Annotated in this window: 54 protein-coding genes and 1 pseudogene (2 of these 55 running past the window's edge); 41 read left to right on the top strand and 14 right to left on the bottom strand. The window is 70.3% G+C overall.

Annotation, left to right across the window (positions count from 1 at the left end; genetic code table 11):
• The 3 genes from ACILSK_RS02100 to ACILSK_RS02090 form a co-directional block, all read left to right on the top strand.
• On the top strand, positions 1-402 hold the 3' end of the coding sequence (locus ACILSK_RS02100) for a ketopantoate reductase family protein (RefSeq protein ID WP_395725433.1). Its footprint begins 537 nt before the window's first position; only the last 402 of its 939 coding nucleotides appear in the window; its start codon lies off the left edge, out of view; the stop codon is at positions 400-402.
• Positions 403-442: 40 nt separating this feature from the next.
• Positions 443-2,122: a plasmid pRiA4b ORF-3 family protein gene (locus ACILSK_RS02095; protein ID WP_395725432.1), complete on the top strand. Its 1,680-nt coding sequence runs from the start codon at positions 443-445 to the stop codon at positions 2,120-2,122.
• Positions 2,123-2,222: 100 nt separating this feature from the next.
• Positions 2,223-7,868 carry a DUF3320 domain-containing protein gene (locus ACILSK_RS02090; RefSeq protein WP_395725431.1) on the top strand — a complete coding sequence of 1,882 codons (5,646 nt, stop codon included), beginning with the start codon at positions 2,223-2,225 and terminating at the stop codon, positions 7,866-7,868.
• 81 nt (positions 7,869-7,949) lie between these two features.
• Here ACILSK_RS02090 and ACILSK_RS02085 read toward each other — a convergent pair whose 3' ends face one another.
• Positions 7,950-9,377: an MFS transporter gene (locus tag ACILSK_RS02085; protein ID WP_395725430.1), complete on the bottom strand. Its 1,428-nt coding sequence runs from the start codon at positions 9,375-9,377 to the stop codon at positions 7,950-7,952.
• 235 nt (positions 9,378-9,612) lie between these two features.
• Entirely contained in the window at positions 9,613-12,750 is a 3,138-nt protein-coding gene (fxsT, locus tag ACILSK_RS02080) for an FxSxx-COOH system tetratricopeptide repeat protein (protein WP_395725429.1), read from the bottom strand.
• Between the two features lie 310 nt (positions 12,751-13,060).
• Between fxsT (ACILSK_RS02080) and ACILSK_RS02075 the strand changes: the two genes are divergently transcribed.
• Positions 13,061-13,690, top strand: a complete 630-nt coding sequence (locus ACILSK_RS02075) for an RNA polymerase sigma factor (RefSeq protein ID WP_395725428.1) — start codon at positions 13,061-13,063, stop codon at positions 13,688-13,690.
• Here ACILSK_RS02075 and fxsT (ACILSK_RS02070) read toward each other — a convergent pair.
• Entirely contained in the window at positions 13,651-16,857 is a 3,207-nt protein-coding gene (gene fxsT, locus ACILSK_RS02070) for an FxSxx-COOH system tetratricopeptide repeat protein (RefSeq protein WP_395725427.1), read from the bottom strand. The two genes, ACILSK_RS02075 and fxsT (ACILSK_RS02070), sit on opposite strands and share 40 nt — an antisense overlap.
• 667 nt (positions 16,858-17,524) lie before the next feature.
• On the opposite strand from fxsT (ACILSK_RS02070), the gene rpsL reads away from it, so the two are divergent.
• The 4 genes from rpsL to tuf all read left to right on the top strand — a co-directional run bounded on the left by rpsL (position 17,525) and on the right by tuf (position 22,219).
• Positions 17,525-17,899, top strand: coding sequence for a 30S ribosomal protein S12 (gene rpsL, locus ACILSK_RS02065; RefSeq protein WP_015746436.1), 375 nt, complete (start codon positions 17,525-17,527; stop codon positions 17,897-17,899).
• A 1-nt stretch (position 17,900) separates the two neighbouring features.
• Positions 17,901-18,371: a 30S ribosomal protein S7 gene (gene rpsG, locus ACILSK_RS02060; protein ID WP_395725426.1), complete on the top strand. Its 471-nt coding sequence runs from the start codon at positions 17,901-17,903 to the stop codon at positions 18,369-18,371.
• Positions 18,372-18,716: 345 nt separating this feature from the next.
• Entirely contained in the window at positions 18,717-20,783 is a 2,067-nt protein-coding gene (gene fusA / locus ACILSK_RS02055) for an elongation factor G (RefSeq protein WP_395725493.1), read from the top strand.
• 245 nt (positions 20,784-21,028) lie between these two features.
• On the top strand, positions 21,029-22,219 hold the full coding sequence (gene tuf / locus ACILSK_RS02050) for an elongation factor Tu (protein WP_395725425.1): 1,191 nt from the start codon (positions 21,029-21,031) through the stop codon (positions 22,217-22,219).
• Here tuf and ACILSK_RS02045 read toward each other — a convergent pair.
• Positions 22,212-22,622 (bottom strand): hypothetical protein, encoded by a 411-nt coding sequence (locus ACILSK_RS02045; RefSeq protein ID WP_395725424.1) that lies wholly within the window; start codon positions 22,620-22,622, stop codon positions 22,212-22,214. The two genes, tuf and ACILSK_RS02045, sit on opposite strands and share 8 nt — an antisense overlap.
• A gap of 121 nt (positions 22,623-22,743) precedes the next feature.
• Between ACILSK_RS02045 and ACILSK_RS02040 the strand changes: the two genes are divergently transcribed.
• Positions 22,744-24,006, top strand: a complete 1,263-nt coding sequence (locus ACILSK_RS02040; protein ID WP_395725423.1) for a DUF808 domain-containing protein — start codon at positions 22,744-22,746, stop codon at positions 24,004-24,006.
• Positions 24,007-24,046: 40 nt separating this feature from the next.
• Here ACILSK_RS02040 and ACILSK_RS02035 read toward each other — a convergent pair whose 3' ends face one another.
• Positions 24,047-24,580 carry a hypothetical protein gene (locus tag ACILSK_RS02035; RefSeq protein ID WP_395725422.1) on the bottom strand — a complete coding sequence of 178 codons (534 nt, stop codon included), beginning with the start codon at positions 24,578-24,580 and terminating at the stop codon, positions 24,047-24,049.
• A 136-nt stretch (positions 24,581-24,716) separates the two neighbouring features.
• Complete coding sequence (locus tag ACILSK_RS02030; RefSeq protein WP_395725421.1) at positions 24,717-27,146, bottom strand: helicase-associated domain-containing protein; 2,430 nt, start codon at positions 27,144-27,146, stop codon at positions 24,717-24,719.
• A 502-nt stretch (positions 27,147-27,648) separates the two neighbouring features.
• Here ACILSK_RS02030 and rpsJ point away from each other — a divergent pair.
• The 11 genes and pseudogenes from rpsJ to rpsQ all read left to right on the top strand — a co-directional run bounded on the left by rpsJ (position 27,649) and on the right by rpsQ (position 33,279).
• Positions 27,649-27,954: a 30S ribosomal protein S10 gene (rpsJ, locus tag ACILSK_RS02025; RefSeq protein ID WP_015746443.1), complete on the top strand. Its 306-nt coding sequence runs from the start codon at positions 27,649-27,651 to the stop codon at positions 27,952-27,954.
• A 128-nt stretch (positions 27,955-28,082) separates the two neighbouring features.
• On the top strand, positions 28,083-28,745 hold the full coding sequence (rplC, locus tag ACILSK_RS02020) for a 50S ribosomal protein L3 (RefSeq protein ID WP_395725492.1): 663 nt from the start codon (positions 28,083-28,085) through the stop codon (positions 28,743-28,745).
• A complete protein-coding gene (gene rplD / locus ACILSK_RS02015) occupies positions 28,745-29,479 on the top strand; it encodes a 50S ribosomal protein L4 (protein WP_395725420.1) in 735 nt (244 codons plus the stop codon). Before rplC ends, rplD begins: the two co-directional genes overlap by 1 nt.
• Positions 29,476-29,772 carry a 50S ribosomal protein L23 gene (rplW, locus tag ACILSK_RS02010; protein ID WP_395725419.1) on the top strand — a complete coding sequence of 99 codons (297 nt, stop codon included), beginning with the start codon at positions 29,476-29,478 and terminating at the stop codon, positions 29,770-29,772. The genes rplD and rplW overlap by 4 nt, the downstream gene beginning before the upstream one ends.
• 20 nt (positions 29,773-29,792) lie before the next feature.
• The gene (rplB, locus tag ACILSK_RS02005; RefSeq protein ID WP_395725418.1) at positions 29,793-30,629 is read left to right on the top strand and encodes a 50S ribosomal protein L2; all 837 of its coding nucleotides are present in this window, start codon (positions 29,793-29,795) and stop codon (positions 30,627-30,629) included.
• Positions 30,630-30,698: 69 nt separating this feature from the next.
• Positions 30,699-30,921 (top strand): annotated as a pseudogene (locus tag ACILSK_RS02000) (ribosomal protein S19 family protein).
• A gap of 13 nt (positions 30,922-30,934) precedes the next feature.
• Positions 30,935-31,354: a 50S ribosomal protein L22 gene (rplV, locus tag ACILSK_RS01995; protein WP_395725417.1), complete on the top strand. Its 420-nt coding sequence runs from the start codon at positions 30,935-30,937 to the stop codon at positions 31,352-31,354.
• The gene (gene rpsC / locus ACILSK_RS01990; RefSeq protein ID WP_395725416.1) at positions 31,354-32,190 is read left to right on the top strand and encodes a 30S ribosomal protein S3; all 837 of its coding nucleotides are present in this window, start codon (positions 31,354-31,356) and stop codon (positions 32,188-32,190) included. The genes rplV and rpsC overlap by 1 nt, the downstream gene beginning before the upstream one ends.
• 3 nt (positions 32,191-32,193) lie before the next feature.
• A complete protein-coding gene (rplP, locus tag ACILSK_RS01985) occupies positions 32,194-32,613 on the top strand; it encodes a 50S ribosomal protein L16 (protein WP_395725415.1) in 420 nt (139 codons plus the stop codon).
• Positions 32,613-32,864, top strand: coding sequence for a 50S ribosomal protein L29 (gene rpmC, locus ACILSK_RS01980; protein WP_395725491.1), 252 nt, complete (start codon positions 32,613-32,615; stop codon positions 32,862-32,864). The genes rplP and rpmC overlap by 1 nt, the downstream gene beginning before the upstream one ends.
• Before the next feature lie 115 nt (positions 32,865-32,979).
• Positions 32,980-33,279, top strand: coding sequence for a 30S ribosomal protein S17 (gene rpsQ, locus ACILSK_RS01975; protein ID WP_395725490.1), 300 nt, complete (start codon positions 32,980-32,982; stop codon positions 33,277-33,279).
• Between the two features lie 239 nt (positions 33,280-33,518).
• Here the strand turns inward: rpsQ and ACILSK_RS01970 are convergent, their stop codons facing one another.
• Positions 33,519-34,439 (bottom strand): type IV toxin-antitoxin system AbiEi family antitoxin, encoded by a 921-nt coding sequence (locus ACILSK_RS01970; RefSeq protein WP_395725414.1) that lies wholly within the window; start codon positions 34,437-34,439, stop codon positions 33,519-33,521.
• Between the two features lie 748 nt (positions 34,440-35,187).
• Here ACILSK_RS01970 and rplN point away from each other — a divergent pair.
• From rplN to rplO, 10 genes are all read left to right on the top strand, one after another.
• Positions 35,188-35,556, top strand: coding sequence for a 50S ribosomal protein L14 (gene rplN / locus ACILSK_RS01965; RefSeq protein WP_395725413.1), 369 nt, complete (start codon positions 35,188-35,190; stop codon positions 35,554-35,556).
• Positions 35,556-35,876 (top strand): 50S ribosomal protein L24, encoded by a 321-nt coding sequence (gene rplX / locus ACILSK_RS01960; protein WP_395725412.1) that lies wholly within the window; start codon positions 35,556-35,558, stop codon positions 35,874-35,876. The genes rplN and rplX overlap by 1 nt, the downstream gene beginning before the upstream one ends.
• Positions 35,876-36,454, top strand: coding sequence for a 50S ribosomal protein L5 (gene rplE, locus ACILSK_RS01955; protein WP_395725411.1), 579 nt, complete (start codon positions 35,876-35,878; stop codon positions 36,452-36,454). The genes rplX and rplE overlap by 1 nt, the downstream gene beginning before the upstream one ends.
• Before the next feature lie 4 nt (positions 36,455-36,458).
• On the top strand, positions 36,459-36,644 hold the full coding sequence (locus ACILSK_RS01950) for a type Z 30S ribosomal protein S14 (RefSeq protein ID WP_395725410.1): 186 nt from the start codon (positions 36,459-36,461) through the stop codon (positions 36,642-36,644).
• Between the two features lie 183 nt (positions 36,645-36,827).
• Positions 36,828-37,226 carry a 30S ribosomal protein S8 gene (gene rpsH, locus ACILSK_RS01945; protein ID WP_395725409.1) on the top strand — a complete coding sequence of 133 codons (399 nt, stop codon included), beginning with the start codon at positions 36,828-36,830 and terminating at the stop codon, positions 37,224-37,226.
• A 12-nt stretch (positions 37,227-37,238) separates the two neighbouring features.
• On the top strand, positions 37,239-37,775 hold the full coding sequence (rplF, locus tag ACILSK_RS01940) for a 50S ribosomal protein L6 (RefSeq protein ID WP_395725408.1): 537 nt from the start codon (positions 37,239-37,241) through the stop codon (positions 37,773-37,775).
• A 2-nt stretch (positions 37,776-37,777) separates the two neighbouring features.
• Positions 37,778-38,146 carry a 50S ribosomal protein L18 gene (gene rplR, locus ACILSK_RS01935; protein WP_395725407.1) on the top strand — a complete coding sequence of 123 codons (369 nt, stop codon included), beginning with the start codon at positions 37,778-37,780 and terminating at the stop codon, positions 38,144-38,146.
• A gap of 52 nt (positions 38,147-38,198) precedes the next feature.
• Entirely contained in the window at positions 38,199-38,834 is a 636-nt protein-coding gene (gene rpsE, locus ACILSK_RS01930; RefSeq protein ID WP_395725406.1) for a 30S ribosomal protein S5, read from the top strand.
• A gap of 1 nt (position 38,835) precedes the next feature.
• Positions 38,836-39,036 carry a 50S ribosomal protein L30 gene (gene rpmD / locus ACILSK_RS01925; RefSeq protein WP_395725405.1) on the top strand — a complete coding sequence of 67 codons (201 nt, stop codon included), beginning with the start codon at positions 38,836-38,838 and terminating at the stop codon, positions 39,034-39,036.
• Complete coding sequence (rplO, locus tag ACILSK_RS01920) at positions 39,036-39,479, top strand: 50S ribosomal protein L15 (RefSeq protein WP_395725404.1); 444 nt, start codon at positions 39,036-39,038, stop codon at positions 39,477-39,479. The genes rpmD and rplO overlap by 1 nt, the downstream gene beginning before the upstream one ends.
• Positions 39,480-39,628: 149 nt before the next feature.
• Here rplO and ACILSK_RS01915 read toward each other — a convergent pair whose 3' ends face one another.
• Positions 39,629-39,784: a hypothetical protein gene (locus ACILSK_RS01915; protein WP_395725494.1), complete on the bottom strand. Its 156-nt coding sequence runs from the start codon at positions 39,782-39,784 to the stop codon at positions 39,629-39,631.
• Here ACILSK_RS01915 and ACILSK_RS01910 point away from each other — a divergent pair.
• The 3 genes from ACILSK_RS01910 to ACILSK_RS01900 are packed head-to-tail and all read left to right on the top strand — an operon-like array spanning position 39,744 to position 42,075.
• The gene (locus tag ACILSK_RS01910) at positions 39,744-40,889 is read left to right on the top strand and encodes an anion permease (protein WP_395725403.1); all 1,146 of its coding nucleotides are present in this window, start codon (positions 39,744-39,746) and stop codon (positions 40,887-40,889) included. The genes ACILSK_RS01915 and ACILSK_RS01910 overlap by 41 nt on opposite strands.
• A gap of 28 nt (positions 40,890-40,917) precedes the next feature.
• Complete coding sequence (locus ACILSK_RS01905; protein ID WP_395725402.1) at positions 40,918-41,145, top strand: hypothetical protein; 228 nt, start codon at positions 40,918-40,920, stop codon at positions 41,143-41,145.
• Positions 41,146-41,157: 12 nt separating this feature from the next.
• Positions 41,158-42,075 (top strand): universal stress protein, encoded by a 918-nt coding sequence (locus ACILSK_RS01900; protein ID WP_395725401.1) that lies wholly within the window; start codon positions 41,158-41,160, stop codon positions 42,073-42,075.
• Positions 42,076-42,106: 31 nt separating this feature from the next.
• Here the strand turns inward: ACILSK_RS01900 and ACILSK_RS01895 are convergent, their stop codons facing one another.
• From ACILSK_RS01895 to ACILSK_RS01885, 3 genes are all read right to left on the bottom strand, one after another.
• Positions 42,107-42,862 carry an HIRAN domain-containing protein gene (locus tag ACILSK_RS01895; RefSeq protein WP_395725400.1) on the bottom strand — a complete coding sequence of 252 codons (756 nt, stop codon included), beginning with the start codon at positions 42,860-42,862 and terminating at the stop codon, positions 42,107-42,109.
• Between the two features lie 116 nt (positions 42,863-42,978).
• On the bottom strand, positions 42,979-43,440 hold the full coding sequence (locus ACILSK_RS01890; protein WP_395725399.1) for a hypothetical protein: 462 nt from the start codon (positions 43,438-43,440) through the stop codon (positions 42,979-42,981).
• The gene (locus tag ACILSK_RS01885) at positions 43,437-44,864 is read right to left on the bottom strand and encodes a DUF4921 family protein (protein ID WP_395725398.1); all 1,428 of its coding nucleotides are present in this window, start codon (positions 44,862-44,864) and stop codon (positions 43,437-43,439) included. The genes ACILSK_RS01890 and ACILSK_RS01885 overlap by 4 nt, the downstream gene beginning before the upstream one ends.
• 237 nt (positions 44,865-45,101) lie before the next feature.
• On the opposite strand from ACILSK_RS01885, the gene secY reads away from it, so the two are divergent.
• From secY to ACILSK_RS01865, 4 genes are read left to right on the top strand one after another with little or no spacing between them, the layout of a single operon-like run.
• Entirely contained in the window at positions 45,102-46,439 is a 1,338-nt protein-coding gene (gene secY / locus ACILSK_RS01880; protein WP_395725489.1) for a preprotein translocase subunit SecY, read from the top strand.
• Positions 46,439-46,984 carry an adenylate kinase gene (locus tag ACILSK_RS01875; protein ID WP_395725397.1) on the top strand — a complete coding sequence of 182 codons (546 nt, stop codon included), beginning with the start codon at positions 46,439-46,441 and terminating at the stop codon, positions 46,982-46,984. The genes secY and ACILSK_RS01875 overlap by 1 nt, the downstream gene beginning before the upstream one ends.
• A 24-nt stretch (positions 46,985-47,008) precedes the next feature.
• On the top strand, positions 47,009-47,860 hold the full coding sequence (gene map, locus ACILSK_RS01870) for a type I methionyl aminopeptidase (protein ID WP_395725396.1): 852 nt from the start codon (positions 47,009-47,011) through the stop codon (positions 47,858-47,860).
• Positions 47,861-47,863: 3 nt separating this feature from the next.
• Positions 47,864-49,267, top strand: a complete 1,404-nt coding sequence (locus ACILSK_RS01865) for a glycosyltransferase 87 family protein (RefSeq protein WP_395725395.1) — start codon at positions 47,864-47,866, stop codon at positions 49,265-49,267.
• Between the two features lie 166 nt (positions 49,268-49,433).
• Here the strand turns inward: ACILSK_RS01865 and ACILSK_RS01860 are convergent, their stop codons facing one another.
• On the bottom strand, positions 49,434-50,825 hold the full coding sequence (locus ACILSK_RS01860; protein WP_395725394.1) for a cation:dicarboxylate symporter family transporter: 1,392 nt from the start codon (positions 50,823-50,825) through the stop codon (positions 49,434-49,436).
• 173 nt (positions 50,826-50,998) lie between these two features.
• Between ACILSK_RS01860 and ACILSK_RS01855 the strand changes: the two genes are divergently transcribed.
• From ACILSK_RS01855 to ACILSK_RS01840, 4 genes are all read left to right on the top strand, one after another.
• Positions 50,999-52,195, top strand: coding sequence for a sensor histidine kinase (locus tag ACILSK_RS01855; protein WP_395725393.1), 1,197 nt, complete (start codon positions 50,999-51,001; stop codon positions 52,193-52,195).
• A gap of 413 nt (positions 52,196-52,608) precedes the next feature.
• Entirely contained in the window at positions 52,609-53,511 is a 903-nt protein-coding gene (locus tag ACILSK_RS01850; protein ID WP_407077046.1) for a LytR/AlgR family response regulator transcription factor, read from the top strand.
• Positions 53,512-53,540: 29 nt separating this feature from the next.
• Positions 53,541-53,894 (top strand): hypothetical protein, encoded by a 354-nt coding sequence (locus tag ACILSK_RS01845; protein WP_395725392.1) that lies wholly within the window; start codon positions 53,541-53,543, stop codon positions 53,892-53,894.
• A gap of 106 nt (positions 53,895-54,000) precedes the next feature.
• The gene (locus ACILSK_RS01840; RefSeq protein ID WP_395725391.1) at positions 54,001-55,491 is read left to right on the top strand and encodes a cation acetate symporter; all 1,491 of its coding nucleotides are present in this window, start codon (positions 54,001-54,003) and stop codon (positions 55,489-55,491) included.
• A gap of 6 nt (positions 55,492-55,497) precedes the next feature.
• Here ACILSK_RS01840 and ACILSK_RS01835 read toward each other — a convergent pair whose 3' ends face one another.
• Positions 55,498-56,106, bottom strand: coding sequence for a DUF4203 domain-containing protein (locus tag ACILSK_RS01835; protein WP_395725390.1), 609 nt, complete (start codon positions 56,104-56,106; stop codon positions 55,498-55,500).
• 165 nt (positions 56,107-56,271) lie between these two features.
• A protein-coding gene (locus ACILSK_RS01830) for a GAP family protein (RefSeq protein ID WP_395725389.1) crosses the window boundary here: on the bottom strand, positions 56,272-56,816 show its 3' portion. It continues 109 nt past the right edge of the window; the window shows 545 of its 654 coding nt (coding positions 110-654); its start codon lies off the right edge, out of view; its stop codon occupies positions 56,272-56,274.

The raw sequence follows: 56,816 nt of genomic DNA, 5'->3' as shown, positions 1-56,816 counted from the left end.
ACGCTCACGCCGACGATCCGGGCCGACCTGTGGGCCAAGTGGGTCTACCTGGCCGCCTTCGCGGCGTTGAACGTGCTCACCGGTGGCTCAACGGGCGAAGCAGCGCAGGCCCCTGGGGGCCCCGAGACGGCGGCGGCCCTGCTGACCGAGAGTGCCTCGGTGGCCCAGGCCGCCGGATACCGGCCGCCGCCGGACAAACTGGCCAGGGACCTGGCGATCCTGACGGCCGTCGGATCGGACAACCGGGCCTCGATGGACAAGGATCGGCTCGCCGGTCGGCCGGTGGAGAACGAGGCGATCATCGGCGACATGGTCGACCGGGCGACCGCAGCCGGCCTTGCGGTGCCCTTGCTGCGGGCCACCCGGGCGGCGCTGGCCATCTACGCGGAACGGGGGCGCTGAGCGGCAGCGGCCACGTCTCGGCGTGGCAGCATGGGACGCGATGTCCAGACGCAATCGCCAACGTGGTCACCTGCACGCCGTTCCCGACGTCGGTTCGTCCGGCGCGGGATCCGGCCCGAGGCACGGGCGGAGCACGGGCCAGGGGTGGGAGCCGGATGCGGGCCCGTTCAGCTTGGACGAGGCCGATTGGCTGGGCCTGGCCGGCGACGATGTGCCGCCCCTGGCCGCCCTGGGCATCGCCCGGGAGATGGCGGAGCTGGGCAGCGCCGCACTCGATCCGCCGGTCGACGACATCCTCGACCAGCTGGCGGAGCTCGGGTTGCCACCCGACCTGCTCGAGGAAAGCCGTGCCTTGGGCGGGGAGCATCATGCCGAGCTGGCCGGGCTGCTCCGGGCGGCGACCGCCATGCTGTCCGGCGACCCGGTCGCCGGCCTGCTCGCCGTCTGGCAGCCCCTGCTGGACAAGAAGATGAACGTTTTCGACGCCGAGTTGGCGGCCGCGGAGATCCTCTGGTCGTTCAACGGTGCCACGGGCGACGACGGCCTGGTCGACGGGCTGACCCGGCTGGTCGAGGAGGCCGGGTCCACCGGCCGGCCGGAGGCCCTGGTGATGTGCCGGATGCTCACGCACCTCGGTCCGCGCGACGTCCGCAGCCTGACCGTTCGCACGGCGAACACCCTCGCCGCCGGTGGCCTGCAGGATCGGCCGTGGGTGTCCGCGCTGGGCACCGCCGCCTTCCGGCGGGCCTACGACTTCCGGGACGGTCCGGAACGGGCGCTCGTCGTCGAGTTCACCTATGGTCGCCGACCCCACGCGTTCGTCGTCGTGGTCGACGAGCCCGGCGGCGGCCTGATCGGCCTGTTTCCCACCGACGAGGTCGACGAACTCGCCCAGCGGGTGCGGCTGGATTCGATGGCCCGGTCGAACGGTCTGGCGGAGATCGACGCCGCGGAGGCCGCCCGGCGTATTCGATCCGCCCTCGAGCTGCCGATGTGCGCCGAGGACGAGGCCGACGAGGCGGAGATGGAGAGCCTTGTCCCGATCGTGCGGGAACGGCTGCGGCGATTGGCCGCCGTTCCCGCCGGGCTTGCACCGACCGCACCTGGGGCACCCGCGGCCGGACCCGCCGGGGGCGCGGTGCCCACCGCACCCGCCGGGCTCGCGGCACCGGCGGCCCGGCACCCGGCAGCCGATCGCGACGGGGAGACCGCCGGCGTCGCGATGCATGATGGCGGTCCGCACCCCCGGGCCCGGGCGAAGGTCGTGCACCGGATCAAGGTCACCCTCGCGGGCGTCCGGCCGACCGTCTGGCGGCGGCTGGAGGTGTCGTCCGGCCTGCGGCTGCCGGCCCTGCATACCGTGCTGCAGCTGGCCTTCGGCTGGAGCTCGGTCCATCGGTGGGCATTCACCGTCGACGGCGACGTGTACGGCCCCGGCGAACCCGCCGCCCGGCAGCATGACCCCCGGTACGTCACCATCGGTGAACTGGTGCCGGCGCCGGGGGCCGCGTTCGAGTACCGCTGTCACCCGGGCGCTCGCCGGGTGCGGATACGGGTCGAGGACGTCGGCCCGGGAGATCCGGAGGTCGGCTACCCACGGTGCCTGGCCGGTCGCAGCTTCGGCCCGGCCGAGTCCCTCGATCAGGAATCGGACGTCGCGTCGTTCGACATCAACGAGCTGAACGATCAACTGGACCGGTACGTCCGGCGACGCCGCTGACCGCACCGGCAATCTCACAGATCGCGGCCCGGCCCGGCGGTGCCTGACCGGTGCCCGGCGATGACACGATGGTCGCCATTCATCGCCCTGAGGGAGACGCATGCCGGACGGACCGCCGCCGACCTTGGACCCGACCCTGGATCCGACCCAGTCGGCCAGGTTGGGCCGCCAACTCGACGCCTGGCGCCGTCAGTTGGTCGCGCTGGACCGCCGGCAGCGTCAGCTGTATTTCAAGCACACCCGGACCGCGTCGCTGGAGCTTGCCGAGCCCGGCCCGGACGATCTGGCCGTCATGCTCGCCGCCCGGCCCACCCGCCTGTACACGCTGGACCCGGAGCCGGCTTCGCGTCCCGCGCCGGCCGACGTCCCCCTGGCGGTCGATGCGCCGGTGGCCACACCGCCGGAACCGACCGGCCCCGCGGCATCCGGGACCGCATCGCGGACCGCCGCGGAGACCGCGCTGGCCCGGTACGGGCGGCGCGTCGAGAACGGGATCCGGGTCGCCGGCAAGCGGCCGGCCGAGCTGGAGAATTCGCTTCGCCGGCTCGATGTCGTGACCCGTCAGCTCTACGCGGACCGCGGCCTGTGGACGCTGTACGCAGGCCTGCTGATGCTCCGGTGGGTCGACCCGGACGATCAGGCCACGGTCGTCAGCCCGGTGGTGCTGGTGCCGGTCGAACTGACCCGACCCGCCCGGGACCGGCCCTACCTTGTCCGCCGCACCGACGACGACCCGGTCCTCAACCCCACCCTGGCGCTCAAACTCAACGAGCTGGGGGTCGAGTTGCCCGGCCTGGACGCGGACGAGATCGACCTGCCCGAGCTGCGCGCGGCCATCGGCGCGGCGATCGCCGACCGTCCGGGCTGGGCGGTCGTCGAGCGGGCGGTCTTGAGCACCTTCAGCTTTCACAAGGAGGCGATGTACCGGGACCTGACCGACAACGCGTCGACGATCCTGGCGCACGCCCAGGTGCAGCTGATCGGGCTGGGTCCGGACGCGCCCCTGGCCGAGCAGCTCGCCTTCGACCCGCCGGACCCGGCCACTCTCGACGAGAGGTATCCGGCCGAGCAGCTGGCCAGCATTCTTGACGCGGACAGCAGCCAACGGGCCTGCATCGTCGCGGCCCGGGACGGCCGCAGCTTCGTCATGGACGGCCCGCCGGGCACCGGGAAGAGCCAGACGATCGCCAACATCATCGTCGAGCTGATGACCGCCGGGAAGACGGTGCTCTTCGTGAGCGAGAAAGCGGCCGCCCTGGATGTGGTCCGAGATCGGTTGGCGCAGGCCGATCTCGGGTCCTTCCTGTTCGAACTGCACTCGCAGGCGGCGACGCGGCGCAAGGTCGTCGACGATCTGCACACCACCCTGCAGCAGCAGGTCGTCACCAAGGCGCTCTTCACCGAGAACGATCGGCGGCTGCTCGTCGCCATGCGTGAGCAGTTGACCGATCACGCGCTGGCCATGAACGAGACCCGGGAGCCGCTGGGTCGATCCATCTTCGACGTGCTCGGCGATCTGGGCCGGTTGCCTCAGGTGGCCGGATCGCTGCCAACGTCAGACTTCTGGGCCGCGTTGGACGGCGAGACGCGACGCCGGATCGTCGACCGGGCCGGCACCCTGTCCCGGAACTGGCGGCCGGCCCTGGAAGGTGAGGGGTTCGGCTGGCGAGAGCTGGCCGACATCAGCCACACCGAGTACTCCGTCCAGCAGCTGGCCGCGGCCGCTGCCGACGCGGCGGGGTCGGCGGACGGGGTCGTGCTGATCGGGGCCGCCGTCGATGACGACACCGGCCTGGTGCAGCCGATGAGCCTGGCCGCGTTGCAGGCCCGGGTGCGGCTACTGCAATTGGCGCAGCGGCGCCCCCCGGCGCCGGCCGATCCGCCCGACGACTGGCTGATCACCGCCGACCTGACCGCGGTGACCGACCTGCTCGCCGCGCGCAAGTCGGCGGTCGGGCAGCTCATCGCCGCCCGCACCGAACTCGCCGGGATCGTGGGCGCCCGGGCCGGCGAGGTGGACGACGGCGACCTCGAGGCGCTCGCCGGACTCACCGGCCTGACCTGGGCGCCCGGCGAGGGCTCCAGCACGGCGTCGATGCCGGACCTCCTTTCCTTCCTGGACTCCGCTCCGGTTCAGCTCGGCGGCATCGAAGCGGACACCGCCCAGTTGGGCCGGCTGCTCGGGCTACCAGAGGGTGGGCTGGCCCTGGGTCGGGCCCGCGCCTACGCGGAACTCGCCCTGCTGGCCGAGAGCCCGGCCAAGCCGCAGCCGGGCTGGCTCAACCCCGCCCTGCAGCCCGCGGTGGCCGAGTCGATCGACGTCCTCGCCCCGCTGACCGAGCAGGTCCGCCGGCACCGGCAGGGCCTGCGCGAGGTGTTCACCGATCAGGTTCTGACCCTGGACCTGCCCGCCCTGCGCGTCCGGTTCGCCCGTGACCACCGCGGCTTCGGACGGTTCAGCGGCCAGGCCCGGGCCGACCGCCGGACCCTGCGGGAGGTAGCCGTGCGCGGGAAGGTCGATCGGCGGCTGTTGGAGCGGCTGCCGGACGCGGAGGCCTGGCAGGCGGCGGTCCGGGACCTAGAGGCCCGGGAGCGGCAGTTCGCGCCGCCGCTGGGGGCCGCCTACCGGCGACTGGACACCGACTTCGCTCGGCTCGGCAGTGCCCTGGAGATCGCCCGCCGGGCCGCCACGCTGGCCGGGGCCACGGTCGATCCCGCGCGGCTGGCCCGGCAACTGGCCGACGGGGGAGCACCCGACCCGGGACTGACCCCGATCGCCCGGCGCCTCACCGAGCAGGTGGGCGGCTGGATTCGTTCCACCACCGGCCATCTCGACCCGTCGGCGATCCGGCAGATCGAGCACCTGACGTTGGACGACACCGCCCGGTGGTGCACGGCCCGGGCGGACGACCTGCGCGGTCCCGCCGCGGCTGCCGAGCGGGTGGCCGAACTGGCCGGCCGATCGCTGACCCTCGCACAGGCCCGGTCGGCGCTCGCCGCCGCCCGGCGGCACGCCGAGAACCGCCACGCCCTGGAGAGCACGCGCGCGGACGACGCCAGCATGCTCGGTCCCGTCTACTCCGGGGCCGACACCGATTGGGCGGCCCTGGATGCGACCCTCGAGTGGGCCCGCCAGGTCCGGGATGCCGTCGGCGGCCAGATGAGTCCGGCGACCGCGCAACGGTTGTCGTCGCTCACGCTGGACTCCGGGCTGCTGATCGACGCGATCGAGGACTGGGTGCGATCCCGGGGCCGGGTGCTCGCCGCCTTTACTCCGGACCGGGCGCGCGAGCTGACCGTCGAGCTGGACGTCGACGTGCGGGAATCCGCCCAGGCGATGCGGGAGATGGCCGACACCGCTCGCCGGGACGTCGCGGAATGGTGCGCGTTCGCGACCGAGCGCGCGGCCCTGGCGGATCTGCAGCTGGGCGCTGCCGTCGACGCGGCGGCCGCGGCCGGGCTGCCGGCCGATCAGGTCGCCGGCGCGATCGAGGCCGCCGCCCTGCGCGCCTGGCTGGACACCACGATCGAGCGGGACCAGCGGCTGCACCGCTATCAGGCCGCCGAGCGCGACGCGCTGGTTGCGCAGTACCGGGACCTGGACCGCCGCATGGTGAATCAGGCCAACACCCTGGTCGCGGCGACCTGCGGGGAGCGCCGTCCCCGGTCGCTCACCGGACGGCCCGCCCAGGTCATCACCCGGGAGGCCAACAAGAAGAGCCGGCACAAGCCGATCCGGCAACTGTTGGACGAGGTCGGCTCCCTGGCCACCGAACTCAAACCCTGCTTCATGATGAGCCCGCTGACCGTCTCGACCTTCCTGACCCCCGAGATTCGCTTCGACGCGGTCATCTTCGACGAGGCGTCACAGGTCGTCCCGGCCGACGCGGTGAACTGCATCTACCGGGGTACCCAGCTGATCGTGGCCGGTGACCAGAAGCAGCTGCCACCGACCGACTTCTTCGCCCGCGCCGACGATCCGGAGGTGGACCAGGCCGACGACCCGGACGACGCCGCCCCGGACACCTTCCAGTCCGTGCTCGACCTGTGCAAGGCCGCCGGGGCCATGCGCTCCATGCCGCTGACGTGGCACTACCGCAGCCGGCACGAGGACCTGATCACCTACTCCAACTACCGGTTCTACGACGGCACGCTGCGCACGTTCCCCAGCGCGGTGTTCGACAGCGCCGATCTCGGAGTCGAGCACTTCCTGGTGGATGGGCGGTACCGGCGCGGCGGGGCCCGCGACAACCCGGTGGAGGCCCGCAAGGTCGCCGACCTCGTCGCGCACCATGTGCGCACCCGTCCCGGGCGCTCGCTCGGCGTGGTCACGTTCTCCACGGCGCAGGAGGACGCTGTCCGTGCCGCGATCGAGGATTCCGGACGACCCGAGATCGTCGAACTGCTCGACCACCGGGACCGGCTCGACGGGTTCTTCGTGAAGAGCCTGGAGAACGTCCAGGGGGACGAGCGGGACGTCATCATCTTCAGCGTCGGCTACGGTCCGGACGAGAACGGCACGTTCACCATGAACTTCGGCCCGCTCAATCGCGAGGGGGGCTGGCGCCGGCTGAATGTCGCGATCACCCGGGCCCGGCGTCGGGTGGAGATCGTCAGCTCGTTCAAGCCGGCGCAGATCACCGGAGTGACCTCGGCCGGTCCGCTGCACCTGCGCGGCTACCTCGATTTCGCCGCGCGCGGGTCGGCGGCACTGGCGCACGACTCCGTGGCCGGGGAGTCCGAGGCCGGCGGTGAATTCGAGACGCAGGTCGCCCAGGTGATCCGATCCTGGGGGTACCCGGTGCACGCGAGGGTCGGCGCCGCCGGCTATCGCGTCGATCTGGCCGTGCGGCATCCGGACCGGCCCGGCGAGTACCTGCTCGGTATCGAATGCGACGGCGCCGCCTACCATTCCGCAGCGACCGCGCGGGACCGAGACCGGTTGCGCGACCAGGTCCTGCACGGACTGGGCTGGCGGATCCACCGGATCTGGGGCATCAGTTGGTGGCGGGACCGCTCGATCCAGGAGGCGCGGTTGCGAGCCGCGCTGGACCAGGCGATGGCCGCCGCCGGCGATCGCCTGGCCGACGACGGCGACTCCCACCCCGACGACGGGGCCGCCCGGGAAACGACTCCCCGGGCCGAGATCCGCTTCGATGACATCGATCCGGCGGCCGTACCCGGCTGGGCCGAGCCGTACCGGGCGGCCCCGGTCCCCGCCGCCCCGCCCACCCACGATCCGCGTGCGCCCGAGGCCCGGCCGGGACTGCGCCGTTTCTTCGAATCGGTCATCCGGGTGGAGGCACCGGTGCACGAGACGGTGCTGTTCGCGCGACTCCGCGAGGCCTGGGGGATCGGTCGGATGGGGGCACAGATCCGGTCGAACGCCGAGTACGTGCTGTCCCGGGTCCGGGTGGACGGTGTCGAGGTGGGCCGCGACGCCGCCGGGTTCTACCGGATCGACGGCCGGGAATTGACGGCCGTGCGGGTGCCGACCGGCGTCGACGGCTCCCGCACCGTGCTGTCGATCCCGCCGGAGGAGATCGACCTGGCGGTCGTCGGCACCGTGCGGGACGCGATTGTCATCGAGGAGGAACAGCTCTCCGTCGCGGTGGCCCGGCTGTTCGGGTGGCAGCGTTCGGGACCCGACATCCAGAACGCGATCGCCGCGTCGGTCTCCCGGGTGATCGGGCAGGATCGGATCCGACGCAACGAGCGTCGGGAGCTGCGGGCCGGGCCGCAGTGAGGTGAAACCCCTTGCTGACGGGCACCGTCCGGTCGGCTCCACCGGCCGGACGGTGCCCTGTCACCCTGGTGCCGGCGAACGCTAGCGGCGGACGTTCTGAGTCGCGGCGTCCGGCCGGTCCGCGGCCGACGACGTCGGCGCATCCCGCCGGAAGGCGGGATCATCGGCCAGGTCCCGGTTCTTGGTCTCCGAGTAGGTGCCTACCGCGAGCACCGTGATCACCGAGGCGAGGGTGACGTAGACGGCGACGGCGTACCCGCTGCCGAATCCGGTGTACAGGGCGACTGCCACGATCGGGGCCAGGCCACCGGCCAGGATGGAGGCCAACTGGTAGCCGACCGACACCCCGGAGTAGCGGACCCGGGTGCCGAACAGCTCGGACAGGAACGCCGCCTGCGGGCCGTACATCGCCCCGTGGAACAGCAGACCGCCCACCACCGCGACGACGGTGAGCGGGAAGCTCTTGGTGTCGATCAGGAAGATGAACACGAACGACCACACGGCCACGCCGACCGCGCCGAACAGGTACAGCGGCTTGCGCCCGAAACGGTCCGACAGTGCGCCCCAGATCGGGATGGTCACGAAGTGCACCGCCGCGCCGATCAGCACCGCATTGAGCACGAACGAGCTGGACGCGGTGTGCTCCGGCGGGTTCTTGGTCAGGTACGTGACAATCACGACGGTAAAGATGTAGTAGGAGACGTTCTCGGCGAACCGGGCGCCCATCGCGGTGAACACCTCGCGCGGGTACTTGCGGAACACCTCGACGATCGGCATGTGCGCCTTCGCGTCGGCATCCGCGCCCCCCGCGGCCGCCTGTGCTGCGGCTTGTTCGGACGCCTGCCGGAACACGGGGGATTCCTCGATGGAGAGCCGGATGAACAACCCGATGATCACCAGGACGGCGGACATCAGGAACGGGATACGCCAGCCCCAGGACAGGAACGCTTCCTCGGTCTGCACCAAGGCGAGCAGCGCCAGCAGGCCGTTGGCCATCAACTGGCCCAGCGGCACCCCGGCCTGCGGCCAGCTCGCCCAGTAGCCGCGGCGCCGCTTGTCGCCGTACTCCGACACGATCAGCACTGCGCCGCCCCACTCACCGCCGAGGCCGAAACCCTGCACCAGGCGCAGCACGATCAGCAGGATCGGCGCCGCCACCCCGATCGTCGCGTACCCGGGCAGCAGCCCGATGAGGAAGGTGGAGAGCCCCATCATCACCAGGCTGATGACGAGAAGCTTTTTCCGGCCCAGGATGTCGCCGTAGTGGCCGAAGACCAGGCCGCCGATCGGCCGGGCGATGAACCCGATGGCGAAGGTGCCGAGGGCCAGCAGCACGCCGACCGCGGGATCGCTGGCCGGGAAGAAGACCTTGGGGAACACCAGAGCGGCGGCGACGCCATAGAGGAAGAAGTCGTACCACTCCACCGTGGTGCCGGCCATGCTGGCCGAGACCACTTTGACGATCGTCGATCGGCTGGGCGATTTCGCTTCGGACGGTGAGTTCGTCATTGATCCTCCGGAAGATGAGCGGCGATGTGTCGGTTCGGTTCATCGCCGGGAAGGCCGCGGGGTGGTGGGGCCGCGTGGTCACGCTACGACCGGCCGGCCCCCCGAGCAGTGGGTGAACACCACACCGTTTCCCCGGTCGACGTGTGTCGAACCCACTCATCGGTGCCCGATTGGCCCGGGGTGCGCGCTGCGCGATGGGACGGTCGGCGGCGGGGCGACGGCGAGGCCGAAATGGTCAGCCCAGGTGCGCGACGCGGGCCCGCAGCGGATGCCCGGGACCGAAGACCCGGTCGATCCGCTCGGCGGTCTGCGCGGTGACGCCGGGGTCCGCGGCGGCGGTGATCAGGGTGACCGGGTGGTCCGGCCCGAGCAACCGGCGGGCCCGGTCGATCGCCGCCCGGTCGACGACCGCGTCCGTGGCCACGCCGGTCTCGGCGCGGATGGCCGCGCTGGCGGCAGTGGCGATGAGCGCGACCACATGGTCGGGGTCGAGCCGGTGGTCGGTCGCCGTCAGCAGTTCGGCATCGACCAGCGCGGCCGCCGGCCGGTCATCGCACCACAGGTCGGCCAACGCCAGCGTCGCCGCGGCGCCGAGCGTGATGAGATGCCGCGTGCCGAGCACGGCGCGCGCTCTTGTCGTGGTGTCCAGCGCGACCCGTCGGGTGCGGTCGGTGTCCGGATCGGTCAACCGTCCGAGGCAGACGTCGGCACCGGCCATCAACGTCGTGGGGTGATCCGGCCCGAGGACTTCGCCCGCCCGGTCCCGGGTCCGGGCGGCGACGTCGACGGCCGTCGGATCGCCGACCCAGACCAGGGCCAGCGCGAGGTAGGCGGTCAGCCGGAGCCGGCCGGGGTCGTCGGCCGGCATCACCCGGTCGACCCGGTCGAGGGTGTCGGTCGCCAACGCCCGGGCGCCGTCGGCATCGGCGAGCCAGGCCCGGGTGCAGGCGACATAGCTGGCCAACCGCAGGCTGAGCAGATCGTCGGGGCCCCGGGTGTGCACCGCTCGCCGGAGGCTGTCCGCCCCCAGGTCGGCACCCTCACGGGCCGCACCGTCCCACATCATGGCCAGCGTCAGATGGGCGGCCAGGGTCAGGGTGTCCGGATGATCCGGTCCGAGGGTCCGTCGCCAGCGGTCGTGCACCGCGCCGGCCACCCGACGGGCGTCCCGGGTGTCGCTGATGGTGTTGAAGTACGCGAGCGCGTCGATCAGCAGGCGCCGAGCCCCCGGGTGCGCATCCACCGCGTCACCGGTCGCGAAGACGTGCGGGACGAGCGCGGCGTACTCCGTCCAGGTCCTCGGGTCGTTGGGGTCGCCCGGGTGGGCGGCCGCCAGCAGGTCGACGACCTCATTCCGGATCCGGTCGCGGTCGTCCGGTGGCAGATGGGCGCGGATCACCTCCTGGACCAATCGGTGGATGTCGAAGCCGGTCGGCGTCCGGCGCAACAGCGACAGTGCCGCCGCGGCGCCGATGGCCTCGGCCAGCTCGAACGGATCCGACCCGGCCGCCGGGCCCCGGGTGAACAGATCGCGCGGGATCGGCTCCGGGCCGAGGAATGCGCCCCGGGTGAGCAATTCCAGCGCGGCCGGATTGGTCGCGCGCAGCCGCTCCAGTGACAGGTCCCAGGCGGTGTCGACCCGGCCCTGATAGCCGAGCACCTCGCCGCGGGCCAGGAACGCGGACCGCCGGGTGCTGAACTGGCGCAGGTACTCCGCCGGGTCCATGCCGGACTGCTCGATGTGCGCGACGGCCTGGGCGACGGCCAGCGGAAGGTCGCCGAGCTCGCCGGCCAGATCGGCGGCGACCAGGTCGTCGATCGCCGGCAGCCGCGATCGGAACAGGTCCATCGTTTCGGCCCGGTCGAGCAGATCGATCGCGATCCGGCCGCCGAGTTCGCCCCATCCAGGGGTGCGGGATGTGATCAGGATGTGGCCCGTGCCGGAGGGGCGATAACCCGCCACGTCGCCGACCCGTTCGGCATTGTCGAAGATCAGCAGCCAGTCGGTGCGGGCGGCCAGTTCGGCCAGTACCAGGTGAACCGTCTCCTGCGCCGACCCGGTCCGGGCCAGTCCCAGCGGCGGAGCCAGCCGGGCGATCTGGTCGCCGATCAGCATCGGCTGTTCCGCGTCCATCCACCACACGACCCGGTACCGGTGGGCCTGCCGGTGCGCGAACTCGACGGCCACCTGGGACTTGCCGACCCCGCCCAGCCCGTAGAGCGCCTGCACCACCAGCGTCTGTTCGCCCCGGCCCAGCCGCTCCGCCACCGTGCGCAGGACCGCGTCGCGACCGGTGAAGTGCGGGTTGCGGGCGGGCACGTTCCACACGTCGGGCCGCCGGCGGGCGGCCGGCGGATGCGACCCGGGAGTTCCGACCGGTCCGACCGGTTCGGCCGAGCGCCCGGGCCCGGCCGGGACCCCCGGGGGCCCGGCCACGACCCGGCCGGGCCCGCCTGCGACCCGGCCCCGTTCGGTGGCCCGGGGTGGCGACGGTGCATTCGCAGCCGGCTGGGACGGCGTCGGGCGGGGTGGTCCGGCGGGGCCGGCGCCCGTGCCGACATCGCCCGCGCCGGCAGCTCCCGTGCCCACGTCGGCCGCGCCCCGCCAGTCCAGCCGCGGGTCGTGGTCGAGGACGGCTCGTTCCAGCTGGGTCAACGCCGCCGTCGGTGGTCGGCCGAGCTCGGCGGCCAACCGCGACCTCAACCCCCGGTAGGTGTCCAACGCGTCGGCCTGCCGGCCTGCGCGATACAGCGCCAGCACGAACTGCGCATGGCGGCCCTCGTCCAGCGGGTGCGCCGCGGTGAGCAGCTCCAGTTCTGCCAGCAGGTCGACGTGCCGGCCCAGCGCCAGGTCGGCGTCGATGCGACCGCCGACGGCCCGGCGGTGCAACTCGTCCAGCCGAACGATCTCGGGCTCGGCGAACGGCATCCCGGCGAACTCGAGCAGGGCACCCCCGCGCCAGAGATCGAGGGCCTCGCGAAGGGTCGCGGCCGCGGCCCGGGGGGCCGCCGCGACCTCGCGCCGTCCCTGCTCGGTCAGGGCCTCGAACCGGGTCAGATCGATCTCGTCCGCCGGCAGCCGCAGGAGATATCCGGCACCGTGGCGGAGCAGTTGGATTCCGTCCGGTGCGCCGGCCCCCCCGGCGGCCAGGGCAAGCGCCCGACGGTACCGGGAGATGTACACCTGCACGGCATTGACCGCGCCCCCCGACGGCCGATCCCCCCACAGCCCGCGGACCAGGGCATCCGCGGGGACGGTCCGGTTCGCATTGAGCGCCAGGATGGCCAGCACCGCGCGCTGCCGAGGTCCGCCGAGCGGGACCGGTTCGCCGAACTGCCAGACCTGCATCGGTCCGAGCAATCGGATCTGCATGACGACCCCCGGACGGTCCCGCCACCCGTCGGACACGGTTCCCCGGCGATCGGGCGTGCCGCCGAGCATAGCGCCGGCGGGTCCGGGCCCGGGCGTCATCCGGCCCCGAATCCACTCGTCGGACCAGGTCGGTGTGGGTCCCCGACATTGCCATCGGCGTTTGAACGGCCGATCGGACTGCGCTGAACGACCGTGGGCGATCGCGTTCAGCGGACGTTCAGTGAGCCGCCAGCCCATCCCCCGAACCTTGGTTCAGCAGAGCGGACGTCGGTGCCGGACCGCGGCGACGTCCAGAGAATCAGGAGGGGACATGCTGTCGACCAGTCACCCGGCGCTGCCAGCGCAGACCACCGCAAGCGAGAGCCTGGACGTGCTGATCCCGGCGGCGGCCGGCGGAGACCGGGCCGCGACCGCGAGCCTGGTGAACCGCTACACGTCGCTGATCCGCAACGTCGCCCGGGGCTACCGGCTCACCGACGGCGACGTCGAGGACGTCACCCAGACCGTCTGGATGCGTTGCTTCCAGAATCTGTCCCGGATCCGCGAGCCGCGGGCATTGCCCGGCTGGCTGAAGACGACCGCGCAACACGAGGCGCTGCGGTTGAGCACCGCGCAGGTCAGGTCGACCGCGATGGATCCGGCCGACCTCGAGCGCATTCTGGATTGCACGGGGGTGGCCGACGGCAGCGCCGACCTGCTGCGGCAGGAGGCCGGGCAGGCGGTCCGCGCCGGCCTGGCCGAGCTGCCGGCGGCCCAGCGCCGCCTGCTCATCCTGCTGCACGCGGACGCCCACCCCTCGTACCGGGAGATCAGCGAGGCGCTGGGTATCCCGCAGGGCAGCATCGGACCGACCCGCGCCCGCAGTCTGGCCCGCCTGCGCCGGATGCCGGCCCTGCGGAACTACCTGGACGCCGCCGGGACCGCAGCCGAGGCCGGCTGAGGTCGATGCCCGGTGCCCGGTCGGCCGACCGGCACCGGGATCCGGGCCAGTGGATGCCCGACTCCGAGCTGCCGGCGGGCCCGGGTTGCCGTCTCGATCGCCAGCCGCTCGCCCGGGTGCCCGGCCCGCTGCGCCAACCGGGCCGCGGCGGCGGCCAGCGCCAACGTGATCGGATGGTCCGGGCCCGGCATCCGTCGGGCGATGTCCAGTTCCGTGACCGGTGGGTCGTCGGTGGCGAGCGGATCGGCGGCCCTGATCGTCGCGGTGGCCGCCGCGATGGTCAAGGTGATGACGTGATCGGGGGCCATCTCGGGATCGGCCACCGACAGCATGTCCCGGCGCAGCTCGTCCGCCCGCTCGATGTCGCCGTGCCACACCAGACCCAACGCCAGCAGCGCCGCGCTGCCCAGCGTGATCAGGTGCCGGTCGCCCAGCACCGCCCGGCTCCGGCTGACCGTATCCTCGCCCAGGGTGCGGATCCCCTCGGTGTCGCCCGCGGTGAGCAGGCCGAAGACCACCTCGATGGCGGCGAGCAGGGTGACCGGATGATCTGCGCCCCACACCCGACGGGCCGACGCGTAGGTCGCGTCCGCCAGATCCGTCGCGGCCGGGTCCCCGATCCAGGCCAGGGCCAGTGTCACGTAGGCGGTGATCCGCAGCAGATCGGGGTGCTCGGCCGGGAACGTCGACCGGGCGCGGCGGATCGTGTCGAAGGCCAGCTCCCGGGCCGTGACGACGTCGGCCACCTCGGTCAGCGCGATCGAGAGGTACCCGGCCAGGCGCAGGGTCAGCGGGTGGTCGGCACCCATCACCCGGCGGGCCACCGGCAGGCTGCGCAGGCCGAGTTCGCAGGCCACCCGGGGAGCGCAGGCCCAGATCGAGGAATGCACGACGAACGTGCTGATGGCCAGCGTGTCGGGGTGGTCGTCACCGAGGGCGACCCGCCAGTGGTCGAGAACCCGCCGGGCCAGGTGGCTGCTCCACCGCGGCGCCGCGGCGCCGCCCAGATACACGGTGGTGTCCAACAGCAGCTGCCGGGCCTGCGGCAATTGCTCGGCGAGCGTGCCCAGCGCGAAGACGTGGGGCGCGAGCCGCCGATACGTCGGCCAGGACGACGGGTCGTTCGGGTCGCCATCCAGGACGCGGGCCAGCAGGGCGGCGGTCCGGGTGGCCACCCGGGTCCGCTCGTGTTCGGTCAGGTGGGTGCGGATGACGGCCTGCACCAGCCGGTGCACCTGGAAGCTCGCCGATTGGCGGCGGACCAAGGACAGGGACGCCGCCCCGCCCACCGCCGTCTCGACCGCGTCCAGCTGATCGCCCCGGTCCACCGGATCCCCCCGGTCCACCGGATCCCCCCGGTCCACCTGATCGACCCGGTCCACCTGATCGACCGGATCGGCGTGGATGTCCGTCGCCAGGTCGGCCCGGCCGGCGAACAATTCGAGTGGGATCGGTTCGGGCGCCAGGAACGCGCTGAGTTCGAGCAGGGTGAGCGCCGGTGGGCAGGTCGCCGCCAGCCGCTGCAGCGACATGTCCCACGCCGTGTCCAGCCGTCCCTCGTAGTCGAGCACGTCGCCGCGGGCCAGGAAGGCCGACCGCCGCCGGCTGAACTGATCCAGGTATTCGCCCGGATCGATGTCGGTCGCTTCGAGGTACGCGACCGCCTGGGCAAGGGCCAGCGGAAGATCGCCGAGTTCGGCGGCCAACCGGCTGCCCGTCCCGTCGTCCAGGGCGGGCATCCGGGATCGCAGGAAGGCCAACGACTCGTCCCGGTCGAGCACGTCGATCGGGGTGCGACTGCCGATCTCCCCCCACAGCGGATTCCGTGACGTGACCAGGATGTGGCCCGAGCCGAAGGGCCGGTACGGCGCGACATCACTGACCCGGGCCGCGTTGTCGAAGATGAGCAACCAGTGACCGGTCCGCCCGAGATGCCCCAGCACCTGCGCGACCAGGTCGTCGGCCGAGGCCCGCGGGGGTAACCCGAGCTCGGCATTGAGCCGAGCCAATTGGGACGGGATGAAGGTCGGTTCTTCCGCGTTGATCCACCAGACCACGGCGTAGGAGTCAGCGAACCGGTGCGCGAATTCGATGGCCAGATGGGTCTTTCCGACCCCGCCCAGACCGTAGACGGTCTCCACCGCCACGGTGTCCGTTCGGCGCCGGAGCCGGTGAGACATCTTGTCCAGCAGGGCCTCACGACCGGTGAAATGGGGATTCCGGGCCGGAGCGTGCCAGACCCGGTGGGCCGGTGGCGGGTCCGTCGACCAACCGGCGTCGTCGGTGAGGCCCGGCCGGGGCCCACCGGTGGCAGCGTGGCCCAGTTCGAGCTCGGCCGGTCCTGCTGCCTCGGCGTCGGCACGGCCGGGCGCTGCCGGGAGTTCGCCGGCCAGGCGCGGGTCGTGCGCCAGGACCGCGCGTTCGAGGTCTTGGAGTCGGCGGCCGGGATCGACGCCCAGTTCGTCGGCCAACCGGGTGCGGATCCGCCGGATGACCTCCAGGGCGTCCGCCTGCCGCCCCGAGCGATAGTGCGCGAGGGCGAGTTGGGCGTGCAGGTCCTCGGCCAACGGGTTCTGTTCGATCAGCACCGCCAGCTCGGGGATGACCTCGGTCGACCGTCCCAGGCTCAGGTCGACCGCGACCCGGCCGCTCACCGCGGCCTGCCACTCGCGGCTCAGCCCGGCCGACTCGGCGGCGGCGAACGGAAGGCCGGCGAATTCCTGCAGGGGGGCCGATCGCCAGTGGGTCAGGGCCGTCCGCAGCAGTTCCCCGGCACGCGCCGCCGACACCGGCCGGATCCGCCGGGCCTGCTCGACCAGGTCCCGGAAGCCGAGCAGGTCCAATGATTCGGCGTCGGCCTCGAGCAGGTAACCGGGGTCCTGTCGGTGGATCGCAATGCCGTCGGTGCCCAACCGGCGCAACCGTGACACGTAGACCTGGAGCACGTTCACGGAGCCGTCGGTCGCCCGATCTCCCCAGATTCCGGCCAGCAGCTCGTCGATCGTGACGACTCGGTTGGCGCCCAGTGCGAGCAGAGCCAGCACCGCACGCTGTTGACGGCCGCCCAGGGCCACCGGTCGACCCGCGTCCAGCACCCGCAATGGCCCGAGCAATTGGATGTGCAGCCCGTTCGCCGTCCACCCGGCCGGCCCGCCTGCCCTGCCCATCGCGCCCACCCGCCCGTCCGGACCGCCGGCCCGCCGGCGAGTCACCTGCCGTTGGACCCAGGGCGGAAGCGTATCGAGGTGGCTCGATGATCTGAATTCATTTATTGGATTCCTCGGTTCCCCGGTGCCAATTCTCGGGTGGTTCACATCACCGCCCTCATTCACGGGTCGTGAACCCCAATTCACATGGTTCGAACCCGGGGGGCCGATTCGGGGTAGCGGGGCCCGGTGCCTGCTCCCCCTCGCCCGTGCCGCCGGCGCCGTCATCGCCTGCGACCGACGGCGGCGACCTCAGCACCCCGGTCCGGCTCGCGGCGCCGCTCGGGCCGGCGGCTCGGGCCGGGGCGAGTAGCATCATCGGACGAAGCACCCAGCGCTGAGGTCTGACTTGCCCCTGGCGAGGCGTCCATTGCCGCCCGCCGGACCGGAAGTCGGACCGGCGCCCGTTTGGCCATCAGGGCCGGGACGGGCGTTCAGCCCTGACCGAATCGCCAGGCGATTTGCTGCTGCCCGACCCGACGGGTAGCCTGATCGATCGGCCCGGTCCTGCTGGGTCGCTGTCGTGTGCCCTCGATCCGGCCGGTCGGGATCAGCGCTCGATGGCACTCGCAGTCACCTCAGATTGGCCGCAGCACGGCCTCGTCGCGAAGGAAGAAGTCAGCAGCGCATGCCCACGATCCAGCAGTTGGTCCGCAAGGGCCGTACCGACAAGATCGGTAAGACCAAGACTCCCGCCCTCAAGGGCAGCCCCCAGCGGCGCGGCGTGTGCACCCGCGTCTACACCACCACCCCGAAGAAGCCGAACTCGGCGCTGCGCAAGGTGGCCCGGGTGAAGCTGACCAGCCTGGTCGAGGTCACCGCCTACATCCCGGGTGAGGGCCACAACCTGCAGGAACACTCGATCGTGTTGGTCCGTGGTGGCCGGGTCAAGGATCTGCCGGGCGTTCGTTACAAGATCGTGCGTGGCGCGCTGGATACCCAGGGCGTCAAGAACCGTAAGCAGGCCCGTAGCCGTTACGGCGCGAAGAAGGAGAAGAGCTGACATGCCCCGCAAGGGACCCGCTCCGCGTCGGCCGCTGGTCGCCGATCCGGTCTACAACTCCCCGCTGGTCACCCAACTGGTGAACAAGGTGCTGCTCGACGGCAAGCGCTCGATCGCGCAGTCGATCGTCTACGGCGCGATGGAAGGTGCCCGCGAGAAGACCGGCAGCGACCCGGTCGTCATTCTCAAGCGCGCACTGGACAACGTCCGCCCGGCTCTGGAGGTCAAGAGCCGCCGCGTCGGTGGCGCCACCTACCAGGTGCCGATCGAGGTCAAGCCGGCCCGGTCCACCACGCTGGCGCTGCGCTGGCTGGTCGGCTACTCCAAGGCCCGCCGCGAGAAGACGATGACCGAGCGGCTGATGAACGAGCTGCTGGACGCGTCGAACGGGCTCGGTGCCTCGGTCAAGCGCCGCGAGGACACGCACAAGATGGCCGAGTCGAACAAGGCCTTCGCGCATTACCGCTGGTGACGTAGTCGTGCCGGGCGCGAGGGACGAGTGCCGGGCACGACGAAGTCGGCCGGCGGAATTCCGAACCGTCGCTGGTGACGTAGTCGTGCCGGGCGCGAGGGACGAGTGCCGGGCACGACGAAGTCGGCCGGCGGAATTCCGAACCGTCGCTGGTCGTCATCGGAACAGCGCCGGCGGGAATAGGCAGGCCCCGCCCGGCGCTGTTCCCATGTTCCGCATCAAGCGCGGGCGGGCGCCGTCGGGCACGATCTGACGAGCAGACTCACTTCACGAAACACACTCGAGACGAGGCAGGGAACCACCGTGGCCAGCAGCCCTTTGGACAAGGTCCGCAACATCGGGATCATGGCCCACATCGACGCGGGCAAGACCACCACTACCGAGCGCATCCTCTTCTACACCGGCATCACGTACAAGATCGGCGAGGTCCACGAGGGCGCCGCGGTCATGGACTGGATGGAGCAGGAGCAGGAGCGGGGCATCACCATCACCTCCGCGGCCACCACCACGTCGTGGAAGGGCCACAAGATCAACATCATTGACACGCCCGGCCACGTCGACTTCACGGTCGAGGTCGAGCGGTCGCTGCGGGTGCTGGACGGTGCCGTCGCGGTGTACGACGGGGTGGCCGGGGTCGAGCCGCAGACCGAGCAGGTCTGGCGGCAGGCCGAGAAGTACAAGGTCCCGCGGATGTGCTTCGTCAACAAGCTCGACCGCACGGGGGCGAACTTCTTCCGGTGCGTCGACATGATGGTCGAGCGGCTGGGTGCGACGCCCGCCGTGCTGCAGCTCCCGATCGGCGCCGAGGGTGACTTCATCGGTGTCGTCGACCTGCTGCAGATGCGGGCGCTGACCTGGCGCGGCGAGACCGTCAAGGGTGAGGACTACGCCGTTGAGGAGATTCCGGCCGACCTCCGGGCCCAGGCCGACGAGTACCGGGAAAAGCTCATCGAGACCGTCGCCGAGAACGACGACGAGGTCATGGAGCTGTACCTGGGCGGCGAAGAGGTGCCGCTGGACGTGCTGAACGCGGCGATTCGTCGCGCGACCATCGCGGGCAAGATCAACCCGGTCGTCACCGGTTCGGCGTTCAAGAACAAGGGCGTCCAACCGATGCTCGACGCGGTGGTGAACTACCTGCCGTCGCCGCTGGACGTCGGGGCGATCGAGGGCACGTTGCCGGACGGGGTCACCCCGGCCGAGCGCCAGCCCGACCCGGACGCCGAGTTCGCCGGCCTGGCCTTCAAGGTTGCCACCGACCCGCACCTGGGCAAGCTGACCTTCGTCCGCGTCTACTCGGGCACCCTGAATTCGGGCAGCCAGGTCGTCAACGCGACCAAGGACCGCAAGGAGCGGATCGGCAAGATCTACCAGATGCACGCGAACAAGCGTGAGGAGCTGGCGAGCGTGCACGCCGGCGACATCTGCGCGGTGATGGGGCTCAAGCAGACCACCACGGGGGACACCCTGGCGGACCCGCAGCACCAGATCGTCCTCGAGTCGATGACCTTCCCGGATCCGGTGATCTCGGTGGCCATCGAGCCCAAGACCAAGAGCGACCAGGAGAAGCTCGGCACGGCGATCCAGAAGCTGGCCGAGGAAGACCCCACGTTCAAGGTCAAGAACGACGAGGAGACCGGCCAGACGGTCATCTCCGGCATGGGCGAGCTCCACCTGGACATCCTGGTCGACCGGATGCGGCGCGAGTTCAAGGTCGAGGCCAACATCGGTAAGCCGCAGGTGGCGTACCGGGAGACGATCCGCGGCACCGTGGAGAAGTACAGCTACGTCCACAAGAAGCAGACCGGTGGCTCCGGGCAGTACGCCAAGATCCTGATCACCATGGAGCCGTTGGACCTGGAAGCCTCTGGTAGCGAAACAGCAGGCGCGACCTACGAGTTCGTCAACGCGGTGACCGGTGGGCGTATCCCGAAGGAGTACATCCCGTCGGTCGACGCCGGCGCCCAGGACGCGCTGCAGTACGGCGTGCTGGCCGGCTACCCGATGCTCGGGGTGAAGATCACCCTGGTCGACGGCGCCTACCACGAGGTCGACTCCTCGGAAATGGCGTTCAAGATCGCCGGGTCCATCGCCACCAAGGAGGCCGCACGGATGGCCAAGCCGGTGCTGCTGGAGCCGCTGATGAGCGTCGAGGTGGTCACCCCCGAGGACAACATGGGTGACGTCATCGGCGACCTGAACTCCCGGCGTGGCCAGATCCAGTCGATGGACGAGCGTTCCGGCGCCCGGGTGGTCACCGCGCTGGTGCCGCTGTCGGAGATGTTCGGCTACGTCGGCGACCTCCGCTCGCGGACGCAGGGTCGCGCCTCGTACTCGATGGTGTTCGACCGTTACTCCGAGGTTCCGGCCAACGTGGCGAAGGAAATCATCGCGAAGGCGACCGGAGAGTGATCCCGGCGCCGTCCGGCGTCACGACAATTCAATAGATCAGGGGATACGGATTGGCCCCGGTAGCAACGACTGCGTGGCCATCCGTACCCTGCACAGTCGGGATGTCGGCGCCCAACCGGGCACCGGCATCACGGGTCCGGGCCAGTAAGGGTTCGGTCCAGATCCACCCACACCGCCTCACAAGCTCGACTGTCCAACCGGCACAGAGTGACAAGGCGCAACGAACAGTCCTGAGGAGGACAGCAGTGGCGAAGGCGAAGTTCGACCGGAGCAAGCCGCACGTCAACATCGGCACCATCGGTCACGTTGACCATGGCAAGACGACGCTGACCGCGGCGATCACCAAGGTGCTGCACGACAAGTACCCGACCCTGAACGAGGTCTCCGCCTTCGATCAGATCGACAAGGCTCCCGAGGAGCGTCAGCGCGGTATCACCATCAACATCGCGCACGTCGAGTACCAGACCGAGAAGCGGCACTACGCCCACGTGGATGCCCCCGGTCACGCCGACTACATCAAGAACATGATCACCGGTGCGGCCCAGATGGACGGCGCGATCCTGGTGGTCGCGGCCACCGATGGCCCGATGCCGCAGACCAAGGAGCACGTGCTGCTGGCCAAGCAGGTCGGTGTGCCGTACATCCTGGTCGCCCTGAACAAGGCCGACATGGTCGACGACGAGGAGATCCTGGAGCTCGTCGAGCTCGAGGTCCGCGAGCTGCTCGCGGCGCAGGACTTCGACGAGGACGCGCCGGTCGTCCGGACCTCCGGCCTGAAGGCCCTCGAGGGGGACCCGAAGTGGGTCGCCACCGTCGAGGAGCTCATGGCTGCGGTCGACGAGTCGATCCCGGACCCGGTCCGCGACATCGAGAAGCCGTTCCTGATGCCGATCGAGGACGTCTTCACGATCACCGGTCGTGGCACCGTGGTGACCGGCAAGGTCGAGCGTGGCCAGGTGCACGTGAACGAGACGATGGAGATCGTCGGCATCAAGCCGAAGTCGTTCACCACCACCATCACCGGCGTCGAGATGTTCCGCAAGCTGCTCGACTCCGGCCAGGCCGGTGACAACGTCGGTCTGTTGCTGCGTGGCACCAAGCGCGAGGAGGTGGAGCGCGGCCAGGTCGTCGTCAAGCCGGGTTCGATCACCCCGCACACCGAGTTCGAGGCGCAGGTGTACATCCTGGGCAAGGACGAGGGCGGACGGCACACGCCGTTCTTCAACAACTACCGCCCGCAGTTCTTCTTCCGGACCACCGACGTGACCGGTGTGGTGAACCTCCCCGAGGGCACCGAGATGGTCATGCCGGGCGACACCACCGAGATGACCGTTCAGCTGATCCAGCCGATCGCCATCGAGGAGGGCCTGCGGTTCGCCATCCGCGAGGGTGGCCGCACCGTCGGCGCCGGTTCGGTGACCAAGATCGTCAAGTGAGTCCGGGCCGGGTCTGACCCGGTCGCACTCCCGGCAAGGCCCCGCCGCGTTCGCGCGGCGGGGCCTTTGCCGTCGGGCCGCCCTGGGTGTCCCGGGGGGTGTCCGGCCGCTTCTCAGCATGTGCACGTCGTCGATCACGGCGCGTCCATCGGGATTGAACGGTGCACTCGGCCGACAGATCGCCGGGCGATTCACTCGTGGTCCACAACGGGAGGACGACCGCCACCGAGCGGTCCTGGCAGTTCAGCGCCGAGCTGTCCCGAAGGGTCCAGATGTCCTCGGCTTGCCGGGCCAGGACCGCGCCGTCGGTTCCGTAGGCGCGCACCCAGGTCAGGAGCTCCGGGCGGCGTCCGGCGACCGGATCGTCGAGGGCGGGACGCAGCTGGTCGGGAATGATCGCCATTCGAGCACCCCTCACGGGCGTGAGTGCCGACGATGCCTGAGATGATCGGCGACATGAGTGAGCGCGAACGAGCCAATCATGGATGCGACGGCATCGCTCCCCGCGGGAGCGCGGAGCCGGCGTGCGCACCGATGGGACCGGTGGCGTGAGCGGACTGTTCGCCCTGTTCGATGACGTCGCCGCGATGGTCAAGCTGACGGCGTCGTCCTTGGACGACATCGCCGGTGCGACCGGCCGGGCCAGCGTGAAGGCCGCCGGGGTGGTCGTCGACGACACCGCGGTCACCCCGCGGTACGTGCAGGGCCTCAAGCCCGAGCGGGAGCTGTCGATCATCTGGCGGATCGCCAAGGGGTCCCTGCGCAACAAGCTGCTGATCATCCTGCCGGTCGCTCTGCTGCTGTCCCAGTTCGCGCCGTTCCTGCTGACCCCGATCCTGATGGTCGGCGGTACCTACCTCTGCTACGAGGGGGCCGAAAAGCTCTGGGAGAAGTTCTCCGGGCACGCGCCGGAGGAGCACGAGGATGCGGACGGCCCGGCGATCGACCCGGCCGAGCATGAGAAGAAGGTCGTCGCGTCCGCCACTCGCACCGACTTCATCCTGTCCGCGGAGATCATGGTCATCGCGCTGGACGAGGTCGCCGACGAGGGCCTGGTCGCCCGGGCCATCATCCTGGCCATCGTCGCGGTGCTGATCACGGCGCTCGTCTACGGCGTGGTCGGGCTGATCGTCAAGATGGACGACGCCGGGCTGGCCCTGGCCCAACGGCCGGGCAAGGCGGTGGCCGGGTTCGGCCGAGGACTGGTCAAGGCCATGCCGATCGTGCTGAGCGTGCTGGCCTGGGTCGGCGTCGTCGCGATGCTCTGGGTCGGCGGGCACATCCTGCTGGTCGGCATGGACGAGCTGGGCTTCCATCTGATCTACGGCTGGGTGCACCACCTGGAGACGGCCGTGCACGACGCCACCGGTGGTTTCGGCGCGACCTTGGGCTGGATCACCAACACCTTCTTCTCCGCGGTGTTGGGCTTGATCGTCGGCGCGATCGTGGTTGCGGTGCTGCATGTGCTGCCGTTCGGGCGCAAGCACATCGCGCACGCTCCGGACGGTGCCGCCGGCGCAGTTGTCGCGGACGGCGCGAACGCGGCTGTCGCGGGTGGCACGGCCGGCACCGCTGTCGCGGACGGTGCGGATGGTGCTGCCGGGCCGGCACCGGCGGGTGACGCGGCCGGCATCGAGGTGGCCGGGAGCAGTGCCGAGGCACCGGAGCCGGGCACCGCGGGGTCCGGGCCGGCCGGCCCCGGTCGGGCATCGGCCGAGGGGGCGTCCGGAGGCGCGGGTTCGGTTCGGGGGGAGTCAGGGAAGGCGGACGGGCCCCCCGCGCAGTAGGTCGGGCCGGGCGGCCGACCGGCCCGGGATCGACGGGTGGTCAGCGTCGCCGGGGTGTGTCGGCCGTCGCGGGCAGTTCGGTCGGCGCCGATGTCCACGAGCGGGTGGGCGTGCGTCCGCGGGCACCGGCCAGCCCCCGGATCAGCAGGCTGAGCAGGGCGATGTAGGCCGCGACGAAGCCGTACAGGCAGGCGAGGGTCAATGCGTCCGAGAGCGCGACGAACTGCCCGCCGGTGAACTGGGTGAACGGCGATGCCGTCCAAGCGGGATCCAGGCCGGTGTCCACCAGAAAGAACCCGAACCCGGCCAGGGCCAGCCAACATCCGACCAGCGACCCGAACTGGCCCGGAGTGAGGCACCCCTCGTCGCCCCGGCGCTGCCGGATCGCCACCGCCGAGGTGACCCCGAGCAGCAGGAGCAGCGCCGGCGCGACGACCTTCAGCGTGAGCGGAACTCCGGCGGTGCCGTCGGCGGGCAGCAGGGCGGTCCGGCCGACGCCCACCCAGGCGATCAGCAGCAGGTTGATCGGCATCGTCGTCAGGTGGGCGACGACCCTGACCTCGGCGAGGTTCACCGGTCGACCGGGCGGGCGGCGACGTCGACGACAGCCATGATGGAGTCTCGATTCTCGATCCGACGGCGATCGATCGGAAGTCTCGGACGGGCGTCACTCCACTGTCGCACCCGACAATATTCGTTGTCAACGACAATCAAATTTGTCCTTCGCGGGCCGGCTGGACGTCGCGGATCCGCCCGACGTTGAACTCGCGTTGGTCGTCCCGCAGGTGGCACCAGGCGTAAAGCTGGTCGCCGACCAGTTCGAGCTCGGAGATCATCCGGCGGCTGACGCCGCCCGTTGCGGTCTGGTAGGTGATCACCACCGGTAGCTGCCGGTCGATGGCGAACGCAAGTTGACGCCGCTCCAGCGGGCTCAAATGGGGCGCGAACAGGTCGACGTATTCCTCGGCCTCGGTGTGGGGTCCCGCCTGGTCCACGGCGCCGGCGACGCGGAGCAACCGTTGCGCCAATGCCACGGCGTCGTCGGGGGCCTGATCGGGGTGGTCGGGTGCGCCGCCGCGCCCGGATCGCGTCGGCACCAGCCGATCGAGCGGGCGCTCGGTCGCGCCGCCGACGTCGGCCCGCCGGTGCTTGGTGGTGGGCCGGCGCAGGTCCACCACCCCGTGCTCGTCGGCGGGCACCGGCAGGTAGCCGGCCGCGCGAAGTGCCTGGACCACCTCGGCCGGCTCCGCTTGGAAGACCGCGACCTCGGCGGTCACCAGATGCGGCTGCAGCTGGCGCACGCGCCGGTCCGCGACGACCTCGCGCAGCAGCGCCGGGTCGGCCGACCGCACGCAGCTGGCGGCCGGCAGGACCACCAGGTGGCCGTGCCGGCGGGCCACATCGCCGATCAGGTAGGTCAGGGTCTGGGGCAGGTCGGCATCGGCCGCCGGGTCGAGCAGCCCGCGCAGGGCCGAGGTCAGCCGCTCGGCCGTCCACCCCTCGTCGAACGCCCGCCGGACGCTGGCGGGGGAGAAGCGCCAGACCACCGCCGCGCCGCGGCCCTCGCGGTCGGCGCACGCATCCAGCAACGCGCTCACCGCGGCCGACGGGGACCCGGCCACCAGCACCGTCAGGTCCGAACCGAACCGGCCGGACGACGCGGCCGCGGGCAGCAGGCGCCCCGCCACCGCCACGAGCTCGTCGGCGTCGCCATCGAGCAGGCAGCGACCCACCGGGCTGAGCGTCCCGTCGACCAGCACGCCGATGGCGTGGGCCTCCCGCCACACCGCGGCGGCGGAGAGATCGTCCGGGCGGCTCGCCGGGCGGTGCCAGGCCAGCTGGCCGGCCACCTCCGCCGGGGAGCCCGGCGCCCGGTCGGCACCCATCTCGTCGATCTGGGACAGGAACATGCCCCGCGCCGGCTCGACCGACAGGTAGGCCATGCGTCGCCCGGCGGCGGGGATCACCTTGCCGTCGTCGTCCCGGTCGAGGCTCGGGTGGATTGGCAACGTCCACCAGACGGCGACCAGGTCGGCGTACCGCTGCGCGGGCTCGGTGGCCCGCCAGGCGCCGGCGGCGGGTGACAGACCCAGTGTGCCGGTGCCGCCGATGCCGGCCAGCGACCCGAGGTCACGCAGGATCTCCAGGTCGAACCGCACCTGCGACTCGGCGACGCCCAGGGCCTTGCCGATCTTGACCAGCTCGCGGGTGCCGACGCCGCCCGCCTTCAGCGCGGTCGCGGGGGTGCGGCCGAGCCGATCGACGAGGGCGGCGACGGACTGGGTGGCCTCCGCGGCGGCGGCGGCCGCGCCGCGCTCGATGGCCGTGGGTGCGACGGCATGGGCGTCGTACGTCGGCGGGTGGGCGGCGAACGCCACCCGGGTGCGCGGGCCCATGATCGCCAGGACCACCTCGCACGGCACCTCCGGCATGAGGTAGTCGCCGCCGATCAGCAGGCCTCGGCGACGGGCCCAGTTCTCGCCCTCCAGCTGGGCCCGGCCCCGCGACGGCATCGGTCCGATGCCGGCCTGGGCCTGGGCCAATTGCTCCAGGTGCGCTCGCGCGTCGGCGGGGGCGTCGGCCAGCAGGGCGCCGAGCCGCTCCGGGTCGGTGAACAACGCGACCAGCCGCGCCCTGATCTCCGCGGCGCTGCCGGAGGTGCGCAGCCCGCAGGCGGCGGCCATGCCGGTGACGTCGGCCCGGCTGAGCCGCTCGAGCCACAGCGAGACGCCCAGGCCGAGTCCCATCGGCCGCGGGATCAGCTCGGTCAGCGCGGGATCGTGCCGCACCAGGTCGTCGTCGAACCAGATGACGGCCAGGTCCTGCAACCGATTCAGGTACGCCAGGACGACGGCGTCGCGCTCCGCGGGTTCGTCCGAGTCGGGCAGCAACGCCGTCAGCGCGCGCATCGTGGTGCTCGGCCCGAGGGCGACAATCGCGTGGCACAGCGCAAGGCAGGGCTCGGGCACCGACTGCAGGGCCCTGGTCAGTGACATCGGGCCGGTCAGCCGCTCGGCCAGGTCGTCCAGGCCGGCGATCGGCGCACCCCAGGTGACGTCCGTGCGGTGCCGCAGGATGGCGGCCAGTTGCTCCGGGGAGCGGGAGGTCAGAAAATCGAGCAGCGTCCCGGGTTCGCTCATCCGGCCATTCAACCGCGCTCCGACCCGGGTCCGGACCGCCGCGTCGGGGGTCGCACACCTGCCGCGCCGGCGCCAAGATCACCCCGACTTGAAGTCGCCCCCGGCTCTGCGGCATACTGTTCCGGTTGCCCTGAGGCGGGTCGTCGTCTTCGTGCGGTCTCGATCAGGGCGGGTAGTACCGAAACACTGAACAAGCATGTCTCGCACTCCACCGAGTGCGGCCGGTCCAGGTGTTCGTCGATATCGGCGACGCATGACCCGCGCGGGCGACACGCCCGACCGCGTGGACCGGTGGACCCGGACAGACTGAACAGCGGCGGCGGACTCCGGTTCGCCCGAACGAGTGCGCGGATCTTCTCGCGCGCCCCGGCCTCGGCCGGGTGCGGGCGAGCGGGGAACCGCACAGGCGGTGCGTGAGCACCGGTGAGCACGGCGGATCCTCCGCCGCGAGTTGATGTACAGCGCGAACAGCAGTTCGCGCCGAACGAGAGGGACGGCAAGCGTGGCGGGACAGAAGATCCGCATCCGGCTCAAGGCCTACGACCATGAGGCGATCGATGCGTCGGCACGCAAGATCGTCGAGACGGTGACCCGTACGGGGGCTCGGGTGGTCGGCCCGGTGCCGCTGCCCACCGAGAAGAACGTGTACTGCGTGGTGCGTTCCCCGCACAAGTACAAGGACTCGCGTGAGCACTTCGAGATGCGGACGCACAAGCGGCTGATCGACATCCTCGACCCGACGCCGAAGACCGTCGACGCACTCATGCGCATCGACCTGCCGGCGTCCGTGGACGTCAACATCCAGTAGGGGATCGGCGCGACCGTCAGTAGTCGGGCGAGCTGACGAGCCCGCGACGCGGCACATTCCCGAAAAAGTTCACGTCCACCGCCCCGCAAGGGGCGCATGGCACAGCACAGGAGATGGGTAGTACCAACATGGCAGAAGCGATCAAGGGAATCCTGGGCCACAAGCTCGGGATGACCCAGGTCTTCGACGAGGCCAACCGCGTGGTTCCGGTCACCGTCGTCGCGGCCGGTCCGGTCGTGGTCACCGCCGTGCGCACCCCGGAGACCGACGGCTACAGCGCGGTTCAGTTCGCGTTCGGCGCCATCGACCCGCGCAAGGTGACCAAGCCGGCTGCCGGCCAGTTCGTCAAGGCCGGCGTGACGCCGCGCCGGCATCTGGTCGAGCTGCGCACCGAGGACGTCTCGGGGTACAGCGTGGGCCAGGAGCTCACCGCCGCCGAGGTGTTCGCCGCCGGCGCGGTGGTCGACGTCACCGGCACCAGCCGGGGCAAGGGCACCGCGGGCGTCATGAAGCGGCACGGCTTCGCCGGCCTGGGCGCCGGCCACGGCGTGCAGCGCAAGCACCGCTCGCCGGGTTCCATCGGCGGCTGCTCCACCCCCGGCCGGGTCTTCAAGGGCCTGCGCATGGCCGGCCGGATGGGCAACGAGAAGGTCACCGTGCAGAACCTCACGGTGCATGCGATCGACGCCGACAAGGGCCTGGTCCTGATCCACGGCGCCGTGCCGGGTCCCCGGGGTGGCCTCGTGATGATCAAGTCCGCCGTCAAGAACCAGAGCAAGGTGGATGCCTGATGACCACCGTCCAGATCACCGGACCGGCCGGCGAGGCGGGTGAGGTCGTCGAGCTGCCCGCCGCGGTCTTCGACGTCCAGGCCAACGTTCCGCTGATGCACCAGGTCGTGGTGGCCCAGCTGGCCGCCGCCCGCCAGGGCACGCACAAGGCCAAGACCCGCGGCGAGGTGTCCGGCGGCGGCAAGAAGCCGTACCGCCAGAAGGGCACCGGCCGCGCCCGTCAGGGCTCGACCCGCGCGCCGCAGTTCACCGGCGGCGGCGTCGTGCACGGTCCCGTTCCCCGCGACTACACCCAGCGGACCCCGAAGAAGATGAAGGCCGCCGCGCTGCGCGGTGCGCTTTCGGATCGGGCCCGCGGTGGCAACGTGCACGTGCTGGAGTCCCTCGCGGTCGACGGCACCCCGTCGACCAAGAAGGCGCTCGCCGCGCTGAACGGCGTCTCCACCGCCCGGAAGATCCTGGTGGTGCTGCAGTTCGGTGACGAGACCGGCTGGAAGAGCCTGCGCAACGTGCCGTCGGTGCACCTGCTGTGGGCCGGCCAGCTCAACACCTACGACGTGCTCGACAGCGACGACGTGGTGTTCACCAAGGCCGCGCTGGACGAGTTCCTGTCCGCGGCCGGGCACAGCCTGCAGGCCGCCCCGGCCAGCACCGGCCGCCACGCGGCCGACGACGATGACGCCGTCGAGGCCACCCCCGTGGCCGTTGATGTGGAACAGGAGGAGGAGAAGTGATCCCCGATCCTCGCGACATCATCATTCGGCCGATCGTCTCCGAGAAGAGCTACGGCCTGCTGGAGTCCGGCGCCTACACCTTCGAGGTGCGGACCGACGCCAACAAGACGCAGATCAAGATCGCCATCGAGAAGATCTTCGACGGCGTCAAGGTCGTCTCGGTGAACACGATCAACCGGCAGGGCAAGCGCAAGCGCACCCGCACCGGCTACGGCCAGCGCAAGGCCACCAAGCGGGCCATCGTCACGCTGTCCGGCGACAGCAAGCCGATCGACGTCTTCAGCGGCGCCTGAGGTAAGGGACTACAGAACCAATGGGTATCCGTAAGTACAAGCCGACGACCCCGGGTCGTCGTGGCGCCTCGGTCGCCGACTTCAGTGAAGTCACCCGGGACACCCCGGAGAAGTCGCTCATCCGTCCGCTGCACTCCAAGGGCGGCCGGAACGTGCACGGTCGGGTCACCGCCCGGCACCAGGGCGGCGGGCACAAGCGGGCCTACCGGCTGATCGACTTCCGGCGGGCGGAGAAGGACGGTGTGCCGGCCAAGGTCGCGCACATCGAGTACGACCCGAACCGCACCGCGCGCATCGCCCTGCTGCACTTCGCCGACGGCGACAAGCGCTACATCATCGCGCCGAACCGGTTGAGCCAGGGCGACACGGTCGAGACCGGCCCGGGTGCCGACATCAAGCCGGGCAACAACCTGCCGCTGCGCAACATCCCGGTCGGCACCGTGGTGCACGCGATCGAGCTGCGGCCCGGCGGCGGCGCCAAGATCGCCCGGTCGGCCGGCGCCAAGGTGCAGCTGGTCGCCAAGGACGGTCCCTACGCTCAGCTGCGTATGCCGTCCGGTGAGATCCGCAACGTCGACGTGCGCTGCCGCGCCACGGTCGGTGAGGTCGGCAACGCCGAGCAGGCCAACATCAACTGGGGCAAGGCCGGCCGCATGCGCTGGAAGGGCAAGCGTCCGCACGTGCGTGGCGTGGCCATGAACCCGGTCGACCACCCGCACGGCGGTGGTGAGGGCAAGACCTCCGGTGGGCGTCACCCGGTGAACCCGAAGGGCAAGCCGGAGGGCCGCACCCGCCGGCCGAACAAGGAAAGCGACAAGCTCATCGTGCGTCGCCGGCGCAAGGGCAAGAAGCGGTGAGCATGACGTCAGCAGTGAAGCCACAGACCCAACAATCCATCGAGTACGGAGCAGGAAGGTAGGGACGGGATGCCCCGCAGTCTCAAGAAGGGCCCGTTCGTCGACGACCACCTGCTCAAGAAGGTGGATACGGCGAACGACAAGAACTCCAAGGCCGTGATCAAGACCTGGTCGCAAGCACGTCCCGGTGTTCGTCACCGAGTCGATGGTCGGCCACAAGCTGGGCGAATTCGCTCCGACGCGGACCTTCAAGGGTCACGTGAAGGACGACCGCCGGGCCCGGCGCGGTTAGGAGAAGTCGAAACATGAGTGAGAGCAACGAGGTGGCGGAGCTGCCGCGCAGCCAGGCCACGCTCCGGTACGCGCGGCTGACGCCGATGAAGGCCCGCCGCGTGGTCAACCTGATCCGCGGCCGCTCGGCGGTCGACGCGGCGTCCATCCTGAAGTTCGCCCCGCAGGCGGCGAGCGAGCCGGTGGCCAAGCTGCTGGCCTCCGCCGTCGCCAACGCGGAGAACAACCAGGGGCTGGACCCGGAATCGCTGATCGTGGATCGGGTCGTCGTGAACGAGGGTCCGACGCTCAAGCGGTTCCAACCGCGGGCGCAGGGCCGGGCGTTCCGCATCCGCAAGCGGACCAGCCACATCACCATCGAGCTCGTCTCGGTGAGTGCCGATCAGTCCAACGGCCGCAAGGCCGGCCGGAATGCGAAGGGAAGGACCCGGTAGTGGGTCAGAAGATCAATCCACACGGGTTCCGGCTGGGCATCACCACCGACTGGAACTCGCGGTGGTACGCGGACAAGTCCTACGCCGACTATGTCGCCGAGGACGTGCAGATCCGCAAGCTGATGAGCAAGGGCATGGAGCGGGCCGGCATCTCCAAGGTGGAGATCGAGCGGACCCGGGATCGGGTGCGGGTGGATATCCACACTGCCCGTCCGGGCATCGTCATCGGTCGCCGCGGCGCCGAGGCCGATCGCATCCGCGGTCAGCTCGAGAAGCTGACCGGCAAGCAGGTCCAGCTGAACATCCTCGAGGTGCGCAACCCCGAGTCCGATGCGCAGCTGGTCGCCCAGGGCGTGGCCGAGCAGCTGTCCAACCGGGTCAGCTTCCGCCGGGCGATGCGTAAGTCGATGCAGTCGGCGCAGCGTTCACCGGCCGTCAAGGGCATCCGGATCCAGTGCTCCGGCCGTCTGGGCGGCGCCGAGATGAGCCGGTCGGAGTTCTACCGCGAGGGACGCGTGCCGCTGCACACCCTCCGGGCGGACATCGACTACGGCTTCTTCGAGGCCAAGACCACCTTCGGTCGCATCGGCGTGAAGGTCTGGATCTACAAGGGCGACAAGGTCGGCACCCTGGCCGAGCAGCGGGCCGCCGAGGCCGCTGCCCAGCAGCGGGGCGCCCGGGAAGGTCGCGGCGAGCGGGCCGAGCGCCCGCAGCGTCGCCGGTCCGGGTCGTCCGGCACCACTCCGACGTCCACCGACGCCGGTCGCGCCGCGGTCGAGGAGAGCCCCGAGGCTCTCCCGTCCGGTGCCGCCGGCACCGAGACCACAGGGGCATAGGTCATGTTGATTCCCCGCAAGGTCAAGCACCGCAAGCAGCACCGGCCGCACCGGACCGGGCTGGCTTCGGGCGGGACCCAGGTCACCTTTGGTGAATACGGCATCCAGGCGCTGGAGCCGGCGTACGTCACCAACCGGCAGATCGAGTCGGCGCGTATCGCCATCAACCGGCACATCCGCCGTGGTGGCAAGGTCTGGATCAACATCTACCCGGACCGCCCGCTGACCAAGAAGCCCGCCGAGACCCGCATGGGTTCCGGTAAGGGTTCGCCGGAATGGTGGATCGCCAACGTCAAGCCGGGCCGCATCATCTTCGAGATGAGCTACCCGAGCGAGGCCACCGCCCGCGAGGCGCTGCGCCGCGCGATCCACAAGCTGCCGATGAAGTGCCGCATCGTGACCCGGGAAGGGGTTGAAGGATGATGGCTGATCAGACTTCAGCCGCCACCGAGCTGCGCGAGCTCGGCCAGGACGAGCTCGTCCTGCGGCTCCGTGAGGCCAAGGAAGAGCTGTTCAACCTGCGCTTCCAGATGGCCACCGGGCAGATGGACAACAACCGGCGGCTGCGCACCGTCAAGCACGACATCGCCCGGATCTACACGGTCATGCGCGAGCGCGAGCTCGGCCTGTCCGTCGGGCCGGACGAGTTGGCCAAGCAAGGAGGTGCCGCATGAACGAGCGTCAGCGAGTGAATCATGAGTACAGCCGCGGGCTCCCCGTTTCGGGTGGCCGAGCCTGCGAGGCGACCCGAGGGGAGGCCGCGTGAGCGAGCAGCCGGAATCCACCGAGGTGACCGCCGAGGCGGCCACCGCCGAGAACGCCGCGCCGGCCGTCAAGGCGCGCGGTGAGCGCAAGACCCGTGAGGGCCTTGTCGTCTCGGACAAGATGAACAAGACGATCGTCGTGGCCCTGGAGGACCGGGTGAAGCACCCGCGGTACTCCAAGGTCATCCGCCGGACCACCAAGGTCAAGGCGCACGACGAGAACGAGACCGCCGGCATCGGCGATCGCGTGCTGCTGGCCGAGACCCGGCCGCTGTCCGCGACCAAGCGGTGGCGTCTGGTCAAGATCCTGGAGAAGGCGCAGTAGTTCGCGCCTCTCACGTGAAGGCCCCGCTCCGAGCCTCGGCTCGGGTGGGGCCTTTCGCGTTCCCGGGCGGTGCGGCGCCCGGCGGAGCGCCCGGGTGCGGCGAACCTGGGTTGCGCATCGGGCGCCCGTGCTGCGCAAGGCGGGTTCAGCCGGCCGCGGCCGGTGTGGCGCCGGCGAGGGCTTGGTTGGTTCGATGAACCTGGGTTGCGCATCGGGCGCCCGTGCTGCGCAAGGCGGGTTCAGCCGGCCGCGGCCGGTGCTCGGCGGAGGCGGTCGATCGTGCGCTCCACCAGCGCCAGCACGCGGTCCGGCGAGTCGGCGATGTCGGCGGGCGTGAACCGAAGGATGGTGTAGCACTCGTCCACGAAAGCGTTCTGGCGTTCCAGGTCGGCTGTGGCCTGGGCCGGCGTGCGGTGATACCGATGACCGTCGACCTCGACGATGAGCATGACCTCGTCGAACAGCACGTCGGGGTATCGCGCGCCCACGGCCAGACTCACCAACGGATTCGCTCGCCACCCGACGATGCCGGCCTCGCGAAACAGCCGATGCAGACTGCTTTCCGGGGCGGACCAAGGGTTGTCCCGGACCCGCTCGTGACTGCGTCGAGCCAGGATCTGCCCGGGACGGCCCCGGCCGATTTCGAGAGCCTCCCTGAGATCCCCGGCACGGAGGCCATTGCGGAGCGCGGTTTCCAGCATGTCCGGTTCGCCCCGGCGGGCCAGGTGAAGGCACGTCGCCGCAGTAGTTGTCACCGGCAGCCGCCGATGTCGGTCGACCTCGATGTCGTTGAGGTCGGCCCGGATCACGTCGATCCCCTCGATCGTCGACATCCGCCGACGCGGCGGAACGACAACCTCCACCGTGGACGGCGCCCGGTCGGTGAGGCCCCACCACCAGGCCGCGGCGGTGCCGGTGACGACCGCGTCGTCACCGGCCCACAAGGCGGTCGCACGGATCCTGGACGTGGGAGTCGCCGGATCCACCTCGACGGCGTACACCCTGGGCAGCACCCGCAGCCACCGCATGCGGTAGACGTTGCTGGCCACCGTCGAACCGGACATGCCCGCTGCCATCGCCTGGTCGCGGCGGATGATGCCGTCCTGGAGCTGGAGAACTGCATCCAGGCCCGCGTGCAGAGCGAGAAGCGCACCGTCCATGAACCCAGCTCATCGGCGAAAGACCCCTCGCGCGAGGGGCATCCCCCGAATGTGGATCAAATGCGGACATGGGGACAAATCCGAGGCCGTCATCAGGTCCGGGCGCTGCCGGGTGCCGGGCGCTCTTGGGGGGAGCTCGCCGGGGTGACATCGGGTCCGGTGAACCTGGGTTGCGCGGGGTGGGGGTGTGCTGCGCAATCAGGGTTCAGTGGCGTCGGGCTGCCACTGGTGTGCGCTGCTCGTTGGGGCGGCGCCGGGAACCGGTGAACCTGGGTTGCGCGGGGTGGGGGTGTGCTGCGCAATCAGGTTCAGTGGGTGCGGGTCACCGCCGGCGGGCGGGGGCCGGCGGGGTGCGCGGGTGCCGGTTGACCCCGGTGGCCCGGCGCCGGAACTCGTCGCTGCGGGCCCTGACCTGGACCGATTGGCGTCCGGCCGCAAGATCGAGTACTGTTGACCATTGGCGTCAGCCGGGCCGCGCAAGCGTGTTCAGTGGGCGTCGATCTGGCCTGGCAAGGTCGGAAATCTTGCCAGGGCTTCGTCACCTTCCTGCGTGACCACCCGCCGGTGCGAGCCGGCGAGCGGACGCGTGCGGCCACGTGCCACAGGCAAGAGCGAAAAGGCGAGCGGCGGCATTTCCGCGCTCGTACTTCCTCTTGTCTTTTCGCATGTCAGCGGCCGGACGTGCGGGAGGAACGGAACCAGACAACCGCGGCCCGGCGATCCCGGGTTGCAAGGAAGGCGGACTGCAGTGATTCAGCAGGAGTCCCGTCTCCGCGTCGCCGATAACACCGGCGCCAAGGAGATCCTGTGCATCCGCGTGCTCGGGGGTTCGTCCCGGCGGTACGCGGGCATCGGCGACATCATCGTGGCGACCGTCAAGGACGCCATCCCGGGTGCCGGGGTGAAGAAGGGCGACGTGGTCAAGGCCGTCGTCGTTCGCACCGTGAAGGAGAAGCGGCGTCCGGACGGGAGCTACATCCGGTTCGACGAGAACGCCGCCGTGCTGCTCAAGAACGACGGTGATCCCCGCGGTACCCGCATCTTCGGCCCGGTCGGCCGCGAGCTGCGCGACAAGAAGTACATGAAGATCATTTCGCTGGCGCCGGAGGTGCTGTGATGGGGCTCAAGGTGCGTAAGGGCGACACCGTGCTGGTGATCGCCGGCAAGGACAAGGGTGCTCGCGGCAAGGTCATCCAGGCCTACCCGGAGACCGACCGCGTCCTCGTCGAGGGCGTGAACCGGATCAAGAAGCACACCAAGGTGTCGACCACCCAGCGCGGCGCGAAGACCGGCGGGATCGTCACCCAGGAGGCTGCCATCCACGTGTCCAACGTGCAGGTGGTGGACGCCGACAACAAGCCGACCCGCGTCGGCAAGCGCCAGGACGAGAACGGCCGTCGGGTTCGCTTCTCCCGCCGTACCGGTAAGGACCTGTGATGACGACCACCGAAGCCACCCCCGAAGCGGTTGCCAAGCCGCGGCTCAAGCTGCGCTACCAGGACGAGATCAAGCCGGCCCTGCAGAAGGAGTTCGCGATCGCGAACGTCATGCAGATCCCGGGCGTGACCAAGGTCGTCGTCAACATGGGCGTCGGCGAGGCGGCCCGTGACGCCAAGCTGATCGAGGGCGCCGTGCGCGACCTGGCCACCATCACCGGCCAGAAGCCGATCGTCCGGCGGGCCACCAAGTCGATCGCGCAGTTCAAGCTGCGCGAGGGCATGCCGATCGGCGCGAAGGTCACCCTGCGCAACGATCGTATGTGGGAGTTCCTGGACCGGTTGCTGACCATCGCGCTGCCCCGTATCCGCGACTTCCGCGGATTGTCGGCGACCCAGTTCGACGGCCACGGCAACTACACCTTCGGTCTGAACGAGCAGTCGATGTTCCACGAGATCAACATCGACCGGATCGACCGCCCCCGGGGCATGGACATCACGGTCGTCACGACCGCGACGACGGACGACCAGGGACGTGCGCTGCTGCGGCAGCTGGGCTTCCCGTTCAAGGAGAACTGATCGCATGGCAAAGACAGCACTGGTCAACAAGGCCAAGCGCAAGCCGAAGTTCGCCGTTCGCGGGTACACCCGGTGCAACCGCTGCGGCCGCCCGCACTCGGTCTACCGCAAGTTCGGCCTCTGCCGGATCTGCCTGCGCGAGATGGCGCACGCCGGCGAGCTGCCGGGCGTCACCAAGGCCAGCTGGTAGAGCCGCGCGGCTGAAGTCGGCAACTCCAGTCACACCAGTCACATTCGGGGTGAGTTGATCCGCGCGGGCGTTGTTGATCCGCGCGGGCAGGCGAGCACCGAGCCCGAGCAACAGCACTAGTTCGTCACAGGCCTTCGCCCTGCGCAGCAGGGTCAGGGAACCGGGCGAGAAAGGCACGACCACATGTCCATGACCGACCCGATCGCGGACTTCCTCACCAGGATCCGCAACGCCAGCTCGGCGTACCACGACGAGGTCGTCATGCCCTTCTCGAAGTTGAAGGGCACCATCTCCGACATCCTGGTCAAGGAGGGCTACATCGCCTCCTGGACCACCGCCGAAGCGACCGTCGGCAAGTCGCTCGTCGTCAAGCTCAAGTACGGCCCCAATCGCGAGCGGTCGATCGCCGGCATCCGCCGGGTGTCCAAGCCCGGTCTGCGGGTCTACGCCCGCTCGACCGAGCTGCCCAAGGTCCTCGGCGGCCTGGGCATCGCGATCATCTCCACGTCCAGCGGGCTGCTGACCGATCGTCAGGCCGCGAAGAAGAAGGTAGGCGGGGAAGTCCTCGCCTACGTCTGGTAAGGGGGTCAGGACATGTCTCGAATCGGACGGTTGCCGGTCCCCGTGCCCGCGGGCGTCGACGTCTCCATCGTCGGGAACACCGTGACGGTCAAGGGCCCCAAGGGCACCCTGTCGCACTCGGTGGTCGAACCGATCAAGGTGGCCAAGGAGGACGGCGAGCTCAAGGTGACCCGGCCGGACGACGATCGCGATTCCCGCGCTCGGCACGGTCTGACCCGGTCGCTGCTGAACAACATGGTCGTCGGGGTCACCCAGGGCTACAGCAAGCAGATGGAAATCGTCGGCGTGGGTTACCGCGTCGCCGCCAAGGGCAAGGACCTCGAGTTCGCCCTCGGCTACTCGCACCCCGTGCCGGTCCCGGCACCGGAGGGCATCAGTTTCGTCGTCGAGTCCCCGATCAAGTTCCGGGTCGAGGGCATCGACAAGCAGCAGGTCGGCGAGGTCGCCGCGAACATTCGCAAGCTGCGCAAGCCCGACCCCTACAAGGGCAAGGGCGTGCGGTACGCAGGCGAGGTCGTGCGGCGCAAGGTCGGAAAGACGGGTAAGTAACGATGGCTGCTTCTGTTTCCCATGAGCGTCGGGTCGCCCGCGCCCGCCGGCACTTCCGGCTGCGCAAGAAGATCTCCGGGACCGCGGTTCGGCCGCGGCTCGCGGTCAAGCGGTCGTCCCGGCACATCTCGGTCCAGCTGATCGACGACACCGTCGGCAAGACCCTGGTGTCGGCCTCCACCCTGGAGGCCGACTTGCGCGCCACCGACGGCGACAAGACCGCCAAGGCCCGCAAGGTCGGCGAACTGGTCGGCCGGCGCGCGGTCGAGCTGGGCGTCACCACGGTCGTGCTCGACCGCGGTGGCGACGCCTACCACGGCCGGATCGCGGCCCTCGCGGACGGCGCCCGCAGCGCCGGCCTGGAGTTCTGATGACGACATCGACACAGCACAGCACCAACTGCATGACTGAGAGGGATATCTGATGCCCGGACCACAGCGCGGCGGCTTCGGCGGCGGCGGCGACCGGGGTGGCAACGATCGCGGCGACCGGCGGGACCGCCGCGGCGGCCGCGACGGCAACCGCCGCGATGCCCCGCAGGAGAAGAACCCGCTGCTCGAGCGGATCGTGGTGACCAACCGGGTCGCCAAGGTCGTCAAGGGTGGTCGGCGGTTCTCGTTCACCGCCCTGGTCGTCGTCGGTGACGGCGACGGTCAGGTCGGCGTCGGCTACGGCAAGGCCAAGGAAATTCCCGCGGCCATCGCCAAGGGCGTCGAAGAGGCCAAGAAGTACATGTTCCGGGTGCCCCGGATCGCCTCCACCATCCCGCACCCGGTGCAGGGTGAGGCGGCGGCCGGCGTGGTGCTGCTCCGCCCGGCGTCCCCCGGTACCGGCGTCATCGCCGGCGGCCCGGTGCGCGCCGTGCTGGAATGCGCCGGCATCCACGACGTGCTGTCCAAGTCGCTCGGCTCGGACAACCCGATCAACATCGTGCACGCGACCATCGACGCCCTCAAGCGGCTGCAGCAGCCGGAGGCCGTGGCCGCCCGTCGTGGGCTGCCGATCGAGGACGTCGCCCCCGCGGCGATGCTGCGGGCGCGGGCCGGACAGGGGGTCTGACATGGCCGATCAGCTCAAGGTCACCCAGGTCAAGTCCACCATCGGCAACAAGCGGCCGGCTCGTGAGTCGGTGCGCTCGCTGGGTCTGCGCAAGATCCACCAGAGCGTCGTGGTCGACGACAACGCCGTCAACCGCGGCTACATCAATCGCGCGTCGCACCTGCTGTCCGTCGAGGTCGTGGCGCCGGGGAGTGAGAACTGATGGCGATCAAGCTGCACGACCTGCGGCCGGCGCCGGGGGCGAAGCGGGACAAGATCCGCGTCGGCCGTGGCGAGGGCTCCAAGGGCAAGACCGCGGGCCGGGGCACCAAGGGCACCGGCGCCCGCAAGAACGTCTCGCCGGCGTTCGAGGGCGGTCAGCTGCCGCTGCACATGCGGCTGCCGAAGCTCAAGGGCTTCAAGAACCGCTTCAAGGTCACCTTCCAGGTGATCAACGTCGGTGACCTGGCCACCCTGTTCCCGCAGGGCGGCACGGTCGGCGTCGCCGAGCTGGTCGCCGCCGGCGCGGTCCGCAAGAACCAGAAGGTCAAGGTCCTCGGGGACGGCGACCTCAACGGTGTCGTCATCAACCTGACCGTCGACGCCGCCTCCGGCTCGGCCAAGGAGAAGATCGGCGCCGCCGGCGGGAGCGTCACCACCGCCTGATCTCCAGGCGCATCGCAGCGGATGCCCCGCGGTCCCCCTCGACGAGGGTGCGGCCGCGGGGCATCACGCGTTGGTGGGGGTCGACCTCACCCCGAGTGGACCATTTCCGGTCCGTTACCCCGAAGTGACGCCCTCGGTTCACCGACCGTTCACCAATGGCCCATAGCGTCCCGGTCGCCGATGAGTCGCCCCAGGGTCGAGGTCATCACCGGCGAATCCGTTCGGGCTGCCGCGCGGGATCGGCGAATGGGATCGAGGACTTCCTTGTCGACAACGTTGTTCATCGTGACGATGGTGATCGTCACCGCTCTGTTCTTCGACTTCACCAACGGCTTTCATGACAGCGCCAATGCCATGGCCACGTCCGTAGCCACCGGTGCGCTCAGGCCCAGGACGGCCGTGCTGATCGCCGCCGTGCTGAACGTGATTGGTGCGTTCCTGTCCACCGAGGTGGCCAAGACCATCTCCGGCGGCATCGTCAACGATGCGCTGGTCACCCCGGAAATGATCTTCGCGGGGTTGGTCGGGGCTATCTTGTGGAACCTGCTGACCTGGCTGTTCGGCCTGCCGTCCAGCTCGTCGCACGCGCTGTTCGGTGGGCTGATCGGGGCCGTGGTCATCGGCGCCGGCGTCTCCGGGGTGAACTTCTCCGTGGTCATGTCCAAGGTCGTGCTGCCGGCGATCATGGCGCCGCTGGTGGCGGCGTTGGCCGCCGGCCTGGCCACCTTCGTGCTCTACAAGATGATCAAGCGGGCGGATAGGGAGCCGGCTGCCGGCTGGTTCCGTCACGCGCAGTCGGTGTCGGCCTCCCTGGTCGCGCTGGCCCACGGCACCAGCGACGGGCAGAAGACGATGGGCGTGATCACCCTGGTGCTGATCACCGCCGGCTACCAGGAGTCGGGCACCGGCCCGCAGATGTGGGTCATCGCGTCGGCCGGCATCGCGATCGGTCTGGGCACCTACTCGGGTGGCTGGCGGATCATGCGGACCATGGGCAAGGGCATCGTCGACGTCCACTCGCCGCAGGGCTTCGCCGCCGAGACCACGTCGGCCGCCGCCATCCTGGCCTCCTCCCACATGGGCTTCGGCCTATCCACCACGCAGGTCTGCTCCGGCTCGATCATGGGCTCGGGGATGGGCAAGAAGCTGGCCGAGGTGCGCTGGGGCACCGCGCGCAAGATCCTCTACGGCTGGCTGCTGACCCTGCCGGCGGCGGCCCTGGTCGGCGGTGTGGCAGCGGCGATCGCGCTCACCGGCACGCTCGGCCTGGTCATCGTGTTCGTCGCGCTGCTGGTCGGCGCGGGTGCCATCTACGCCATCTCCAAGCGCTCGCCGGTCGACAGCGGCAACGTCAACGACTCCGCCGATGTGACCATCAACCCGGCCGTCAAGCAGCCGGCCGACGCCTGACCCGCGCGGACAGAGGGGAACATTCACCATGAAGATCGATTGGGCATCACTCGGGCTCGTCGCGGTGACCACCGTGGTGGCCGCCATTGCGATCATCGGCATCTATTCGTTGGGCGTGGTGGCCCTGACCTCGGGCGGCAAGGACGGTGTCGCCGCACCGAGCCCGCTCGCCCGCATCAGCGGGTACCTGTGCCTGGGGGTGTCCGGGCTGCTGGTGCTCTACGGCCTGTACCTGATCATCCCGCAGTTCCACTGAGAGGCCGCCAAGATGAACGAGCAGCGGCATGACCAGCCGGGCGAGGTCGTCGTCGGGGTCGACGACTCGGAGGAGTCGCGCTCGGCCGCCGGTTGGGCGGCGACCGAGGCGGCCCGCCTGGACACCGGACTCGTGCTGGTCTCGGCCTACACGGTCCCGCACCGGGGGTTGTTGGCCTACGACGTGATGGCGTCGGACTACGGCACGATCCTGCTCGAGCGGCAGCAGCAGCGGCACCGGGACATCGCCGCCGAACTGCTCGACCGGCATCCGGGCCTGCCGATCAGCAGCACGGTGGAAACCGGCCACCCGGTCGACGTGCTCCTGGGCCGGTCCGTCGGTGCGGCCATGCTGGTCGTGTCGACCCGCGAGCGGGGCCGATTCCGCCGGGCGGTCGGTGGTTCGGTCGCGCAGGCCCTGGCGGCCCACTCCGCGGTGCCGGTGGCGGTCATCCGGCCGGGTGTGACGGGGAAACGACATGGCCCCGTGGTGGTCGGCGTCGACGGGTCGGCGAACAGCCGGCCGGCGGTCGGCGTGGCCTTCGACGCCGCGGCCGCCCGCGGGGCCGAACTGCTCGCCCTGCACGCCTGGCACGACGACATGACCCTGGACGTCGACGAGCGTGGCCTGGTGGGCGCCGACATCGGTGACGACGCCCTGCGGCAGATCGAACAGGCACTGGTCTCCGAGGAGCTGGCGGGCTGGTCGGAGCGCTATCCGGACGTCGTGGTGCGGACCGTGGTCCGCAAGGGCGATCCGGCCACCGTGCTGCTGGAATCGGCCGCGGAGGCGTCGTTGCTGGTCGTCGGCAGCCGGGGCCGCGGCGGCTTCCGGGGTGCGCTGCTCGGCTCGACCAGCCAGGAACTGATCATGCACGCCGACTCTCCCGTGCTGGTGGTCCGCTCGGCGGAGCCCGACGAGCTGGGCTGACGGCCGTCAGGCCGCAGGTCCCGCTGGTGGATCATTCGACGGTTTGCCAATCCGGACCCGCGAATGGGGTGGCTCCTTCGCAGACGACGCCCGACGACCTGACGAGCAGCCGGTAGTGGAATCCCACCTCAGGACCGTTCGCTCGGAGAACGCGGGTTTCGGTTCCCTCGATCGCACCAACCAGTTCGAGCAGTGGAGTTGGCACATATCCGAGCCGGACATCGTCCGTGCTGGTGACCAGAACCGCGCGGTGATCGACCGGGTTGGCCGGTTCTGGCACGAGATGGAGCGCCTGGTCGGGAGCGAGTGAGGTGATGAGCCGCTGTGCGCTGGCGGTCATGTACCGGACGCCGTGGACGAAATAGTCGACGAATACCGACCCGGAGCATTGATCCGGAACCGGTACCAGCTCGATGGCGTCCCCGACTCGCCTGCCGCCACTGCGGGCAAGAACTTCGAACGGCTCGGCGTCCAATCCCAGACCGAGCGCTTCGAGGACGGCGCTGCGATCGGGCCGGCGTGGCGACATCACACGTTCGGCGAAGATGGGAAACAGCTGCTCGCTCTCGTAGGGGTGCGTCGGATCGGAGAAGCCGATGAGCGGACGAAATGAGCCGTCCATGGCGGCCATGCGGAGGTAGGCGAAGCGGTACCGGCCATCGACCAAGCTGAGAAACCCGAGGGACTGATACTGCCTCGTCTCCGGGTCCCGACGGCTGACGAGCAAGCGGTGCACCGGGGTCATCGACGAGATGGGCGGCCGATCCTGGGTGAGTGAAGCGGTCATACCAAAAGCCTCCTCTTGTTCTCGGCCAGAACTGCTGACAGGAAGGTACGTCGTGGCTCTGACACTCCCGGAACGAAGGACAGAACGCGGTCGACCCGGCCGGCGTCGAACGCGGGTCAGTCCGCGCATCGGCCGACCGGGCCCCGGACGTGGCCGAGTACGGACCGAATGTTGGATAGGTTGTGGCCCACCCGGTTCTTCGGCCGCGGCGTCAATGAGCACGACCGGTATCCCGGCCGCTCGGAGAGAATGAGGTCGCCTGATCGTTCCTCCCAGCCGGCCGGGATGACGTTGCGCGAGATGGTGCCCGCGGTCGAGCCGCGGCGCGCCAGCTCGACAGCAGCCGCCGGCAGGTCGATCAGCCGGGCCAGTGCGCTTGCCGCACGCTCTGCATGGTCGTCATGGCGACGGTATGCGCTGGTCGCTCCTCGTTTGACCGGCTTGAAGATCCACCATTCTGATGGGGACTGATCGTTCGCGTGCTCGGCGCGGGCGACCCACGACTTTTCGTCGTCGCCACCGGGTTCTTGGCCCACGATCACCCAATCCGAGATGTCCACGACCTCGAACATGCTCACGACGAGGCATTCCCCGAAGTTGGCCCGTACAGCGGCGGGAACGCGGCGTCCGGCCGAGCGGTCCGCCGGACGGCCGGGTTGTAGCGCAGGCTGTTCGGCACGCAGGCACACTCCGGGCCGATGCGGATGCCATCGGCGATCGACCCGTTCGCCCGCAGCCGGAAGAGTTCCTGGGTCACCATGTCGCGCAGCGTCGGTGGATCAATGGTGTTGAGGTAGATCTTGGTGCCGCCCTCGAACCCGGCGATGGTCGACAACCGCCACTTGATCAGTACCCGCCACGGCATCGGCACGTCGGCGTCGGGCGGCTTGTGGTGCCATTCCTCGTTGCAGGGCACATCCGGACCGGCCGCCGCGTGCAGCGCGTGGATCAGGTCGGACATGCCACGCAGTTCGGCCCGCGAATGCAGCCAGGGCTGCGGCCGCTCACTGCGCGAGAAGATCTCCAGGGTGGGGTAGCGGTGGCCGAACCCGGCGAACGCGACCGCATGCTCGTTCTCGGCCACCGTCAGGTTGTGGTAGGCCGCGTAGTCCACGGCGAACTCGTTGTAGACGTTCGGGTTCGCCCGCGCCCGCTGGATCTCCAGTTCGGCCTGCACGCCCCGTTCGTCGATCGCGACCAGCTGCTTGTGCAGGTGGTCGAAGGAGGCGCCGGCCGGGCGCAGCCAGTTCTGGAACACCGCGACGTACCGCACGTAGCGGTTGGCCGCGTACAGGTCGCGCTGCGCGTCGATGGTGAACCGCAGGTAGGAGTCGTGCTCGTCCGGCGTGAGCGTCCCGGACGAGGCCAATGCCGATGTCACGGTTGCGTCTTGCGCGTAGTGCCGCCGGGCGACGATCACGTCGTGACCGCTGCCGAAGAAACCCGTCGCGTGGTCGAGCCGATCGGCCTCCGACACGTGCGCCCCGGGCTCGCCGCCGCGCCGCCGGACCAGGTCGTCCAGGTGCCGCCGGCCGGCCTCCGTGGAGAGGTAGTCGAGCATTGTCTCCCGCAGCGAATCCGGCAGCCGGTGGCCGTAGTTGAGGCGCCAGTAGTCGAACGAGACGATCTCGAACAGGTTGGGGATGCGGCGGAACTCGGCGACCGTGTCGAACACGTGGTCGGCCCGCAGATGCCGGATCATCCGTTCGCCCTGCGGGCCGGCGACCAGCCGCGCCCTTTCCGGCGGGGTCTCCAGGTACCTGCCCGAGCAGAACGCGCAGGCGCCGGTCCGGTCCGCGGGAGTCAACGGCCGGGCGTCGGCCGGGTCGGTCGCCGGACCGCCCACCCGGGCGCCCGGTCGGCGGGCCCGACCCGGCACCGTCCACACCTGGGTGCCGGTGAACGGGTTGATCTGCTTGAGGGTGCCGTCGGCCATCCGCTGCAGGAACACCGGTGCGCCGAGGAGAGGGTGCGGCACGCCATCGGCGGGCAGGGCGGGCATGGCACCCATTGTGGTCGCGACGTGCGGCGGGTGATTGCGGCTCGCTCGCGACGCGCCGCCGGTAGGTTAGAGTCGAGTGCCGCGCTTGGATCCGGGCAGCTCGCGCTGTCCCGGGTCGGAACGCGGCCTGTCACGCGGCTCACGGGCCACCACGCAACGATGGAGTTCCGACCACCCGGGTTCGGCAACCCCGATCGGGCCTGCACCACCCAGGGCCCGGTGAAGCCAGGAGGATCATTGCTCGCCGCCTTCGCCTCGGCGCTGAAGACACCCGATCTGCGCAAGAAGATCCTCTTCACGCTCGCCATGGTCGCCATCTACCGGCTGGGCGCGACCGTTCCCTCCCCGGGCGTCTCCTATGGCGCCATTCAGCAGTGCATCGACGAGGCCGGTACCGGCAACGACCTGTTCACCGTGCTCAACCTGTTCTCCGGCGGTGCGCTGCTGCGGTTGAGCGTGTTTGCGCTGGGCATCATGCCGTACATCACGGCATCGATCATCATCCAGCTGCTCGGCGTGGTGATTCCGCGGTTCGAGCAGCTCAAGAAGCTCGGCCAGGCCGGCCAGGCCAAGCTGACCCAATACACCCGGTACCTGACGATCGGGTTGGGCATCCTGCAGTCCACCGCGTTCCTGGCCTTGGCCATCAACGGTCAGATGTTCCCCGGGTGCTCGGTCGGCTCCCAGATCATCCCGGACCAGAGCGCCTTCGCGCTGGTCACCCTGGTGCTTACGATGACCGCCGGAACGGCCGCCATCATGTGGATGGGCGAGCTGATCACCGACCGGGGCATCGGCAACGGCATGTCGATCCTGATCTTCACCTCGATCGCCGCCCGGATCCCGGCCGAGGGCATGAACATCCTCAACAACCAGGGCGCGATCGTCTTCTCCGTGGTCCTGGTGCTCGCGCTGCTGATCATTGCCGCCGTCGTGTTCGTCGAGCAGGGGCAGCGCCGGCTCCCGGTGCAGTACGCCAAGCGGATGATCGGCCGGAAGATGTACGGCGGGACGTCGACGTATCTCCCGTTGAAGGTGAATCAGGCCGGCGTCATCCCGGTCATCTTCGCGACCTCGCTGCTGTACCTGCCGCTGCTGCTGGTTCAGCTGATCGCGCCGACCACGGTCAGCGCAGACGGCACCCAGGAAGTCAGCGGCTGGGCCCAGTTCCTGCAGCTGTACGTGATCAACCAGGGCAGCTGGGTGCACATCCTGCTCTACTTCGCGCTGATCATCTTCTTCACCTACTTCTACGTCGGGATCACGTTCAACCCGACCGAGCGGGCCGACGAACTGAAGAAGTACGGCGGCTTCATCCCGGGCATCCGGCCGGGCCGGCCGACGGCCGAGTATCTGCAATACGTGCTGTCCCGCATTACCCTGCCCGGGTCGATCTACCTGGGAACTGTGGCGATTCTCCCGAACCTCTTCCTCGAACTGACCGGCGAAGGCAACAATCAGAACTTCCCGTTCGGTGGCACAGCAGTCTTGATCATGGTCGGTGTTGGGCTGGACACCGTCAAGCAGATCGAGACCCAGCTGATGCAGCGCAACTATGAAGGGTTCCTTCGCTGATGAGAATTCTGATCGTCGGTCCTCAGGGTGCCGGTAAGGGCACCCAAGCCAGCCGCCTCGCCGAGAACCTCGGCATCCCGCACATCTCCACCGGCGACATCTTCCGGGCCAACGTGGGCGCGGGCACCGAACTGGGCGTACTGGCCAAGAAGTACATGGACGCCGGCGAGCTCGTGCCGGACGAGGTGACCGTGGCCATGGTGGCCGCCCGGTTCGACGAGCCCGACGCCGCGAAGGGCTTCCTGCTCGACGGCTTCCCGCGGACCGTGGGGCAGGCGAACAAGCTGGGCGAGATTCTCGTGGAGCGGAACGAGGACATCGACAAGGTCCTGTTGCTCGAAGTGCCGGACGACGTGCTGCTGGGTCGGATGCTCGCCCGCGGCCGCGCTGACGACACCGCCGACGCGATCACCCGCCGGCTGGAGCTGTACCACCAGGAGACCAAGCCGCTGCTGGACTACTACGCCGATCGGTTGGTGGCGATCGACGGTGTCGGCGGCATCGACGAGGTGCAGCAGCGGGCGCTGAAGGCACTCGGCCACTGAGGCCTGCACGGAAGATGGCTGTCAATGGCTGAGGCGATCCAGCTCAAGACCCGCGGCGAGCTGCAGGCGATGCGCGCCGCGGGTCGCCTGCTGGCCGACGCGATCGCCGCCGGGCGTGCCGGCGTCGCACCCGGCGTCAGCACCCTGGACGTCAATGACGTCGTCGCCGGGGTCATCGCCGAGGGCGGCGGCACCAGTAACTTCCTGCACTACGGCGCCCGCCGTGACGACCCGGGCTTCCCGGCGACGATCTGCGCGTCGGTGAACGACGAGGTGGTGCATGGAATCCCGTCGGCCGATCGGATCCTGCACGACGGTGACCTGTTCTCCATCGACGCCGGCTGCATCCTGGACGGTTGGCACGCCGATAGCGCGGTGTCCGTACACGTCGGGACGCCGCCGAGCATGGACGAGGTTGATCTGATCGCCGCGTGCGAGCGGGCCATGTGGGTGGGCATCGCTGCGGCGCGGCCGAACGGCCGGCTGGGCGACATCTCGGCCGCGATCGAGCAGTCGGTCGCCTGGTCGTCCCGGGCCGACGGCCGCCGCTACGGCTCGGTGTCCGGCTACGGCGGGCACGGCATCGGGACCGCCATGCACATGGCCCCGTTCGTGCCCAACCAGGGCAAGCGGGGCAAGGGGCCCAGGCTGGCGCCGGGCACTGCCCTGGCCATCGAGCCGATGCTGACCCTGGGCCGACCGGGCACCAGGGTGCTGGCCGACGACTGGACGGTCGTGACCAAGGACGGCGCCCGGGCCGCGCACTGGGAACATTCGATCGGCATCGGCGAAGACGGCATCTGCGTGCTCACCGCCCCCGACGGCGGCGCGGCTGGGCTCCTCCCGTTCGGTGTCGTTCCGATCTCCCTGGACTAGACCTTGCCGTTGCTGTCCCGGCTGGAGTCGGCCGCTGCCCGCCGCACGCCCGTGTTCGTCCTGGTCACCACCTTGCTGTGCGCGCTCACCCTGGCCGCCGGCTACGCGAACAAGGCCCGGTGCATCGGCCCGGACTACGACCACCAGGGCCGCAGCACCCCGGACTACGGTGTCCGGATCACCCGCGACGTCTGCTACACGGACATCCAGTACCTCTGGATCGGCCGGGACATCGACGAGCACGTCTTCCCGTACGTGCACGGCGGGTACGACACCGCTCGCGGTGAGCTGTACGGCGGCGCCGTCGAGTACCCGGTGCTCACCGGGGTGGCGATCTGGCTGGCCGCGCTGCCGTCGGACACGGACGGCGACTTCCTGACGTTCTCGGCGCTGCTGCTGTCCGTCGCGGGGCTGCTGTCCGCGGCGATGCTGGCGTGGCTGGCCGGCCTGCGGTCCTGGTGGTTCGCCCTGGCCCCGCCGCTGGTGCTGTACGCGTTCCACAACTGGGACCTGTTCGCAGTCGCATGTTCGGTGTGGGCGTGTTGGATCCTGCTTCGCGCGGCCCGGGGGACCGGGGGTGTCGACCGGGCTCGGCCACTGATCGTCGCGGCGTTGGCCCTGGGCCTGGGGGCCGGGTTCAAGCTGTACCCCGCGATGTTCGCGCTGCCCGTCGCCTGCTGGCTGGCGGCCGGCGGCTGGCAACGCGGCCGGACCGACGTCACCCGCTGGCGGCGGGCGTGGGTGGGGGCCGGGTTCCTGGCCGGCACCGGAGCGGTCTTCGCGCTGTGCAACCTGCCGTTCATGATCGCCGGCTGGCGGGGGTGGTGGGCCTCGTTCCAGTTCCAGTGGAGCCGGCCGATCGACATGACCACCAACACGATCTGGTTCTGGCTGTTCCGGCCCTACAGCAACTCGGGGAACGAGGTGGTGCAGGACCGGCTGGCGATCGCCGCGACCGTCGCCACCCTGCTCGGCCTGCTGCTGGCCGTCGGCGTCGGCTGGCTCCGGTACCGGCGCGACCGGGTGTATCCGTGGCTGCCGGTGTGTGCGGCCATGCTGGCCACCTACCTGCTGTTCAACAAGGTGCACTCGCCGCAGTTCGTGCTGTGGCTGCTGCCGTTCTTCGTGCTGCTGCGGATCCGGGCCGGGTGGATCCTGGCCTATTTCGTCGCCGACGCGGCGGTCGGTATCGGCTTCTTCCGCTGGCAGTACCTGATCAACAGCGGCCTGCCGGACACCACCTGGGACGCCTTCTCGCCGCAAGCGGTGCTCATCGGTGTCTGGGGGCGGGTCGCGTTGTTGATCGCGCTGTTCGTGGTTTTCTCGCGGGCGTCAGTGGTGGACCTGCCGGCGGCACCGCCGCACGGCAAAGCGGCGGCGAGGATGTCCTCGCCGCCGCTTCCGTGATGCCGTTCCCGGTCTCGTGGCCCGGGAACCCCCAGGGGTCGACCGAACGTGTGAGGTCGCCATTCGGAATTCGATGAAGAGGGTGCCTGGCGATCCGATGACGCAGGAATCGGATTGCCAGACACCCTCTGAGTCCTGTGAATCAGTGCCTGTCAGCCGGGCCTGGTCAGTGGGTCAGTTCCTTGGTCTTGTAGGAGCTGACGTCGGCCCGGTGCTCGGCCGCGGAGTGCTCGTCCAGCATGTCGGTGTCGTCGAAGGGATCCTCGTTGGTGAACACCCGCTTGGTCTGGGCGTAGTCGACCTCCTTGGTCCAGTGGCCGATGACCAGGGTGGCGACGGCGTTGCCGGAGAAGTTGGTCAGGGCGCGGGCCTCGCTCATGAACCGGTCGACCGCGACGATCAGGCCGACACCCGGCACCAGGTCGGGGCGGTGGGAGGCCAGGCCGCCACCGAGGGTGGCCAGGCCGGCGCCGGTGACCCCGGCGGCACCCTTCGAGGCGATGATCATGAACAGCAGCAGCGAGAGCTGCTCGCTCCAGGTCAGCGGGGTGCCCATGGCGTTGCCGATGAACAGCGAGGCCATGGTCAGGTACATGGCGGTGCCGTCCAGGTTGAACGAGTAGCCGGTGGGCACCACGATGCCGACGACGGGCTTGGAGACACCCAGGTGCTCCATCTTGGCGATGAGCCGCGGCAGGGCGGTCTCGGAGGAGCTGGTCGCCACGATCAGCAGGTACTCCTGGCGCAGGTACTTGAGCAGGCTGAAGATCGACAGGCCGGTGGTGACCTTCAGCAGGCCACCCAGGATGACGACGATGAACGCCAGGCAGGTGGCGTAGAAGACGGCGACGAACAGCGACAGCGCACCGATGGCGGCCCAGCCGGCGTTGCCGACGACGCCGGCGATCGCACCGAAGGCGCCGATCGGGGCCAGCCACATGATGCCGGCCAGGATCTTGAACACCAGCCGCTGCGCGACGGTGACCGCATTGATGATCGGATCACCCTTCTTGCCCAGCGCCTGCACGGCGAAGCCGACCAGCAGCGCGACGAACAGGGCCTGCAGCACATTGCCCTCGGTCAGCCCGCCCAGCAGGGAATGCGGGATGATGTCGATGATGAAGTTGCCCGAGCCCTCGGACACGGCCGGCACGGTGTAGGAAGCGGTCGACGCGGCCGCCTGCAGGCTGTCGCCGGGGTGGACCAGGTTGCCCACCAACAGGCCAAGGCCCAGGGCGAACGTCGACATGACGATGAAGTAGAGAAGGGCCAGACCGCCGACCTTGCCGACCTGGGAGGCCTTGCGGACCGAGCCGATGCCCAACACGATCGTGCAGAAGATGATCGGCGCGATCATCATCTTGATCAGGTTGACGAACGCGGTGCCGATGATCGACAGGCCGGCTGCGCTCTTGCCGAAGATCAGGCCGACCGCCACACCGGCGACGACGGCGACGATCACCGCGACGTAGAGCCAGTGCGTGCTGACCTTCTTTTTCTTGGGCTGGTCGGCCACTACGGCACCGGAACCCTCGGGGGGATTTGACACTGTCGACATTGACTCTCTCCTGGGGGACGGAGTATCGGGGGGACTGGAGAGAACAATCCCGGGACGGCGCCCGAAGGTCACTGGTTTGTTCATAAAGTAAGCGGTGTGCGGAACACCGAGAGGTCGACCGGGTATCCGGAAACCCGCTCGCGCGGGACCGAGCCAGTGACGGGAAGCCTTGGGTGACAACGACAATCACTGTCCTGCTGCTCGCCGTCGTGTTGCTCGGGTTGATCGTCATGGCGCTGCTGGGTGGTCGTTTCGTGCGCCGGCGAATGCTCGATCCGCCCGGTGTGCGAGCCGCGGCCCAGGCCTTGCGAACGGCGGGACTGGCGGCTCCACCATTGCGAAATGGTCTTACCAAAGAATCGGCTGTCCAAGCGCTGCCGTACCTGCGGGCATTGCTGGAAACCCCCGGGGTGGCCCTGTGCGATCCGGACGGACGCTCGCTGGGTGCCCAAGGACCCGGCGGGCACCATGTCGACGCCGTCGCCGAAACCGTCCGCGACTCGCTGCGGGCGGACCGTCGGCAACTGGTCACCCTGCCGACCTGCGACGTCGCCGGGTGCGCGGTGGCCCGCGCCGTCGTCGTCCCGCTGATCGCATCGGGTGAGCCGGCCGGCGCGTTGGTCGTGCTCACCGGGTCCGCGGTGGGGCCCTACTTGATCCGGGCCGCCGACGAGACGTCCCGATTCATCACCACCCAGCTCGAGCTGGCCGACCTGGACGCCTCCCGGGCCGACCTGGCCCGGGCCGAGGTGCGGGCACTGCGGGCGCAGATTTCCCCGCACTTCATCTACAACGCGCTGACCACCATCGCCGCGTTCGTGCGGAGCGATCCGGACCGGGCCCGCGAGCTGCTGCTGGAATTCGCCGACTTCACCCGCTACTCCTTCCGCCAGGCCGGGGAGTTCACCACGCTGGCCGACGAGCTGGGCAACATCGAGAAGTACCTGACCCTGGAGCGGGCGCGGTTCGGTGACCGGCTCCGGATCCGGTGGCGGATCGCGCCGGAGGTGCTCGGGGTCGTCGTACCGTTCCTGTCGATCCAACCGCTGGTGGAGAACGCGGTGCGGCACGGCCTGGCCGGTCGGCCGGGCGGCGGCACCGTCTCGGTCACCGCCGAGGACATCGGCCCGGACTGCGTGATCAGCGTGGAGGACGACGGCCAGGGCATGGACCCGGAGCGGGTCGGGCGGCACGACGAACCCGGCGCCGATCATGATGCCGATCATGTGGGGCTGGGCAACGTGGACGACCGGCTGCGCGCGGCGTTCGGCGAGGACTACGGGCTCGTCGTGGAGACCGCACCGGACGCCGGCACCAAGGTGATCGTCCGGCTGCCCAAGTTTGCACCGGGCGTGACGGCCCTGTCCTGAGCCCGTTCGACGCCTGACCCCGCCTGACCCCGCCCGTCCGGCCGTCCCGCCGTCCCGTCGACTCGCCAAAGATGCGTGTTCCCGGGGGCTGCCGACCACCTGGTTCCCGCCGACTCGCCAGATATGCAGGTTCCAAGGCCCTCGGAACCTGCATATCTGGCGAGTCGGCGGGGGTACGGGTGCGGGTTCGGCGGGGGACGGGTTGTGCGGGTTCGGCGGCGCCGGGGGTTCGGAGTCGGCGGGGGTGCGGGTGCGGGTTCGGCGGGGTACGGGTGCGGGGGTCGGCGGGGGACGGGTGCGGGGGTCGGTGCGGGCGTGGGGCGGGTCGGGGTTGTCCGGGGTGGGTGCAACGACCAGGATGCAGTCAGCCGGATCGCCCCGGCGCGACGGGACGACCGGACGGGAGGTGTGGATTGCGGCCAGGAGTCGGTGACCAGGCCCGACGGGACTCCGCTGAGCGCGCGCCGGCGGCGGCCGGCCTGACCGTGCTGGCGGTCGACGACGAGGCGCCGGCCCTGGACGAGATCAGCTACCTGCTGCGCGGCGACCCGCGGGTCGGCACGATCCTGACCGCCGGCAACGCCGCGGAGGCAATGGCTCTGCTCACCCGCGCGGACCCCGACATGCCGATGCCGGATGCGGTGCTCCTGGATATCGCGATGCCCGGCTGGGACGGCGTCGACCTGGCCCGGGTGCTCTCCGGGTTGCCACGCCCGCCGGCGGTCGCGTTCCTGTCCGCGCACGACAACCGCGCCGTGGAGGCCTACGAGATCGGCGCCGTCGACTACCTGCTCAAGCCGGTCCGGGCGGCCCGGCTGGCCGAGGCGGTCACCCGGTTCTGCGCGGCCCGGGACGCAACGGCCGAGGTTGACCGGCGCCGGTTCACCGACCCGCAGCGCACCGGCGTGGACCGCCCGAGCGGCGCCCCGGCCCGACCGCCCGCGGCCGCGCCCGGGTCGCAGGACGTGATGATCGCGGTCGACCTGGCCGGCAGCACCCGGTTCGTCTCCCGGTCGTCGGTGTGCTGGGCCGAGGCGCAGGGCGACTACGCCCGGCTGCACGTCGCCGGTGGTGGCAGTCACCTGATCCGCACCCCACTGGCCGTGCTGCAGGAGGAATGGGCGCCGGCGGGATTCGTGCGGGTGCACCGCGGCTACCTGGTCGCCCTGGGCCGGATCGTCGAGCTACGCTCCGTCGACGGCGGGTACCGCATCCTTGTCTCCGGCCAACCGGCCATCGCCGAACTCCCGGTCAGCCGGCGTCACCTGCGGACACTCAAGCAGCAGTTGCTCGCCGGCCGCCGGCCCGGCCGGTGACCGACCGCCACCCGCCCCGGCGGGTTCGGGTGGTGCTTGCCGACCGGCGGCCCGCCGCCCGCCGGCCGGTGCTGCGCGCCGCCGAGGTGGCCGAGCAGACCGAACTAGGCCGCGAACTGGTCCGGGGACTGGTTCGCGCCCAACTCGTCGCGTCCATCCGGGTCGCGGTGCTGGCGTTGGCGCTGTTCGCGCCGCTGCCGGTGCTGTTCGCCTACGTCCCCGCGTTCGGTGCCGCCCGGGTGCTGGGCATCCCGGTCGCCTGGTGGCTGCTCGGCGTGCTCGCCTACCCGACCCTGTACCTGCTGGCCCGCTGGCACCGCCGGCACGCGGAGCGGATCGAACGCGATTTCACCACGCTCCTCGGGCGGGATGAGCAACGATGACCAGGGTGGGCGGTAGCGCTCAGCACTGCCGAGCGAATCATGGACACCACGGCAGTTCCCACGGGTGCGGCGCGGAGCCGGCGAGCGCCCCGACGAGGGAGTTGCGATGACCCTCGGCAACTCCACCCTGTCCCTGGTGGCGATCGCCCTGGTCGTCGTTCTCACCGGCGTGATCGGCGCCTACGGCGTCCGGTTCGCCCGGACCACCAACGATTTCCTGGTCGCGTCCCGCACGGTGCGGCCCGCCTGGAATGCGGCGGCCATCTCCGGCGAGTACCTGTCGGCCGCGTCGTTCCTGGGCGTCGCCGGATTGATCGCGGTCTACGGGCCCGACGCCCTCTGGTACCCGGTCGGATTCACCGCCGGCTACCTCGCCCTGCAGTTGTTCGTGGCCGCCCCGCTGCGCCGATCCGGGGCCTACACCGTGCCTGACTTCGCCGAGATCCGGTGGGGGTCGAGGCGGCTGCGTGGGCTGGCCACCGGGCTGGTGCTGGCGATCGCGTGGCTGTACATGGTTCCCCTGCTGCACGGGGCCGGCCTGGTGCTGCAGCAGGTCACCGGCCTGCCCCGGTGGGTCGGCGTGACGGTGGTCGCCGGCGTGGTGACGCTGAACGTGGTGGCCGGCGGGATGCGTTCCATCACCCTGGTCCAGGCCTTCCAGTACTGGTTCAAGGTGGTCGCCATCGCGGTCCCGGTGCTGGTGGCATTTGCGGTGACCCGGCCGGGGGTCGGCGAGCTGTTCACCGGTGCGTGGGCCGCCGCCGGCACGGGCCTGGGCGGGGGATCGTCCGCGGCCGAAATCTACTCGTTGATGCTCGCCACCTTCCTGGGCACTATGGGACTGCCGCACGTGCTGGTCCGCTTCTACACCAACGTGGATGGCGGGTCGGCGCGGGCGACGACCGTGCGGGTGATCGCGCTGCTCGGGGTTTTCTACGCCTTTCCCACGCTGGCCGGGGTGTTGATGCACCGGTTCATGCCGCCGCCCGGACCGGGTCAGGCGGACACCCTGTTGCTCGGCCTGCCTGCGCAGGTGATCGGTGGGTGGGTGGGTGCGGTGCTCGCCGCGTTGGTCGCCGCCGGCGCCATCGCCGCGTTCCTGTCCACCTCGTCCGGGCTGGTGGTGGCCGCCGCCGGGGTGCTGTCCACCGATGTGCTCCGCGGCCGGGTGCGCGACTTCCGGGTGTCCGCGGTGGTCGCCGGGCTGGTGCCGCTCCTGATCGCCCTGCCGACCACCAGCGTGGACATCTCCCGGGTGGTCGGGATGGCCTTCGCGGTGGCCGCGTCGACCTTCTGCCCGCTGCTCGTGCTGGGCATCTGGTGGCGGGGGCTGACCACGGCGGGAGCGGTGGCCGGGCTTGTCGTCGGCGGCGTGATCTCCCTGGGCGCCCTGGCCACCTTCGTCGCGTTTCCGGCGGTGTCGACGGGCGCCCTGGAGTCGTTGCTCGGGCAGCCGGCGGTCGTCTCGGTGCCGGCCTCGTTCGCCACGATGGTCGTCGTCTCGTTGCTCACCCGGAGTTCGGTGACGGCCCGGGCCGACGCGGTGCTGGCCCAGTTGCACCTGCCGTCCGCGGCTCGGCGGGTGGGCGCACCCTGACCGACGTCAGGCGTCCTGGACCCGCTCGCGCCGATCCTCGTCGTCCCTGGCCCGACGCAGGTTCAGCGCCTTGGGGAACAGCCGGCGTTGGGTCAACCACCCGGCCGCGGCCAGGGCCACCCAGAGCGCGGTGCTGAGCGCCTGCTCACCGCCGGGGGTGGGGTGCCGCAGGAAACCGAGCGAGTCCGGCCAGATCAGGCCGATGGCGCTGAGGATCAGTCCCGCGCCGCCGATCGCGGTCGCCCAGAGCAGCACCCGCTCGCGAAACTTGTCGGCCAGGAATCCGAAAACCAGTGCGGTGGCGATCACGACGACCGCCGCCAGCACGATGGTGCGGTCGGCCCCGGCGGACACCGAGTACAACTTGGCCCCGATCAACGACCCGGCGACCATGCCGACGACGAACCGGGCGACCTTGAAGACGAGCGCGACCAGCAGTTCCAGGATCAGCGCCGAACCGGCGGCGACGAGCAGCGTGGTCCAGCCCGAGGCGCCGAACAGGTCCGCCAGCAGCCAGCCCAGGCCGAACCCGGACGCCATGATCGCCAGATGGACCGACCCGATGCCGAAGAAGCACAGCACCACGCCGACCCCGACGACGACCCACTCCGTCACCGCATCCCCCTCGACTTGCCGGTGCGAGCCCGGGCTGCCCACCTCGCCCCGGCTCCGGATCGTTTCCAGAATCCCACGACGGAGCCGCCGATCGGCACCCGTCGAGCCGACCCCTTCGGATGACGCAGCAACCGGTTCGGTGACTGGCCGCTACCTCCCCGGCCGTCAGAACCCTCCGATTCCCTTCCCGACCAGCACCGCACCGATGACCAGGAACAGCACCGCCATGACCGCGGCGGTGTGCTCGTCCAGCCAGGACTTGGCCTCGTTGAGCGGCCCGCGCATCCTGTCCTTGGCCACGGCGTAGGCGATCACCGGGACGGCGACGGTGCTGGCGGCGATGACGGTGAAGATGACGATGACGATGACGTCATCGGCCACACTCAGCCCGCCCGCTCCGATGGCCACACCCGCGGCGACCGCCATCAGGAGGTTCTTCGGGTTGACCGCGGCCAGCGCGAATCCGAGGCCGAACGCCTGGACGAAGCCCATCTTGTCGATGGCCGCCATCCACTTCGGCTGCCCCTTTTTCTCGTTCCGGCCACGCCACTGGCGCAGGCCCGCCATCATCAGCACGGCGCCCAGCCCGACCTTCACCCAGCTGACCCCGGTCGGCTGTTCGCTCGCCCCGACACTGCCGGACACGACAGTGAAAAGGCCGGTGGCGACAACGATGCCGAGCACCCACCCGACCAGATACCCGGTGCTGG

Origin of the sequence: Nakamurella sp. (assembly GCF_044224575.1) — a bacterium.
Lineage (GTDB): Bacteria > Actinomycetota > Actinomycetes > Mycobacteriales > Nakamurellaceae > Nakamurella.
Note: the sequence above shows the minus strand (reverse complement) of the source record. Positions and strands in the feature narration are given on the sequence as shown.

Coding starts and splice junctions, on each gene's coding strand:
- ACILSK_RS02095 (WP_395725432.1), top strand. CDS start 443: ATGTCCAGACGCAATCGCCAACGTGGTCACCTGCACGCCGTTCCCGAC.
- ACILSK_RS02090 (WP_395725431.1), top strand. CDS start 2,223: ATGCCGGACGGACCGCCGCCGACCTTGGACCCGACCCTGGATCCGACC.
- ACILSK_RS02085 (WP_395725430.1), bottom strand. CDS start 9,377: ATGACGAACTCACCGTCCGAAGCGAAATCGCCCAGCCGATCGACGATC.
- fxsT (WP_395725429.1), bottom strand. CDS start 12,750: ATGCAGATCCGATTGCTCGGACCGATGCAGGTCTGGCAGTTCGGCGAA.
- ACILSK_RS02075 (WP_395725428.1), top strand. CDS start 13,061: ATGCTGTCGACCAGTCACCCGGCGCTGCCAGCGCAGACCACCGCAAGC.
- fxsT (WP_395725427.1), bottom strand. CDS start 16,857: ATGGGCAGGGCAGGCGGGCCGGCCGGGTGGACGGCGAACGGGCTGCAC.
- rpsL (WP_015746436.1), top strand. CDS start 17,525: ATGCCCACGATCCAGCAGTTGGTCCGCAAGGGCCGTACCGACAAGATC.
- rpsG (WP_395725426.1), top strand. CDS start 17,901: ATGCCCCGCAAGGGACCCGCTCCGCGTCGGCCGCTGGTCGCCGATCCG.
- fusA (WP_395725493.1), top strand. CDS start 18,717: ATGGCCCACATCGACGCGGGCAAGACCACCACTACCGAGCGCATCCTC.
- ACILSK_RS02045 (WP_395725424.1), bottom strand. CDS start 22,622: ATGGCGATCATTCCCGACCAGCTGCGTCCCGCCCTCGACGATCCGGTC.
- ACILSK_RS02030 (WP_395725421.1), bottom strand. CDS start 27,146: ATGAGCGAACCCGGGACGCTGCTCGATTTTCTGACCTCCCGCTCCCCG.
- rplC (WP_395725492.1), top strand. CDS start 28,083: ATGGCAGAAGCGATCAAGGGAATCCTGGGCCACAAGCTCGGGATGACC.
- rplD (WP_395725420.1), top strand. CDS start 28,745: ATGACCACCGTCCAGATCACCGGACCGGCCGGCGAGGCGGGTGAGGTC.
- rplB (WP_395725418.1), top strand. CDS start 29,793: ATGGGTATCCGTAAGTACAAGCCGACGACCCCGGGTCGTCGTGGCGCC.
- rplV (WP_395725417.1), top strand. CDS start 30,935: ATGAGTGAGAGCAACGAGGTGGCGGAGCTGCCGCGCAGCCAGGCCACG.
- rplP (WP_395725415.1), top strand. CDS start 32,194: ATGTTGATTCCCCGCAAGGTCAAGCACCGCAAGCAGCACCGGCCGCAC.
- rpmC (WP_395725491.1), top strand. CDS start 32,613: ATGGCTGATCAGACTTCAGCCGCCACCGAGCTGCGCGAGCTCGGCCAG.
- ACILSK_RS01970 (WP_395725414.1), bottom strand. CDS start 34,439: ATGGACGGTGCGCTTCTCGCTCTGCACGCGGGCCTGGATGCAGTTCTC.
- rplX (WP_395725412.1), top strand. CDS start 35,556: ATGGGGCTCAAGGTGCGTAAGGGCGACACCGTGCTGGTGATCGCCGGC.
- rplE (WP_395725411.1), top strand. CDS start 35,876: ATGACGACCACCGAAGCCACCCCCGAAGCGGTTGCCAAGCCGCGGCTC.
- ACILSK_RS01950 (WP_395725410.1), top strand. CDS start 36,459: ATGGCAAAGACAGCACTGGTCAACAAGGCCAAGCGCAAGCCGAAGTTC.
- rpsH (WP_395725409.1), top strand. CDS start 36,828: ATGTCCATGACCGACCCGATCGCGGACTTCCTCACCAGGATCCGCAAC.
- rplF (WP_395725408.1), top strand. CDS start 37,239: ATGTCTCGAATCGGACGGTTGCCGGTCCCCGTGCCCGCGGGCGTCGAC.
- rplR (WP_395725407.1), top strand. CDS start 37,778: ATGGCTGCTTCTGTTTCCCATGAGCGTCGGGTCGCCCGCGCCCGCCGG.
- rpsE (WP_395725406.1), top strand. CDS start 38,199: ATGCCCGGACCACAGCGCGGCGGCTTCGGCGGCGGCGGCGACCGGGGT.
- rpmD (WP_395725405.1), top strand. CDS start 38,836: ATGGCCGATCAGCTCAAGGTCACCCAGGTCAAGTCCACCATCGGCAAC.
- rplO (WP_395725404.1), top strand. CDS start 39,036: ATGGCGATCAAGCTGCACGACCTGCGGCCGGCGCCGGGGGCGAAGCGG.
- ACILSK_RS01905 (WP_395725402.1), top strand. CDS start 40,918: ATGAAGATCGATTGGGCATCACTCGGGCTCGTCGCGGTGACCACCGTG.
- ACILSK_RS01900 (WP_395725401.1), top strand. CDS start 41,158: ATGAACGAGCAGCGGCATGACCAGCCGGGCGAGGTCGTCGTCGGGGTC.
- ACILSK_RS01895 (WP_395725400.1), bottom strand. CDS start 42,862: ATGACCGCTTCACTCACCCAGGATCGGCCGCCCATCTCGTCGATGACC.
- ACILSK_RS01885 (WP_395725398.1), bottom strand. CDS start 44,864: ATGCCCGCCCTGCCCGCCGATGGCGTGCCGCACCCTCTCCTCGGCGCA.
- ACILSK_RS01875 (WP_395725397.1), top strand. CDS start 46,439: ATGAGAATTCTGATCGTCGGTCCTCAGGGTGCCGGTAAGGGCACCCAA.
- map (WP_395725396.1), top strand. CDS start 47,009: ATGGCTGAGGCGATCCAGCTCAAGACCCGCGGCGAGCTGCAGGCGATG.
- ACILSK_RS01860 (WP_395725394.1), bottom strand. CDS start 50,825: ATGTCGACAGTGTCAAATCCCCCCGAGGGTTCCGGTGCCGTAGTGGCC.
- ACILSK_RS01840 (WP_395725391.1), top strand. CDS start 54,001: ATGACCCTCGGCAACTCCACCCTGTCCCTGGTGGCGATCGCCCTGGTC.